Here is a 56580-nt window from a genome sequence, read left to right on the forward strand (position 1 = left end):
GGTAATCACCCCCCTGGGCACCCCCCGGGGGGCCCCGCCCCCTAGGGGCCTCTGGGGCCCAAGCCCCCCGGCAAACGGGGTGCTATGTGGCCGTCGCCCGGGCGGCTCGCTGCGCGCCCGGCCCGACGTCTCCTCGGTGGTGAGAGCGGCCGACCCCCGTGCGGCCGCCCTCACCCGCCCCCGTGCTCACGCGACGCGGGCGAACCGGTGCCGGCGGGGCCGGTGGGTATGGGACCGCCCCTCCGTGTCGTTCTCTTCCTGCTGCCCGGACTCGCGGACGGCGGCGCGGCGTGCCGCACGACGGCTCCGCAGCGCCTCCTGTGCCAAGCGGTGGTTCTCGGCCTTGCGGATCAGTTCGGCGGAGCGGGTCTGGTGGAGTTCGTACTCGAACATGTGGTGCCCCTTGTGAGATTCGGTTTCGGCTCTCGCTTGTTGCGATGCCTCAACTTTCGTCTCCAAGGGGGGTGCGCCACATCGGGAGAGTTCCGCATCTTGAACGCGACAGGGGCCTTAGAACCGCCGTAAGTGGCTTACGGCGGTTCTAAGGCCCCTCAGACGGTGGGGGATGTGCGGTGGGTCAGCTGGTGGAGGGCAGCCCGAGCAGGAGGTCGGTGTACTTGGCGATCGCGAGCAGCAGGCCGATGACGCCGAGCGCGACACCCGCCCAGGCGACCGACTTGATCCAGGGCGCCTGCGGCTTGCCCGGGGCACCGAAGGCGGGCCGGGCCAGCACCACGACACCGACGATCAGCGCGACCAGGGCGAAGAGGCCGCCGACCAGCGCGGTGACGCTCCAGGCGTCTCCGTACACTTGCTGGACCTGCGTGGCGACGCTCGCGGACGACGAGGTCTCCAGCTGGCCGGTGAGCGTCTCGCGCGCGGCGGCGACGGTGGAGACCCAGCTGCCGGTGAGCGAGACGATGCCGAGCCCGGCGGAGACGACGGCGGCGGCACCCAGGCCCACGCCGGAGGCGTCCCGCTCGGCCTCGAGCTCGAGCTCGGCCGCGAGGAGGTCGTCGCCCTCCTCGTCCTCGGCCACGGCCTGGTCGTCGGCCTCGACGTCGGCCTTGGCCGGCTCGCCGGTCTTGGTGACGTCCGCCGTCTTGGTGACGTCCGCCGTCTTGGTGACGTCCACGGTCTCCTCGTCGCTCTTCGCCTCGGCGCCGGTCTCGATCCCGGCTACGTCATCTGTCTTGGTTCCCATGCCTGGCACCGTACGGACGGAGTCTGAGAGGTTTCTTAATGTTGGCTGTGCGCGTTCATAACGATCGGCACACACACGCGTGCCCCTCGATCGGATGTCCCGGAACCCGCACGTACGGCCCCCGTACGCCCGTCCCGACGCCCACGCGCGCGTGGCACCGGACCAGCCGGCCAGCGGCGTAACGGCCCTTCGTCCGACGGGTCAGCGGGCATCACGGCCCTTCGTCCAGCGGGTCAGCGGGCACCGCCGGCTCCTCGACCACTACCGGTCAGCGGGCGCGCACCTCGCGGGCCCGGGCTTCGCGCCACTCGGGCGCCAGCACGGTCCAGACCTCCATGTCATGGCGTACGCCCCGGTACGGGTAGCTCTCCCGCTGCACACCCTCCCGGGTCATCCCGAGCCGCCGCGCGACGTTGATGCTCGGTTCGTTCGCCGCGGAGGCGATCCACTCCACGCGGTGCATACCGCGCTCCTCCACCGCCCAGTCGATGAGGTACCGCATCCCGCGCGTGACCAGTCCGCGCCCGGCGGCCGCGGGCTCCAGCCAGCAGCCGGCCTCGCAGTTCCCGCTCGCGGCGTCGAAGATCCTGAAGAGCAGGCCACCGACGAGTTTCCCGTCCAGCCACAGCCCGTGCAGGCTGCCGGTGTCGGCGGCGCGCTTGTCCGCGTACGACTGGAGGACCGCCCGCGCGGAGGCGACGTCGTCGACACCGACCCCGAAGGCGACGTACTGCGAGATGAAGTCGCGGCCGCGTTCGAGGTGCGCGAGGAACTCCCCGTCGTGCCAGGGCTCCAGGGGCCGCAGTTCCGCGCCGTCGTCACCCAGCGATATCGCGTACATCCTGCTGGTGCTCCTTCTCCAGTACGCCCACCAGCGCGTCATCCGAGCGCTGTCCCAAAATCGTCGCACGGGACGCGCGGCCGGGCAGCCGTGCGCCTGCGGCGGCCCGGCACTCGGGCGGTTCGATGCTGATGCGCGGCAGCCGCTCGTCGAGCAGGCGCGGCAGCCACCAGTTGGCACCGCCCAGCAGGTGCATCAGAGCGGGGACCAGAAGCGTGCGCAGGACGAAGGCGTCGAGGGCGACGGCAGCGGCGAGCGCGATGCCGAACATCGCGATCACGCGGTCGCCGCTGAGCACGAAGGCGAGGAAGACCGAGATCATGATGACGGCGGCGGAGTTGATCACCCGGCTGGTCTCGGCCAGTCCGACCCGTACGGCACGCCGGTTGTCGCCGGTCTCCAGCCACTCCTCGTACATCCGGCTGACCAGGAAGACCTGGTAGTCCATGGAGAGGCCGAAGAGGACCGACACCATGATCACCGGCAGGAAGGGCTCGATGGGCCCTGCCCTGCCCAGGCCCAGCAGCTCGCTGCCCCAGCCCCACTGGAAGATCGCGACGACCACGCCGAACGCGGCGGCCACGGCGGCGATGTTCATCACGGCCGCCTTCAGCGGGATGCCGAGGGACCGGAAGGCCAGCAGGAGCAGCACACAGCCGAGGCCGATGACGACACCCACGAACAGCGGCAGCTTGCCCACGATCACGTCCGCGAAGTCGTCGTAACTCGCCGTCACCCCGCCGACCCGCAGGTCGAGCGAGGTGTTCGCCTCGGCGCGGGGCAGCACCTCGGTGCGCAGCCGGCCGACGAGTTCGCTGGTCCGCTGGGACTGCGGCGCGGACTGCGGGACGACGGCGAGGTACGCGGTGCTCCCACCGGTGTTGTACGTCACCGGTGTCACCGACGCGACGCCCTCGGTGGCCCGGAGCGTGGCGTCGAGGTTGTCGAGCGCGAGTCTGTCCTCGGCGCCGCCGACGGGGGTGACCACGGTCAGCGGACCGTTCACGCCCGGGCCGAAGCCGTCCCCCATCAGGTCGTACGCCTGGCGCGTGGTGGACGTCTTCGGGTCGTTGCCCTGGTCGGAGGTGCCCAGGTGCAGGGAGAACGTGGGCAGGGCGAGCAGGGCCATGACGACCACGGCCAACGCGCCGAGCACCTTCGGGTGGCGCTCCACGAAGGCGGACCAGCGGGCGGCGAGCCCGGTCGGGATCTCCGGCCGGGGTCCGTGCTCGGCCAGCCGGCGCCGCTCGCGCCAGCTCAGCGCGCGCGGGCCGATGAAGGAGAGCAGCGCCGGCAGCAGGGTCACCGAGGCCGCGACGGTGAGGACGACGGTCAGCGAGGCGGCGATCGCGACTCCGTTGAGGAAGCCGAGCCGCAGGATGAGCATGCCGAGCAGCGCGATGCAGACGGTCGCTCCCGCGAAGACCACCGCGCGCCCGGTGGTGGCGACGGCGTGCTCGGCCGCCGCCGCCACCGGCAGTCCGCGTTTCAGGCCCCTGCGGTGCCGGGTCACGATGAACAGCGCGTAGTCGATGCCGACCCCGAGGCCGATCAGCATGCCGAGCATGGGCGCGAAGTCGGCGACGGTCATGACGTGCCCGAGCAGCACGATCGAGGCGTACGCCGTCCCGACGCTGACGAGCGCCGTGGCGATGGGCAGCATCGAGGCGGCGAGCGAGCCGAAGGCGAGGAAGAGGACCACGGCCGCGACGATCACGCCGACGACCTCGGCGAGGTGCCCGCCGGACGACTCGGTGGCCGCGATGGCGGTGCCGCCGAGCTCCACCTGCAGTCCGTCCGTCCCGGCGGCCCGGGCGGTGTCCACCACGGCCTGCGCCTCGCCCTTGCCGATGTTCTCGGCCCGCTCGTCGAAGGTGACCGTGGCGTAGGCGGTTCGGCCGTCGCCGCTGATCTGGCCGCCGCCCCGGCCCTCGTAGGGGCTGATGACCGAGGCGACGCCGGGCAGAGCGGCGATCTCGTCCAGGGTGCGGGTCATCGTCTGCTCGACGTCGGCGGCGCGCACGGTGCCCGGGGTGGTGTGCCAGACGACGGTGTCGTTGTCGCCGCCGAGCCCAGGGAAGCCGTCCCGCAGGAGCTGGGTGGCGCGCCCCGATTCGGTGCCGGGAGCCTCGTAGTCGTTCGAGTAGGCGGAGCCCGCGACGGCCGCGGCGGCGCTCGTGCCACCGAGGGCCAGGAGCCACAGCAGAACGGCGACGAGTCGGTGCCGGACACACCAGCGGGCAAGGGCTGCCACGGACGTGCTCCCTGGGGATGTGGGGATCTTTGACCGGGAACAGCCGCGAATGATCGCTTATGAAACTGAACAGCCCGCAAAGAACGCATGAGCAATGCCCGGACACTCTTGCAGCAGGAAGTGATCGTTTGTCGCATTCATGGCCTTACTCACACGAGTGCGAACGGCATCACACGACATTCCCGGGAACTCTGTCGCACCGCCGGATGGTGCGGGCAGCCCGAAGGGGATGCATCGGTGTCGATGCATCCCCTTCGGGAGGACAGAAACGGGAGACTCAGCCCTCGCTGACGCCCATCTTTTCCAGGATCAGTTCCTTGACGCGGGCCGCGTCGGCCTGACCCCGGGTGGCCTTCATGACCGCGCCGACCAGGGCGCCGACGGCCTGGATCTTGCCGCCGCGGATCTTGTCGGCGACGCCCGGGTTGCCGGCGATGGCCTCGTCGACGGCGGCGGTCAGCGCGCCCTCGTCCGAGACGACCTTCAGACCGCGCTTCTCGACGACCTCGTCCGGGGTCCCCTCGCCGGCGAGCACGCCCTCGATGACCTGGCGGGCGAGCTTGTCGTTCAGATCGCCGGAGCCGACGAGCTGTGCCACCCTGGCGACCTGCGCCGGGGTGATCGGGAGGTCCTCCAGGGCCTTGCCCGACTCGTTGGCGTTGCGGGCCAGTTCACCCATCCACCACTTGCGGGCGGCGGCGGCGTCGGCACCGGCCTCGATCGTGGCGACGATCGGGTCGATGGCACCGGCGTTGAGGATCGACTGCATGTCGTGGGCGTTGACACCCCACTCCTCGCGCAGCCGGTTGCGGCGGGCCAGCGGCTGCTCGGGCAGACCGGCACGCAGCTCCTCGACCCACTCGCGGGACGGGGCGACGGGGACCAGGTCGGGCTCCGGGAAGTACCGGTAGTCCTCGGCCTCCTCCTTCACGCGGCCCGAGGTCGTCGACCCGGTGTCCTCGTGGAAGTGGCGGGTCTCCTGGATGATCGTGCCGCCGGAGTTCAGCACCGCGGCGTGGCGCTGGATCTCGTAGCGGGCCGCGCGCTCCACGGAACGCAGGGAGTTGACGTTCTTCGTCTCGGAGCGCGTGCCGAACTTCTCCCGGCCGTGCGGGCGCAGCGACAGGTTCACGTCGCAGCGCATCTGGCCCTGCTCCATGCGGGCCTCGGAGACACCGAGCGCCTTGATGAGCTCGCGCAGCTCGGCGACGTACGCCTTGGCGACCTCGGGTGCACGCTCGCCCGCGCCCTCGATCGGCTTGGTGACGATCTCGATGAGCGGGATGCCGGCGCGGTTGTAGTCCAGCAGGGAGTGCGAGGCGCCGTGGATACGGCCGGTGGCACCGCCGACGTGCAGCGACTTGCCGGTGTCCTCCTCCATGTGGGCGCGCTCGATCTCCACGCGGAAGACCTCGCCGTCCTCCAGCTGGACGTCCAGATAGCCGTTGAAGGCGATCGGCTCGTCGTACTGCGAGGTCTGGAAGTTCTTCGGCATGTCCGGATAGAAGTAGTTCTTCCGGGCGAAGCGGCACCACTCGGCGATCTCGCAGTGCAGCGCGAGACCGATCTTGATGGCGGACTCGACGCCGATCGCGTTGACGGCCGGCAGCGCGCCCGGCATGCCGAGGCAGGTCGGGCAGGTCTGCGAGTTGGGCTCGGCACCCAGCTCGGTCGAACAGCCGCAGAACATCTTGGTCCTGGTGCCGAGTTCGACATGGACTTCGAGGCCCATGACGGGGTCGTACGACGCCAGCGCGTCCTCGTACGACACCAGGTCGGTCGTGGTGGTCACGGTGAAAACTTCCCTCTCAGCCCAGCAGGACGTCGTCGTCGCCCAGGCGCTTGAGCTCCCGGTAGAGGATGGCGAGGCCGGTGACGATGGCGGCGGCGGACACGGCCGCGTCGATCAGCCGCAGGGTGTCGCTCTCGACGCGGGCCTTCTTGGCCTGCTTGGCGACGCTCAGGGCACCGAACGCGGTGGTCGCGATGGACAGGTACGTGCCGGACTTGGACTTCTTGAAGCCCTTGGCCTTGGTCAGTGCGGTCACAGCGACGGAGCCTCCTCGATCAGCGGGTGCCCCCACTTTTCCACGAAGGCGGCCTCGACGGCGGCGCCCACCTTGTACAGCCTGTCGTCCTGCATCGCCGGGGCGATGATCTGCAGGCCGACCGGGAGGTTGTCCTCCGGCGCGAGACCGCAGGGCAGCGACATGGCCGCGTTGCCCGCCAGGTTGGTCGGGATGGTGCACAGGTCCGCGAGGTACATCGCCATCGGGTCGTCGGCGCGCTCGCCGATCGGGAAGGCGGTGGTCGGCGTGGTGGGCGACACGATGACGTCCACCTGCTCGAACGCCTTCTCGAAGTCGCGCGTGATGAGCGTACGGACCTTCTGGGCGCTGCCGTAGTAGGCGTCGTAGTAGCCGCTGGAGAGGGCGTACGTGCCGAGCATGATGCGGCGCTTGACCTCGTCACCGAAGCCGGCCTCACGGGTGAGGGCGGTGACGTCCTCGGCCGAGCGGGTGCCGTCGTCGCCGACGCGCGCGCCGTAGCGCAGGCCGTCGAAGCGGGCGAGGTTCGAGGAGCACTCGGACGGGGCGATCAGGTAGTACGCCGACAGGGCCAGGTCGAAGGACGGGCAGTCCAGCTCGACGATCTCGGCACCCAGCTCCTTGAGGAGGGTGACGGACTCGTTGAAGCGCTGGACGACACCGGCCTGGTAGCCCTCGCCCGCGAACTGCTTGACGACGCCGACGCGCATGCCCGCCACGCTGCCGTTGCGGGCGGCCTCGACGACCGGCGGGACCGGAGCGTCGATGGACGTGGAGTCGAGCGGGTCGTGCCCGGCGATGACCTCGTGCAGGAGCGCCGCGTCCAGGACCGTACGGGCGCAGGGGCCGCCCTGGTCGAGGGAGCTGGAGAACGCCACCATGCCGTAGCGCGAGACGCCGCCGTACGTCGGCTTGACGCCGACCGTGCCGGTCACGGCGGCGGGCTGGCGGATGGAGCCGCCGGTGTCCGTGCCGATGGCGAGGGGCGACTGGAAGGAGGCGAGCGCCGCGGAGGAGCCGCCGCCGGAGCCGCCCGGGATGCGGGTGAGGTCCCAGGGGTTGCCGGTCGGCCCGTACGCGCTGTTCTCGGTGCTGGACCCCATGGCGAACTCGTCCATGTTGGTCTTGCCGAGGATGACGACGTCGGCGGCCTTCAGCTTCTTGGTGAGGGTCGCGTCGTACGGCGGGATCCAGCCCTCGAGGATCTTGGAACCGACGGTGGTCGGGATCCCCTCGGTGGTGAAGATGTCCTTGAGGGCGAGCGGGACGCCGGCCAGCGGGCCGAGCTTCTCACCGCGCTCGCGCTTGGCGTCGACGGCACGGGCCTGGGCGAGCGCGCCCTCCCGGTCGACGTGCAGGAAGGCGTGCACCTTCTCGTCGACGGCCTCGATACGGGCCAGGTGGGCCTCGGTGACCTCGACGGCGGTGAGCTCGCCGGCGGCGATCCTGCCGGCGATCTCGGCCGCGGTGAGCCTGATGATGTTGACGTTGCTGTCCGTCATGGTGGTTAGTCCTCCCCCAGGATCTGCGGCACCTTGAAACGCTGCTGCTCCTGGGCCGGGGCGCCGGAGAGCGCCTGCTCGGGGGTGAGCGACGGACGGACCTCGTCCGCGCGCATGACGTTCGTCAGCGGCAGCGGGTGAGAGGTCGGCGGTACGTCTTGGTCGGCGACCTCGCTGACGCGGGCAACCGCGCCGATGATGTCGTCGAGCTGACCGGCGAAGTGGTCGAGCTCTTCGCCCTTCAGCTCCAGACGCGCCAGCCGTGCGAGGTGGGCGACCTCCTCGCGCGTGATGCCAGGCATGCAGCGATCCTCTGGGGTGAGTGTGTGTGGTGTGGGCCCAATCCTATGGCGCCGGTACGGATGCCCGCGCACGGGTTTCCCCCGCCCCCGCTCAGCGCCCGGACGAACACCCGCCGACGGCCCGAAATCCCCGCACGAGAGGGCACCTCACCGAAGGACGGTCACGAGCTCACTCGTCGGTCGCGACCGCGGGCAACGCCGCCGCAGGCCGCTGCCAGCCGCGCGCGCCCCGGGCCCGGAGCCACGCGGTCGCCTCGTCCGGCGGCATCGCCGCGGCCACCAGCCACCCCTGCACGGCGTCACAGCCCAGATCCCGCAGGCGCTCCCACGTCTCGTCGTCCTCGACACCTTCCGCGACGACGAGCAGCCCGAGCGAGTGCGCCAGGTCGACGGTGCACCGCACGATCTCCGCGTCCTCGTTGTCCACGGCGAGCCGGGCGACGAAGGACCGGTCGATCTTCAGCTCGCTGACGGGCAGCCGCCGCAGGTGCACGAGCGACGAGTACCCCGTGCCGAAGTCGTCGAGGGACATCTTCACGCCGTGCCCGGTCAGCGCGGCCAGGGTGTCCGCGGCCCGCTGCGGGTCCTCGAGCAGCACGTGTTCCGTGATTTCCAGCTGCAGTGATCCCGCGGGGACCCCGTGCCGGGCGAGACGCGCGGCGACCGCTCCGGCGAAACCGGGGGTGTGCACGTCGCGCGGCGAGACGTTCACCGCGACCGGTACGTACAGCGCCTGTGCCCGCCAGCGCGCGACCTGGGCCAGCGCCGTCTCCAGCACGTACTCCGTGAGGTGGGGCATCAGCCCGGACGACTCGGCGATCGCGATGAACTCGTCCGGCGGCACCTTCCCGCGCTCGGGATGCACCCAGCGGACCAGGGCCTCGAGGCCGGCCACCTGTCCGTCGAAGCGGACCTTGGGCTGGTAGTGCAGTTCGACGTCACCGGCGTCGAGGGCCCGGCGCAGGTCGCCGAGCAGACCCAGGCGGTCCGGGGTGTTCGAGTCCCGCTTGGACTCGTAGACCTCCACCCCCGTACGGTCCCGCTTCGCCTGGTACATGGCGACGTCCGCGCGCCGCAGCAGCCCCTCCGCGTCGAGCGCGTGGTCGGGGAAGACGGCGAGCCCGGCGCTGGCCTCCAGGACGAGCGTCAGCCCGTCGAGGTCGAGCGGCGAGCCCAGCGCGGCGACGAGACCGCGGGCGATCCGCGTGGCGGACGTGGTGGAGTCTGCGACGGGCAGTAACACCGCGAACTCGTCCCCGCCGAGCCGCGCGGCCTCCGCCCCGCGCGGCAGTGCGAGCCTGAGCCGGTCGGCTATCTGCAACAACAGCCGGTCCCCGGCGAGATGCCCCAGCGTGTCATTGACGGACCGGAAGCGGTCGAGGTCGATCAGGAGCAGGGCGGCACGCGCCCCGATCCGCTCGGCGTCGTCCAGTGCCGTCCAGGTCCGCTCGAGCAGCCACTGCCGGTTGGGCAGCCCGGTCAGCGGGTCGCGCAGCTGCTCCTCCGCCCGGGCGCGGGCTATCCACAGCGTGGAGTCCAGCGCGATGAGCGGAACGGAGAACAGCGGGAGCAGCACCGGCAGCGCGACGGCCACCACACAGATCAGCGGTGCGATGCCGAGCAGCGCGACGGCGACGAGTCCCTGTCTGGCCAGGGCCGTACGGGCGACGGTCGGCAGTCCGCCGGTGCGCGGGGCGTGCAGATACCAGAGCAGGCCACGGGTGACCGCGAGATACCCGGCCGCGACCAGCAGCACTTCGGGTGCCGCGTACGGCGTCCAGGTCCCCGGGTCCCAGGGGGACTCGACGGACGGGACCCGGCCGAACGCGGCGAGGACCAGCGCGCCGGCCCCGATGCCGAGGATGTCGACTGCGCCGTGCAGGACGCCCTGTCGCCAGCGGTGGCGGCGGGCCGCGCCGACCAGCACGACCACGGTGAGGCTGACCATGCCGGCCGGCACCCAGCCGTACAGCAGCAGGACCGCGAGGGTGAGGGCGGCGCCCGAGCCGGTGCCGCCCCACCAGCGGGAGCGGCCGAGCGCGACCAGGTGACCGACGATGACGCCGGTCAGCACGGCCAGGGACCAGCCGACGGCACCGGACGGAAAGAGCGCGTGGTGTCCGCTGAACGCCCGGTAGAAACCGGCGCCGAGGAGCAGGCCGGCCGCCGCGACGGCCGCCGTGGGCAGGGCGGGCCAGGACATCATCTGCCGCTCGGCCTCGGGGCCCGGCGTTCCTGGACGTTCTGCGGTCGGCGCGGTCCCGGCGGCGAGGTGGGCGGTGGCGCGGTCGCCCGCGCTCACGCGCACCGACGACCACGCTGTCCGGCGGCCGGCCAGCCATGCCCCGGACATCCGGCGCATGCGCAGCCGTGACTCCGGGGCGGCGCTCTCGGTCGGTTCCATTCCCGTCCCTCTCACAGCCGGCGGTGCCCACGCCACGCGATTCCGATGGCCGGCAGAGCCGTCAACGGCACGCGTCTTGAAACCCTTCCCCACGCCCGTGCAGAGCGGGGGTTGCCCCAACCGCAGCTGGGCACGGCAGGCGCACTCCTCAACAGTAGGCCGCAGAAGGCTTCCACGGGCAGCGGTCGTCGACGGTTGCCCGAATGCGACCCAGCCACCCGTATGCATCTGATATGCGCCGAACGGGTGGCCTTCAACCGCTACTCGGGGGTCGGAAGTGCGACTTCCGCTGCTGCTTCCGGCCCTTGTCCGAGCAGGACGGCGAAACCGTCCTCGTTCAGAACCGGAACCTTGAGTTGCATCGCCTTGTCGTATTTCGATCCCGGGTTGTCACCCACCACGACGAAAGAGGTCTTCTTCGACACCGATCCGGTCACCTTCGCGCCCCGGCTCTGCAGGGCCTCCTTGGCGCCGTCCCGTGTGTGGTGTTCGAGCGTGCCGGTGACGACGACGGTGAGACCTTCCAGCGGACGCGGCCCCTCGTCCTCGCCCGAGCCCTCCTCCTCCAGGCGCACCCCGGCGGCCCGCCACTTGCGGAGGATCTCGCGGTGCCAGTCCTCGGCGAACCACTGCTTGAGCGAGGCGGCGATGATCCCGCCCACGCCGTCCGTGCCGGCGAGCTCCTCCTCCGTGGCCTGCTCGATGCGGTCGATGGAACGGAACTCGCGGGCCAGCGCCTCGGCCGCGACCGGTCCGACATGACGGATCGACAGGCCGGTGATGACCCGGGCGAGCGGGCGCTCCTTGGCCGCCGCGATGTTGTCCAGCATGGCGATCGCGTTCTTCTTCGCCTCGCCCTGCTGGTTGGCGAAGACGGTGGCGATCTTCTCCTCGCCGGTCTTCGGGTCACGCTTGGGCAGTCCGCTGTCCTGGTCGAGGACGTACGCCTTGATGGGCAGCAGCTGCTCGATCGTGAGGTCGAAGAGGTCGCCCTCGTCCAGCAGCGGGGGCTCGGCGGGCTCCAGGGGCTTGGTGAGGGCCGCCGCGGCGACGTATCCGAAGTGCTCGATGTCCAGCGCCTTGCGGCCGGCCAGATAGAAGAGCCGCTCCCGCAACTGGGCGGGGCACGTGCGCGCGTTCGGGCAGCGCAGGTCGACGTCGGCCTCCTTCATGGGCCGCAGCGCCGTACCGCACTCGGGGCACTCGGCGGGCATCTCGAACTCCCGCTCGCTGCCGTCGCGCAGGTCGACGACCGGACCGAGGATCTCCGGGATGACGTCACCGGCCTTGCGCAGCACGACCGTGTCCCCGATGAGGACGCCCTTGGCCTTCACCACGTCCTGGTTGTGCAGCGTCGCGAACTCGACCTCGGAGCCGGCCACCGTGACCGGCTCGACCTGCGCGTACGGCGTGACGCGGCCCGTGCGGCCCACGCCGACGCGGATGTTGACCAGCTTGGTGTTGACCTCTTCCGGCGCGTACTTCCAGGCGATCGCCCAGCGGGGTGCGCGGGAGGTGGAGCCGAGGCGTCCCTGGAGGGGAATCTCGTCGAGCTTGACGACCACGCCGTCGATCTCGTGCTCCACGGAGTGCCGGTTCTCGCCGTAGTACGCGATGAACTCCCGTACGCCGTCGAGGTCGTCGACCACCTTGGCGTACCGCGTGGTCGGCAGGCCCCACTCGCGCAGCAGGTCGTATGCCTGGGAGAGGCGGTCGATGTCGAAGCCCTCGCGGGCGCCGATGCCGTGGACGACCATGTGCAGCGGGCGGGACGCGGTGACACGGGGGTCCTTCTGGCGCAGCGAACCCGCCGCCGCGTTGCGGGGGTTGGCGAAGGGCTTGTCGCCGCCCTCCACCAGGCGGGCGTTGAGCTCCTCGAACTTCTCCATCGGGAAGAAGACCTCGCCGCGGATCTCCACGAGGGCCGGGACGCGGTCGCCCGTGAGGCGGTCGGGGATCTCCGCGATCGTACGGACGTTGGGCGTGATGTCCTCGCCCGTACGGCCGTCGCCGCGGGTCGCCGCGCGCGTGAGGCGGCCGTGTTCGTACGTGAGGTTGACCGCGAGGCCGTCGATCTTCAGCTCGCACAGGAAGTGGTAGCCGGGCGTGCCGACGTCCTTGGCGACGCGGTCGGCCCAGGCGGCGAGCTCCGCCTCGTCGAAGGCATTGTCGAGGGAGAGCATGCGCTCGCGGTGCTGGACGGCCGTGAACTCCGTCGCGTACGCCCCGGCGACCTTCTGGGTCGGGGAGTCGGGCGTGCGCAGCTCGGGATACTCCTCCTCGAGGGCTTCGAGGGAGCGCAGCAGCTTGTCGAACTCCGCGTCGCTGACGACCGGAGCGTCCTTCACGTAGTACCGGAAGCGGTGCTCCTCGATCTGCTCAGCGAGGTGCGCGTGCTTCTCGCGTGCCTCGGCAGGCAGGGTGTGCGAAGCCGAGGCAGTCTGTGCGTCCTGATCGCCGGCCACCGTGTTGTCCTCCCGTTACTCAGGGTTGTCCGCGAGGGATCTCGCCGCCCGGGCGCAGTGGGCGAGTGCTCCCCGCGCGTAGTCGGGGGAAGCTCCCGCGAGTCCGCACGACGGAGTGACCGTGACCGCCTCCGTGAGAAGCCCCGGATTCAGCCCCAGCCTGCGCCACAGCGTCCTGACACCCATGACGCTACCGGCAGGGTCCGACAATGGGCCGTCCGTGCCCGGCACCACACCGGTGAAGAGCCGGGTGCCCGCCTCCACCGCCTCCCCGATCGCGTCGTCGTCACGCTCGGTGAGAAGGGAGAAGTCGAAGGAGATCGCCGCGGCACCGGCCCTGCGCAGCAGGGCGAACGGCACGTCCGGCGCGCACGAGTGGACGACGACGGGCCCCCCGCCGTGCACCCCGATCACGTCCCGCAGCGTGGACTCGATGAGCTGCCGGTCGACGGCGCGATGGGTCCGGTATCCGCTGGCGCTCTTCACGTGCCCGCGCAGTACGGCGATGAGGGACGGCTCGTCGAGCTGCAGGACGACCTGGGCTCCCGGTACCCGCCTCGCCACCTCGTCGAGATGGGTCCGCAGCCCCTCGGCGAGCGATCCGGCGAGGTCCCGGCAGGCGCCGGGGTCGGAGAGAGCCACCTCGCCGTTGCGCAGCTCCAGTGCGGCGGCCAGCGTCCACGGGCCGACCGCCTGCACCTTCAGCGGCCCCTCGTACCCCTGGGTGAACTCCTCGAAGGCGTCCAGGTCTTCGCCGAGCCAGGACCGGGCCCGCTTGGTGTCCCGCCCGGGCCGGTCCCCGATCCGCCAGCCGCTGGGCTCCACGCGCGCGTACAGCTCGACGAGCATCCCGGCCGTCCGCCCGATCATGTCGGCCCCGGGCCCCCGGGCGGGCAGCTCGGGCAGATACGGAAAGTCCTCGCAGGACCCGACGACGGTCTTGGCGGCCTCCCGCGCATCCCCGCCGGGCATGGATCCGACCCCGGTCGCCGGCCCGAACCTGAACACGCTGTTTTCGCTCACCCCCGCAGCCTACGGAATCCTCTGCCGAGGTCAGCGGCCCGGTCGTACCGTCAGGTCGGGGACCTCGGCGTCCCGCGGCAGGTCCAGGGCCATGAGGATCGTCGTCGCGACGGATTCGGGGTCGATCCACCGGGAGGCGTCGTACTCCTTGCCCTCCTGCTGGTGCACCTTGGCCTGCATGGGGCTCGCGGTGCGGCCCGGGTAGACCGAGGTGACCCGGACGCCGTTCTCGTGCTCCTCGTGGCGCAGTGAGTCCGCCAGGGCCTTCAGTCCGTGCTTGGAGGCGGCGTACGCGGACCAGTCGGCGTGCGCTCGCAGTCCGGATCCGGAGTTGACGAACAGCACGTGGCCCTGGGCGAGGCGGAGTTGGGGCAGGAAGTGGCGGGTCAGCTCCGCGGGGGCGATCAGATTGACGTTGAGCTGGTGGCGCCAGGACTTCGGGGTCAGCTCCCCGACCGGGCCCAGGTCGACGACGCCCGCGATGTGCAGGAGCGAGTCGATGCGGTCGGGGAGCGTCTGGTGGGAGAACGCCCAGGACAGCCGGTCCGGGTCGGCCAGGTCGCCGACCAGGGTGCGGGACCCCGGGTACGCGTCCGCGAGTTCCTTCGCACGGCCCGCGTCGCGCGCGTGCAGCACGAGGTCGTCCCCGCGCGCGTGGAGGCGGCGCGCGACGGCGGCGCCGATGCCGGAACCCGCACCGGTGATCACATGTGTAGCCATGTCCGCCATGCTCGCATCACCGCGTGCCCCGGCTCTCCTCCAGGTAGGCCAGCGCGCCGACGGCCTCCTCGGCGAAGAACACCAGGTCGGTGAGGGGCCGGGGCAGGAAGCCCTCCGCCTCCATACGCCGGAACTGTTCCTTGAGGCCGTCGTAGAAGCCCGCGGTGTTGAGCAGCACCACCGGCTTGTCCGTCTTGCCGTGCTTCTTCAGTTCCAGGATCTCGGTCGCCTCGTCCAGCGTGCCGGTACCACCGACCATGATGACCACCGCGTCGGCCTTCTCCAGGAGCAGGGCTTTTCGTTCGGCCAGGTCACGCGCGATGACCATCTCGTCGGCGTCGGCCCGCGCCACGGCAGCGAGGAAGTCGACGGTCACACCGAGCAGCCGCCCGCCCGCCGCCTGCACACCGTCGGCGACCACCTTCATCAGCCCGACGTCGGAGCCGCCCCATACCAGGGTGTGACCCCCCTTGCCGAGCAGTTCCGCGAACTCGCGCGCGGGACGCGTGTAACGGTCGTCGAGGTCGGCGGCGGAGAGAAACACGCAGATTTTCATGGGTCCCACCGTACGAGGGAAGAACTCCGGGCCTGCCGGTGCTGTCCAGGTATGGCTGAAGGACACACGATCACCATCGAGCAGGGCACGGACCGCGTACGCGTGGTGCACGGCGGGCAGGTCGTCGCGGAGAGCGAGCGCCCGCTGCTGCTGCGCGAGACGGGCTGTCCCGTGCGCTACTACCTCCCGCCGGAGGACGTCCGTCTCGATCTGCTGACGGCCTCCGAGACCCACTCGTACTGCCCGTTCAAGGGAACGGCGTCCTACTGGTCGCTCCCGGACGCGGCCGACCTCGTCTGGGGCTATCCCGACCCCAAGCCCGATGTCGCCGAGATCAAGGACCACCTCTGCTTCTACGAGGTCGAGGTCGGCTGATCCCTCCGGGCTTCGCCGGCCCGGGGTCCCGCTCCGGCTACGCGTCGACGGTCGCGCGCGTGGTCGTCGCGATGGTCGCCGAGCCGACCACACGTGTGCCGTCGTACAGCACGATCGCCTGGCCCGGGGCGACTCCGCGCACCGGCTCGGCGAAGGTGACCTCGAGGGAGCCGTCGACCAGTGCGGCGGTCACCTCGGTCTCGCCGCCGTGGGCCCGGAGCTGGGCGGTGTAGGTGCCCGGAGCGACCGGGGCCGCGCCGCACCAGCGGGGCTTGACGGCGGTCAGCGCGGTCACGTCGAGCGCGTCCACGGGGCCGACCGTCACGGTGTTGTTGACCGGTGAGATGTCGAGGACGTAGCGCGGCTTGCCGTCGGCGGCCGGGGTGCCGATGCGCAGCCCCTTGCGCTGGCCGATCGTGAAGCCGTACGCGCCCTCGTGCGTGCCCAGCTTCGCGCCGGACTCGTCGACGATGTCGCCCTCGGACTTGCCGAGGCGGCCCGCGAGGAAGCCCTGGGTGTCGCCGTCGGCGATGAAGCAGATGTCGTGCGAGTCCGGCTTCTTGGCGACCGCGAGGCCCCGGCGCTCGGCCTCCGCCCGGATCTCGTCCTTCGTCGTCACCGTGTCGCCGAGCGGGAACAGCGCGTGCGCGAGCTGGCGGTCGTCGAGCACTCCGAGGACGTACGACTGGTCCTTGGCCATGTCGGAGGCGCGGTGCAGCTCGCGGGTGCCGTCCTCGGTGACGATCACCTGGGCGTAGTGGCCCGTGCAGACGGCGTCGAAGCCGAGGGCGAGGGCCTTGTCGAGCAGCGCGGCGAACTTGATCTTCTCGTTGCAGCGCAGGCAGGGGTTGGGGGTGCGCCCGGCCTCGTACTCGGCGATGAAGTCCTCGACCACGTCCTCGCGGAAGCGCTCGGCGAGGTCCCACACGTAGAACGGGATGCCGATGACGTCCGCGGCCCGGCGGGCGTCGCGCGAGTCCTCGATCGTGCAACACCCGCGCGCGCCCGTACGGAAGGACTGCGGGTTGGCGGAGAGCGCGAGGTGCACGCCCGTCACGTCATGGCCGGCTTCCGCCGCGCGGGCGGCGGCCACGGCGGAGTCCACACCACCGGACATGGCGGCGAGGACGCGGAGGGGGCGGGGGCGCTGCGGGGTCTCAGTCATAGCCCCTCCAGGGTACGGGGCCGCGGGAACCGGGGCCCGCGAGTATCCGTTGAAGATCCCATGGGGGCGAAAAAGGGCGGGGCCGGGGGCGGGGACGCGGACCGGCGCATCGGGCGGCGCACGCTGCTCATCGGCGGGGCGGTGGCCGCGGTGGGCACGTTCGCGCTGGCCCGCGACGAGCTGGGGCACCTGTGGTGGCGGCTGCCCGGCGTGGAGAAGCCGCGCACACCCGGTGCGGTCGACTTCCGGGGCGCCCAGTGGGTGGCGGCGTCGCCGGCGAACTGGCGGCGGGCGGACCGCCCCGACGACTACGGCATAGACATGGTGGTCGTCCATGTCACCCAGGGCAGCTTCAAGAGCGCGGTGAAGGTCTTCCAGGACCCGGACCACGGCGCGGCCGCGCACTACATCGTGCGCAAGGACGGACACGTCACGCAGATGATCCGCGAGCTGGACGTGGCCTTCCACGCGGGCAACAGGGAGTACAACGAACGGAGCGTCGGCATAGAGCACGAGGGCTTCGTCGACCGCGCCTCGTCCTTCACGGACGCGATGTACACGGCGTCGGCGCGGCTGACGGCGGGCATCTGCGGGCGGTACGGCATCCCCGTGGACCGGAAGCACATCATCGGGCACGTGGAGGTCCCGGGCACGGACCACACGGATCCGGGACCGCACTGGGACTGGGACCGGTACATACGCCTGGTGCGTGAGGCCCGTACGGCGAAGACCTGACGCACCCGCCCACCGGCCGCGCACCGGGCCGCGCGCCCGCGCACCGAGCCGCGCACCCGCCCTCCCGGCGGCCGCGCACGCGTGCCGCCGCCGACCGCGCACCGGTCCCCCTCGGCCGCCGCGTGAGCGCCGGCCTCCCGCCGGCCCCTACGTCAGACCCGCCGTGCGGGCGCGTTCCACCGCCGGTCCGATCGCGCGGGACACGGCCTCGACATCCGCCGCCGTGGAGGTGTGGCCGAGGGAGAAGCGGAGGGTGCCGCGGGCCAGATCGGGATCGGTTCCGGTGGCGAGCAGGACGTGGCTGGGCTGGGCGACACCGGCGGTGCACGCGGACCCGGTGGAGCACTCGATGCCCTGGGCGTCGAGCAGCAGCAGGAGCGAGTCGCCCTCGCAGCCGGGGAAGGTGAAGTGCGCGTTGGCGGGGAGGCGGCCGGCACTTCCGGGGTCGCCGCCGAGGATCGCGTCCGGGACGGCCTTGCGGACGGCCTCCACCAGGTTGTCCCGCAGTGCCCCGATCTCCCGCGCGAACCACTCGCGTTGCTCCGCGGCCAGCCGTCCGGCGACGGCGAACGAGGCGATGGCGGGCACATCGAGGGTGCCGGAGCGCACATGGCGCTCCTGTCCGCCGCCGTGCAGGACGGGTACGGGGCTGTACTCGCGGCCGAGGAGCAGTGCGCCGATGCCGTACGGGCCACCGATCTTGTGGCCCGAGACGGTCATGGCCGCGAGTCCGGAGGCGCCGAAGTCGACGGGCACCTGTCCGAAGGCCTGCACGGCGTCGGCGTGCAGGGGGATACCGAACTCGGCGGCTGCGTCGGCCAGTTCACGGACCGGCAGCACGGTGCCGATCTCGTTGTTGGCCCACATGACCGTGGCGAGGGCGATGTCGTCGGGGTCGCGGGCGATGGCCTCGCGCAGCGCCTCGGGGTGGACACGGCCGTACGAGTCGACCGGGAGGTACTCGATCGTGGCGCCCTCGTGTTCGCCGAGCCAGTGGACGGCGTCGAGGACGGCGTGGTGCTCGACCGGGCTGGTGAGGACGCGGGTGCGGGCGGGATCGGCGTCGCGGCGGGCCCAGTACAGGCCTTTCACGGCGAGGTTGTCGGCCTCGGTGCCACCGGAGGTGAAGACCACCTCGCTGGGGCGTGCGCCGAGGGCGTCCGCCAGGGTCTCGCGGGATTCCTCGACCGTCCGCCGGGCTCGGCGGCCGGCGGCGTGCAGGGAGGAGGCGTTGCCCGTGATCCGGAGCTGGGCGGTCAGGGCCTCTACCGCCTCGGGGAGCATCGGGGTGGTCGCGGCGTGGTCGAGGTAAGCCATGGTGGGCCCGATTCTACGGGCCTGCGATCGATCGCTTCCGCCCCCAGGGGGTGTGCGTCCCTAGAAGCTCCAGGACACCGTGTTGTCGAACTGCATGAAGGCGACCAGGACGATCAGGTCGGCGACACCGAGGCCCAGGCCGAGGAAGGCGCGCCCCTTGCGGGCGGTACCGCGCCAGAGGGCGACGGAGGCGAGGGCGATGGCGACGGGACCCAGGAAGACGTTCAGGACCAGAAGGCCGAGGAGGCCGAGGATGAAGGAGGCGACGGCCATGCCGTCGGCGTCCCGGGTGCCGGTCCTGCGGGTCGGGGTGGCGGTGAGTTCCATGAGGTGGGTCAGCTCCAACTGGTGGTGGGCGGAGGTGGATCGGCGGTCAGCCGGCGGAGGTGTGGCGCCGGCGGGAGTGCCGCTCGCGGACCGCGAAGACGACCAGCCAGACGCCGATGACGACGGCGGCGAGGAGGGTGAGGGGCAGCGGCGCGTGGGCCACGGAGCCCATGACGACGCCCATCAGCAGGAGGGCGGCGACGAGGATCAGCATGACGTTCCTCTCGTGAAGTCTTGGTCGACCATGTCCTGAACATCCTGAACATCCTGAATGCCCGGTCATGCACCGATCAATCCTGATTCGGTACCGTACCCAACATCCCGCATGTTTCAGGGACTTGACGGTTCAGTGAACGGTTGTAGTAACAGTTGTTCACTGACTTCAGAGTCTAGCGCGCCCGGCGGCTTTTCAATTCCAGAGAACAGTTGTTAACTGCATGGCATGAGTCACACCCTCGGCATCCGGCAGGCGCAGAAGCAGAAGACCCGGCAGGCGCTCCTGGACGCGGCGTTGGGCCTGCTGGGCGAGCAGAGCCTGAGCAGCCTGGGTCTGCGCGAGGTCACCCGCGAGGTCGGGGTCGCCCCGACGGCCTTCTACCGGCACTTCCGCTCCACGGCGGATCTCGGGGTGGCACTCGTCGAGGAGGCGCTGGGCAGCCTGCACCCGATGATCGCGGACACGGTGTCCGCGGCAGACGACAGCGACGAACGCATAGCGCGCGCCGTCGATCTGATCGCCCGCCACGTGGACACCTATCCGGCGCACGTCCGGTTCATCGCCCGCGAGCGGCACGGCGGCGTGCAGCCGGTGCGGGAGGCGATCCGGGACCAACTGGCCCGTTTCGCCGAGGAGGTCAAGGTCGAACTGGCCAAGCACCCCGAGTCGGCGGGGTGGAGCGACGGCGATCTGCTGATGCTCGCGGCCCTGTACGTCGACCAGATGCTGATGACGGCCTCGCTCTTCCTGGAGGCCCTGGAGGCCTCGGACGACGAGCGGGACCGGGTGGCCCGGGTGGCGAGCCGGCAGATGCGGCTGATCAGCATCGGCCGCCGCCACTGGCTGGGCTGACCGCAGCCACTCACCAGGCCGACTGCCATCACTGGCTGGGCTGACCGCAGCCACTGACCGAGCAGATCACCGCCACTCGCCGGGCTGACCGCAGCCACTCACCAGGCCGATCACCGTCACCGCCCGGGCAGATCACCGCCACTCGCCGGGCTGACCGCAGCCACTGACCGGGCAGATCGCCGTCACTGGCTGGGCCGGCCGCCCGGGCAGAAGGGACTCCCCCGGGTCAGCCCTTCGTCGGCTGCCCCTGCCCGCGGCCGCCGAAGCCACCGCAGCCACCGCCCGGCATGCCGGAGGGAGCACCGGAGGGGCGCTTGCCCGAGGGGAAGCCCGAGGGCCTCCCTGACGGCGCACCCGAGGGCCGTGCGGACGGCGCGCCCGACGGCCGCCCCGAGGGCGCCCCGCTGGGCCGCCCGCTCGGCATGCCGGACCGCGGCTGACAGCTCTGCTGGCCGGAGTTTCCGCTGGTGGAGGAGGAAGACGAGGATCCCGACCCACAGGCCACCAGCAAGGGCGACAGAGCGAGCAGAGCGACGGCGGGGACGAGATGGACGCGCTTCATGAGGAGCAACTCCCGAAGATGAACGGAATCTGAGAAGCGCATGCAATCAACCGCCCTTAGGCCCTGCTTGGGCCCGCGCTGTGCTCAGCCTGTGGTTACGGCAAAGCCGACCTCAACTCACCCGGCTGACCTGTGCGTTCACGCTCCCGATCGGCCGCCCGACTGGTACAGCTCCGTGACCGAAGCCGCCGCCCTGGCCAGCTCCTCGCGCACCTCGGGCGGTGAGAGCACCTCGATCCGGTCGGCGAAGACCAGCAGGGAACGGACCTGGGGGACGGCGCCGTACTCGAGACGGGCCGTCACCCACTCCCCTTCTCCGTCGTCCTCCGGGAGGGCGGTCAGCGCGGCCGCCGTGAGCCGCGTGAACATGTCCAGGAAGTCCCGCCGCACCCGCACGACGACCTCGATCCCGCCCGGCCGGTCCTCCACCTGACGCCGCAGGACCTCCCAGGCGTCGGCGAGTTCCACGCCCGGGCGCCGCCGCACCGGGTCCGCCAGCGGTGTGGCCGACCGCACCCGGTCCGCCCGGAAGAGCTGGGGCGTGCCGCGCCGGTCGGCGACGAGGTACCAGACGCCCGCCTTGGACACGAGCCCGTAGGGATCCACCGTGTACGTGCTCGGCCCGGCGGCGCCGCTGTGCCGGTAGCGCAGCCGCAGCCGCCGGTCGGCGAACACCGCGTCCTGGAGCACCTCCAGGTCGACCACCCGCTGCGGTCCGCCCTTCCACCGCGTCGCGTCGACCAGGACCCGGCGGCTGGTCGCTTCGGCGGCCGGCCGGTGCGGGGCCGGCAGCGCGGCCATCACCTTGCGCAGCGCCGAGCCGAGCGCCGCGTCCAGGCCGAGCGCGGCGTGCACGCCCTGGGCCGCCAGGATGAACAGGGCGCGGGACTCGTCGGCGGTCAGCCCCGTGACATCCGTACGGAAACCGGCGAGCAGCTCGATGCCGCCGTGCCGCCCGCGCTCCGCGTACACCGGGACGCCGGACGCCGACAGGGCCTCGATGTCGCGGTAGATGGTGCGCACCGACACCTCGAGCCGGGTGGCCAGTTCGTGCGCGGGGACACGGCCGCGGGTCTGCAGCAGCAGGAGGATCGAGAGCAGTCGGTCGGACTTCACGGGCCCAGGATTCCGCCCTTCCGGGACGCTCCGCAAATGCTGACGGAAACTGTCAGGTTATGCGGGGAGTCTGAGCGCAGCACTCCAGCAGGACCGACCGAAGGAAGATGCTCCATGAACGCCGCCCCCGACCCCCGCCCCGTCTACGACCGCGCCACCGAGCAGATCGCCGCGCTGATCAGGACCGTACGTCCGGAGCAGCTGGCCGGCCCCACACCGTGTTCCGAGTACGACGTCCGCACGCTGCTCTCGCACATCGCCGGCGGCACCCGCCGGGCGGCCGTGGTCGGCGCGGGCGGCGACGGCCTCGCCGTACGGCCGTACGTCGACGGCGTCCCCGACGACGGCTGGCCGGCCGCCTACGACGACGTCAGGACGGAGGTCCGGCGCGCCTGGGCGGACGACACGCGACTGGACGCGCCGGTACGGGTGCCGTGGGGTGAGACGCCGGGGCGTGCCGCCCTGTCGGGGTACGTCATGGAGGCCGTCACGCACACCTGGGACCTCTCGGAGGCGCTCGGCCGGCCGCTCGAACTCGACCCGGAACTGGCCGAGTTCGCGCTCTCGATCGCCCACCGGATTCTGCCCGACGAGCAGCCCCGGGAGGACCTGCCCTTCGCCTCGCAGGCACCGGCCCCCGAAGGCGCCGATGCCTACGGGCGGTTGGCGGCCTACCTGGGCCGGCAGCCGCTGCGGGTCAGCTGAGCCGCGCCCGGGCGAGCTGACGGGACTGCGCGACCAGCCGGTCCGCGCTGTCCCACACCTCGGCGTCCTCCTCCAGGAAGCCGCCGGCGAGGTTACGGGTGGTGATGGAGACCCGCAGGGGGCCCGGGGCCGGCCGGCAGCGGACGTGCACCGTCAGCTCGACCGTGGGCACCCATCCGGACAGGCCGAGCTCGAAGGCGGTCGGCGGCAGTGCGTCGACCGTGAGGAGCAGCGAGAGGGCGTCCGCGTCACGGCCGTCGGCGAGGCCGAACCAGGACCGCATCTCGCCCCTGCCGGAGGGGGATCCGAGGGCCCAGCCCAGCGTCGCCGGGTCGAGCTTGAGCATCAGCCGCTCGGCGATGGCGGAGCTGCCGGGGACGGGGGCCGGTGCGTCCTGGGGACCGAAGCACTGGTCCATCGGCGGGATCACGGGCGGCTTCGCCGTCGTACGGACGTCGTCGGGCAGGGCGCCGAGGTCCCCGTACGAGGCGAGCACCCGGATCCGCTCGACCTCGCGGCCCTCGTCGTCGTACTGGAAGAGGGAGGCCTGGCCGGTCGACAGGGTGCGGCCGGCCCGTACGACGTCCGTGCGGATGATCGCGGGTCCCGGGCGGGACGCGGTCAGATAGTGCGCGGAGACCGTGAACGGGTCGGAGTGCGGCAGGGCGTCGGCGAGGGCGCGGCCCAGGACGGCCAGCAGATAGCCGCCGTTGACGGCGTTGCTGATCGTCCACCCGGCGGAGAGGTCGATGCCGTAGACGCCGGGTTCGCGGGGAGTGACCGCCGTGTCGCGGTCGAACTCGCTGTCGCCGATCCTGGCCCGCGTGGCCTGTGCGGAAGCTGCTTCTGGCATGCCTGAACGGTACAACAGTTGATTACTAAGCGGTAGCTTTCACTGTTGCGGCCGTATGACATCCACGATTGCGGTCGTATGAAACCCACGACTGCGGCCGTATGACCTCCACGATTGCGGCCGCTGACGGGCCCCGGAGCCTCAGGGAGTCTCCTCCTCGCTCACCGTGGAGCGCCGGTTCCAGGCGCGCGGTGCCCGCCAGTGGAAGCGCATGGCGAGCAGCCGCAGCGCGAAGGCGGTGACCACGGCAAGGCCGCTGGTGAACGGCGTGAGCATGTCGTAGCGGATGCACAGGACGACCATCGTGGCGCCGACGATGGCGGGGACCGCGTACAGGTCGCGGTCCCAGCGCAGCAGCGAGGGCACCTCGTTGGCCAGGACGTCGCGCAGCACACCGCCGCCGACCGCCGTCGCGAGTCCGAGGGCCGCCGACGGGGTGAGGCCGAGTCCGTAGCTGTACGCCTTCGTGGTGCCGGCGACGCAGAAGAGACCGAGCCCGGCCGCGTCGAAGACATTCACGCCCAACTGGATCCGCTCCACCTGCGGATGGAGGAAGAAGACGAGCAGCGCGGCCAGCAGCGGGGTGATGAAGTACCCCAGGTCCGTGAAGGCGGCGGGCGGCACGGCACCGATGATCAGGTCCCGGAACAGCCCGCCGCCCAGCGCGGTGACCTCGGCGAGCACGGCGATGCCGAAGACGTCGAAGTTCTTGCGGACGGCCAGCAGCGCGCCGGAGATCGCGAAGACGAAGATGCCGATCAGGTCGAGCGTGTGCTGGACGGACGGGCTGAACAGGTTCTGGAGCACCCGACATTCTTACCCGTCCGCAGCCGCGGACCTTGCCGGGCAAGGCCCGCGACGGGCAGTACGGGTTACAGGGCGGGCTTGCCCGTGGTGTAGAGCCAGGTCTGGAACAGATCGTCGAGCTGCTGCCCCGAGACCTTCTCGGCGAGCGCGATGAAGTCGGCGGAGTTCGCGTTGCCGTAGCGGTGCGCCTTCGTCCAGGCGGGCAGCAGCTTGAAGAACGCGGTGTCGCCGATGCGCTCGCGCAGCATCTGGAGCGTCATCGCTCCGCGGTTGTAGACGGCCGAGGCGAACATGGTGTCGCGCTGGGGGTCGGCGACCACCGTCTGCCAGAAGGCCGCGTCCGCGGGACGCGCGTTGTACCCGGCCAGGAACGAGTCGTGCGCCGAGCGGACGCCCTTGTGCTCCGACCACAGCCACTGGGCGTAGGTCGCGAACCCCTCGTTGAGCCAGATGTCCTTCCAGTGGTCCACCGAGACGGAGTCGCCGAACCACTGGTGGGCCAGCTCGTGCACGATGGTCCCCTCGGAGCGCACCGCGGAGTACGCGGGCTTCGACTGGACCTCCAGTGAGAACCCGGCCTGCGGCATGTCGTCGACGATCGCGCCGGTCTCCTCGAAGGGGTAGGGACCGAAGACCTGCGACCAGTAGTCGGTGGCCTCGGCCGTCAAGCCGTACACGTCAACGCTGTTGCTGTTCGCGAGGACCGGGTCGATGGCGACGTAGATGGGCGTGCCGGCGGGGGTCCGCCCCGTCTTCACATCGAACTTCCCGATCGTCGCGGTCGCGAGGTAGGTCGCCATGGGCCTGCTCTCGCGCCAGTGCGTCACCGTCTGGGAGCCCTTGTCCCGCGTCGATATCAGACGGCCGTTGGAGACGCCGGTCAGCCCCTTGGGTGCCTTGATGCGGATGTCGTACGTGGCCTTGTCGGAGGGGTGGTCGCTGGAGGGGAACCAGGTGGAGGCGGCGTTGGGCTCGCAGGCGACGAAGACGCCGTCGGCGGTCTTCATCCAGCCGTAGTCGGAGCCGAAGATGATCGGGCCGCCGAGAGGTTCGGGGACGCCACCGTAGGTGACGGTCACCTTGAAGGTCCTTCCCCTCGCCAGGGCACCGCGCGGGGTGACGCGCACCTCGTCGCCCGTGCGCGTGAACGCGGCGCGTCTGCCGTTCACTTCGATACGCGTGATCTCCAGCTTCTGGAGGTCCAGGTCGAAGGAGGAGAGGTTCTTGGTGGCGCGGGCCGTGATGGTCGTACGGCCGTCGAGACGGTCGGTGTCCGGGGCGTACGCCACGTCCAGGTCGTAGTGGCGGACGTCGAAGCCGCCGTTGCCGAGCCGGGGGAAGTAGGAGTCGCCGACGCCGTCGGCCCCCGGGGCGGGGGCGGAGGACGCGGCGATGACAAGAAAGGAGGCCGCCGCTGTCGCGAGGGCCCCCAGACGTGCTGAACGGGAGAATGCCATGAGCGTCCCTTCGAACGTGTTCCGGTCAGACGGACACGCGAGACTCTGCACTCTCCCGTTCGGGCATGTTCATGACTTTACTGAATCGTCATGGCCTACTTGTCAGTTGACTCCTGACGGGGGGATTCCTCGGCGGACGCTTCCGCCGGCTTCTCCCCCGCGTCGGCCGCGGTGCCCGCGGGCGCTTCGGGCTCCTCGGTGGTCCCGGCCGCCGGGCCGGTCACACCGGTCGCCTCCTTGACGGCCACCGTGGTGGTCTCCGCCAGCACCGCCTCGGGCACCAGCTCCACCGCCTCCCTCGCGACCGACAGCAGGACCGTGTCCTGGGGCGCCTGGTCCTCGAAGTTCTCCGGGTGGTGGCAGGCGACCTGCTGACCGGGCTTCAGCTCCAGGAGCGGCGGCTCGGTGGTCTTGCAGATCTCCGTGGCCTTCCAGCACCGGGTGTGGAAGCGGCAGCCGCTCGGCGGCGAGATCGGCGAGGGCACGTCGCCCTTGAGCAGGATGCGCTCGCTCTTGGTGTTGCGCCGGGCCGGGTCCGGGATCGGCACGGCCGACATCAGCGCCTTGGTGTACGGGTGCATCGGCGCCTTGTAGAGCGACTCGCGGTCGGCGAGCTCGACGATCTTGCCGAGGTACATCACCGCGATCCGGTCCGAGACGTGCCGCACGACCGAGAGGTCGTGCGCGATGATCACGTACGTCAGGCCGAGTTCCTGCTGGAGGTCGTCGAGGAGGTTGACGACCTGCGCCTGGATCGACACGTCGAGCGCCGAGACCGGCTCGTCCGCCACGACCATCTTCGGGTTGAGCGCGAGCGCGCGGGCGATGCCGATGCGCTGGCGCTGACCGCCGGAGAACTCGTGCGGATAGCGGTTGTAGTGCTCGGGGTTGAGACCCACGACCGACAGCAGCCGCTGGACTTCCTTCTTGATGCCGCCCTCGGGCGAGACGCCCTGGAGCTTGAAGGGAGCACCGACGATCGTGCCGATGGTGTGGCGCGGGTTCAGCGACGAGTACGGGTCCTGGAAGATCATCTGGACGTCACGCCGCATCGGGCGCATAGCGCCGACACCGAGGTGCGTGATGTCCTTGCCCTCGAACTCGACCTTGCCCGCGGTCGGTTCGAGCAGCCGGGTGATCAGCCGGCCCATCGTCGACTTACCGCAGCCCGACTCGCCCACGACGCCCAGGGTCTCGCCGGAGCGGACCTCGAAGTCGATGCCGTCGACGGCACGGACGGCGCCGACCCGGCGCTGCAGCAGCCCCTTGCGGATGGGGAAGTGCTTCTGCAGTCCGGTGACCTTGAGCAGGACCTCGCCGGGCGCCGCGTCCTTGGAGAGGGTCGCGCCGCCGCTCTGTGCAGGGATGCTCACTGGTTTGTCCTCTGCGTTCTCACTCACAGCTTCGGCGCAATCTCTTCGGTCCAGATCCGCTCCCGCTGCTCCTGCGTCATGTGGCAGGCGGCCCAGTGCTTGCTGCCGACCTCGGACAGCTCGGGGCGGACCGTGCGGGTGACGTTGTCCTTGGGGACGTCCGCGTACGGGCAGCGCGGGTTGAAGGCGCAGCCGGACGGGATGTTGATCAGCGAGGGCGGGGAACCCTTGACCGGGATGAGGCGCTCGGTCTGGTCGCGGTCGAGACGCGGCATCGAGCCGAGCAGACCCCAGGTGTAGGGGTGCCGGGGTTCGTAGAACACCTTCTCGGCCGGACCGCGCTCGATGCAGCGGCCGCCGTACATCACCAGGATGTCGTCCGAGAGCTCGGCGACGACGCCCAGGTCGTGCGTGATGATGATGACCGCGGAGCCGAACTCCTTCTGCAGATCCCGGATGAGGTCGAGGATCTGCGCCTGGACGGTGACGTCGAGGGCGGTCGTCGGCTCGTCCGCGATGAGCAGCTCGGGGTTGTTCACCAGCGACATCGCGATCATCGCACGCTGGCGCATACCGCCGGAGAACTCGTGCGGGTAGTTGTCGACCCGCTTGTCCGGCTGCGGGATGCCCACCCGGTCCAGCATCTCGACGGCGCGGCGCTTCGCGGTCTTCTTGTCGACGTTGTGGTGGATCCGGTACGCCTCCACGATCTGCTGACCGATCGTGTAGTACGGGTGCAGGGCCGACAGCGGATCCTGGAAGATCATCGCCATCTCGCGGCCACGCAGCTTGCGTACGTAGTCCGGGTCCGCCGACAGCAGCTCGGTGCCGTTCAGCCAGATCTCACCGGAGATCTGCGCCTTGCGCTTGCCGTACTGCCCCGCGGTGTGCAGGCCCATGATGCCGAGCGAGGTCACCGACTTGCCGGAGCCGGACTCGCCCACGATGCCGAGGGTCTTGCCCTTCTCCAGCGAAAAGGTGAGCCCGTCGACGGACTTGACCAGACCGTCGTCGGTCGGGAAGTGCACCTTCAGGTCGCGTACTTCGAGGAAGGCGGAGGGCGCCGGCGAGTTCGAGACGGGCTCGCCGACCGCTGCTCCGCTCTTGCTGAGTTCGGTCATGCCAGCCTCACTCGGGGGTCGATCACGGCGTACAGGATGTCCACGATGAGGTTGGCGAAGATGACCGCGAGCGAGGTGATCAGCGTGACGCCCAGGATGACGGGCAGGTCCTTGTCGCTGATCGCCTTGAGTACGGCCTGGCCGAGGCCGGGAAGGCTGAACGTGGTCTCGGTGAGGATCGCGCCGCCGATCAGGGCGCCGAGGTCCATGCCGAGCATGGTGAGGATCGGCGTCATCGTCGAGCGCATGGCGTGCTTGCCGATGACGACCGGCTCGCGCAGGCCCTTGGCCCGTGCGGTGCGGATGTAGTCCTCACCCATGACCTCCAGCATGGTGGCGCGGGTGATCCGGGCGTACATCGCCGCGTAGAGGAAGGCGAGCGTGATCCAGGGCAGGAGCATGCCGCCCAGCCAGCCGGTGAAGCTCTCCTCGAACGGGACGTACTGGGCGTCGAGCCAGCCCAGCCCGTAACTGAAGATCGCCAGCGACAGCAGACCGGTGAAGTAGATGGGAAGCGAGACACCCGCGAGCGCGACGAACATCGCGCCGCGGTCCCAGAGGGAGCCGCGCTTGAGCGCGGAGAGCACGCCCGCCGCGACACCGAAGATCAGCCACAGGACGGCGGCACCGAGCGCGAGAGCCAGGGTCACTGGGAAGCGGTCGGTGATCTGCGGCCAGATGGCCTGCTCGCTGCGGAAGGAGTAACCGAAGCAGGGAGCAGCGCAGTTCGTGACGTCACCGCCGGACGCGTACGTGCGCCCCGCGAAGATGCCCTTGAAGAACTCCCATACCTGGACGAAGATCGGGTCGCCCAGGCCGAGCTTCTCCCGCACGCCCTCGATGGCTGCGGGGTCGGCCTGCTTGCCCACGAACATCGTGGCCGGGTCCACGCCCGCCCACTTCGGGACAAGGAAGAAGATGCCGAAGACCACCAGAATGATGACCACCAGCATCACTGCGGCGGCGAAGAGCCGCCTGATGAGGTAAGCGAGCACTGCTCTCGGCCCGGCGGCGGGGCCGCGGGCCACCGGAGGTCTTCCGGTGGCCCACGGGTCACGCCGCGCCGGCCTTCACCTGCCTTTCGTGCCTTATGGCGGGTGCGCCGGTCGGGATTACTTCACGCCGAGGTTGACGAAGTCGAACTGACCGCTGTAGCCGTCGGTCGTGTAGACGTTGGCCAGCCGGTTCGAGCGCCAGTTGATGAACTTCTCGAAGACGAAGGGCAGGTAGTAACCGCCCTCCATGACCTTGTGGTTGATCTCCGTGGCCAGCTGGGTCTTCTTGGCGTCGTCGAGCTCCTTGACGTAGTCGTCGAAGAGGCCGTCGATCGTCTTGTCCTTGATCAGGGCGAAGTTGTTGTTGCCGCTCTCAAGGATGTACTTGCTGTCCCACAGCGGCATACCGAAGCCCTGGACGGTCGGGAAGTCCGGGCCCCAGCCCATGATGATGATGCCGTAGCCCTTCTTCTTGACGTTCGAGGGGCTGCCGATGATGCCGGTGGTCTGCGCACCGTCGAACTGCTCGATGTCGACGGTGATGCCGACCTTCTTCAGCGACGCCTGCAGGGACTCGGCGGTCGCCACCTCGACGGGCTTGTTGTTGCGGACCGCGATGGTGGTCTTGAAGCCGTTCGGCTTGCCGCAGGCCTTGAGCTCTTCCTTGGCCTTGGCAGCGTTGCCGTTCTTGTTGGCCGTGGCCGACTCGTACGGGTCGTACTTCTGGCCCTCGGAGCCCGGGATGGACGGCGGCAGCATGTTGGTGCCGATGTCACCACCGGCGATCGGGCCACCGCGCGCGGTCTGCAGCGAGACGTGGTCGGCACCGTAGATCACGGCCTTGCGGCAGTGCTCGTTGTCGAACGGCTTCACGCTCTGCGGGAAGGTCGCGTACCGGATGTAGCCGGAGACCGGGTTGTCCAGGTTCGCCTTGTGCTGCTTCAGGGCGGTGGTGCGGCCCTGCGGGGAGAGACCGGTCTGGCCGATGTCCAGGTCGTAGTCGCCGTTGATCAGGCGCTGGTCCATGTCATTGGCGTTGGTGAAGAAGGTGACCGAGATCTTGTCCGGCAGCGCCTTGCGGATCGGGTCCGAGGACGCCTTCCACTCGTTGTTGCGGACCAGCACCAGCTTCTTGTTCGGCGTGTACGACTGGAACTTGTACGGGCCGGAGGAGAACGGGTGCAGACCGTACTTGGACTTGGTGTCCTTGTCGGCGCGGACCGGCGAGGCCGAGGTCAGCGCGAGCATCTCCTCGAAGTCCGAGTTGGCCTTCGGCAGCTTGAAGACGACGGTCTTGTCGTCGGGCGTCTCGATCGCCTTCAGGCCGAGCTTGTCCGCGGACTTGTCCTTGTAGGGGCCCTTGTAGGTGCCCTTCGGGTCCAGGACGTCCTTCAGGTAGACGGGACCGCCGGACAGCACGTCCTGCGCCCACACGCGCTCGATGCCGTACTTGACGTCCTTGGAGGTGATCGGCTTGCCGTCCTCCCAGGTCGCCCCGTCACGCAGCGTGTACGTGTACGTCAGGCCGTCGTCCGAGATCTTGGCCGTGCTGGTGGCGAGGTCCGGCGTGACCTCGGCGCCCTTGGCACCGGGCTCGGCCTTGTTGGTGACGAGCTGACGGCTGTAGTAGCGCATGAAGTTCCAGGCGAAGCCGTAGTAGCCACGCGTGGTGTCCCACGAGTCGGCGTCCTGGGCTCCGGCGAACTTCAGCTCGCCGCCCTTCTTGGACGAGGCGTTCGCGACCTTGTTGTTACCGGCGTTGAAGCCGGCCGCGCCGCTCTTGCCGTCCTTGGTGTCGCCGCCGCCGCCGCACGCAGCCGTAGTCAGCAGGGCGCCGACCACGGCGGCTGCGGCCACGGCCTGCTTGCGCCGGCTTGTGGTGCGTTGGGTAGTCACGATCTCGGATCCTCCGTGTATGTAGCGGCCCGCGGATAGGTCGCGGGCCCTAGGGGGTACGGCAGTTCAGCGAGAACCCTTCGGGTCGAGAGCGTCACGGACGCCGTCGCCGAAGAGGTTGAAGGAGAGCACGGTGATGAAGATCGCTACACCCGGGATCACCATGTACATGGGGTCCGAGTCGTAGTAGTCGATCGCGGAGGAGAGCATCTGTCCCCACGAAGCCGTCGGCGGCTTCACACCGACACCCAGGAAGCTGAGCGCCGCCTCGGTGAGGATGTTGGTGGGGATCATCATCGTCGTGTACACGATGATCGGAGCGACGAGGTTGGGCAGCAGCTCCTTGAACAGGATGTAGAAGCGCCCGGCCCCGAGGCTGCGCGCAGCCTCCACGTACTCGCGCTCACGCAACGAGAGCGTCTGTCCCCGCACCACACGGCCGACGTAGGGCCAGCCGAAGAAGCCGATCACCAGGATCATGACGAACAGGCGAACGCCCGTACCCGTCAGGCCCAGCATCTCGTTCGGCATGACCGAGACCAGCGCGATGATGAACAGCAGCTGCGGGAAAGCCAGCAGACCGTCCATGACGCGGCTGATGGCCGCGTCCACCCAGCCGCCGAAGAAACCGGCCAGGATGCCCAGCACGGTGCCGAAGACGACGGCGACCAGGGCGGACAGGAAGCCGACCAGGAGCGAGACGCGGGCGCCGTAGACGATCCGGGCGAAGATGTCGCGGCCGCTGACCGGTTCGACACCGAAGAGGTGGTCACCGCTGATGCCGCCCAAGGACCCGGTGGGCGTGGAGAACAGCGGATCGATCAGAGTCTCGTGGTGCGACTCGGGGTCCTGGCCGACCAGGTTGGTGATCAGCGGCGCGAGAATCGCGATCAGGATCAGCACGAGCACGACGATGCCGCCCGTCAGGGCGAGCTTGTCCCGCTTCAGGCGCTCCCAGGCGATCCGGCCCAGAGAACGTCCTTGAACCGCCTTCGCGTCGGCGCTGACCAGCGCCGCCTCTTCGGCCGCGCTCGGGGCCGCTTCTGCGGTCGGCTCGTGCAATGGTGCCGTCATCGTGGCAGGGACCCCTCTCAACCGGCGGTAGCCGGCCCACACGTGCCGCTGTAGCGGCCTGATCAGTCCGTCGTACAAAGGGGCGAACACCCCTGGAGCGGGAGTCTTCAATGCCTCGGCGATCTGTAGCCAGACTTGACGGTGAATGGATGCCTAAACGTGATGCGGGCTGGGGGGTTCCGTTATCCGGACGGCGGGTAACGGGGGTCGGACACGGGGCAGTTGGGGCGAAAGAGGGCGCGAGGCCCGTTTTCCCGCCAGTCAGCCTCAAAGGGCGCATCAGACCCTTACGCGTCCGAGCGCACTGGTCAGCGGGATCCCCAACGCGTTGCACACCGCCCGCCGAGACGACGGAACGGCCTCCGCCGAGCCCCTCGCCGGCGCGAGCCGGCCCCGCCCCCGACCACGGCAGGGCGAGGGCGAGGGCGGCGCGGGAGAGTTCGGTCAGTACGGCCGCGGCTGCGGGTAGCCGTACCCGCCGGCGACGGGCGCCTGGGCCGGGGCCGCGTGGGCCTCACGGTCGTAGAAGGGCCGGGCCTGGGCACGCAGCCACATCGCCACCGGGTCGGACTCGTCGGACATCGCGACGGTCGACACCGGCAGCCCGTCCGGGACCGCTCCGATCGACTGCTGCATCATCGCCCGCACCGAGTCGACCGCGGGCGGCGAGGTGTCGTAGACGTCGAGGCCGATGGCCAGATACGGCGCCCCGAGCGCGGGTTGGACCCACGCGCGGCGCAGCGAGCGCACCGCGGGCGTGCGGTGCGCGTTCTGCGTGAGGAGGGCGTAGAACTGCGGGATCTCGATACCCGGCTCGGACAGCCGCAGCGGGCCCGCGGGCTGGCGCTCCAGGCCAGCCGCGATCCGGCGCAGATCCAGCCAGGGGATGCCGACTCCGCCGCCGGGCGCGTGCGGGTTCAGCCAGAGACCGAACTGGTCGGGGTAGAGGGTGCGGGCGACGTCCAGCCCGTCGACGACCTCGTACGAGCGGTTCCAGCCGCTGGCCGAGAGCTCCTGGGCGGAGGTGACACAGGGGGCGTAGCCGAAGCCGTCCACCTGCATGTTCCCGTACTGGGCGTCCGGGGAGCCGGCCTGGCCGTGCCACAGGAGCATCCAGATCTGGCCGTTCGACGGTGTCGCGAGCGCGCGAAGGAGCGCCTCGTAGGCGTCGTAACGCCCGGGCGTCACCTGGCGCAGCATGTGCTCGACCTGCCCGGCCGCGGCCGTGCCCGACGCGCTCACCTTCAACCGCCCCTTCGCGAACACATCACCATGAACTCACCCATAACCCCCGAGTCGCTGCGTACGGCATCCCGTGCGGAGCCGCGTCAACACCTCGACCGAGCCATGAAACCAGCTTAAGCGGCGTTCCTGACAGCGACTTGACGCACGGCTTCACGGGTCCGCGTGGCGCCACGCGTCCGGGGCCGCGCGCTCAGTACTCCCGCTGGTAGAAGGGCCGCACCTGGGCGCGCATCCAGTCACCCACCGGGTCCTGGGCGACATCGAGGAGCAGCAGGTTCACCGGCCGGTCCATCGGGACGCGGCCGAGCGCCCGGCCCAGCGCGTCCAGGGGCAGCGTACGGGCGGGGCCCTCCCAGTCGGAGAGCTCGACTCCGACGAACATCACCGGGTCGTCGCCCTCGATGCTGGCCAGACAGCGGCGGGCGGTCAGCACGACACCGGTGTCCGCGAACTCGGCCGAGGCCGCGGACAGGAAGTCGACCGGCTCCTCCTGCCAGTCCGGCTCGAAGAGCCGCACCCGGCCGCCGCTCGCGGGCCCGTCCAGCGGGGTCCGCCCGGTGCGGCACAACTCGGCCACGGCGAGCGGCGGCAGCGGGACGCCGACCAGACCGTCCGGGTTGACCGCGAGACCGACCTGTGGCGGCAGTCCGCGCGCGAACTCGACGGCGGGCGCGATGCTGTACGCCATGTGCCCGCCGACGACCTGGCGGAACTGCTCCTCCGAGCTGAAGACGGGGACGTACACCTGGCCGTCGAGCTCCAGCGTGGGCAGGTCGAGGGGGCCGCTGCGCGGGCCGCCGCCGTTCGGCAGCGGGATCCACAGGAAGCTGCGGCCGAGCACCTCGACGATGCGGGCGCCGGCCGAGGGGACTCCGAGAGAGGCGGAGAGCACCTCCTCCAGTTCGTTGCCGGGCCATCCGCCGTGCGGATGGGGATGCGCCTGTGCCGGGAAGTCCATCTGTCTACCGCCTGCTGTGAACCGCTGTTCCGGCTGGAAACCCTAACGGGTACGCGCGTTCGCGATGGTCAGGTGCCGAAATCGATCCGGCGCAGCACGTCCGCCGCGTCCCGGTCGATCAGCACCGCCGAGCCGCAGCCCTCCGGCAGGTCGCCCTTCTCGACGGACCGCAGCAGCCGGGCGGCCGCCGTGCGGTGGCGCAGGAACGCGTAGCGCGAGACGCCGCGGCCGCGCTCGCGCTGGCCGTCCAGAGCGGTGTCCGCCGTGACGTCGAGGAGCAGCAGGTGCAGCGTGCCGCCCCGGCGCCGGGCCTCGCGGGCGAGCCAGCGGCGCACCCAGGCCTGCGTACCGCAGTCGTGCACGACGACGCCGGCTCCCGAGCGCAGGGCGCGGCGCAGCCCGGCGAAGTGCGCGGCCCGGACGAGCGGGCGGTAGAGCGCGTACGGCAGGAAGCGGGCCAGCCGGGTGTCCCAGTGGTCGCGGGTGTCCTGGGAGTCGATGCGCGTGCCGCTCACCGCGCGGCGCATCAGGGTCGACTTGCCGCTGCCGGGCAGGCCGGTGACCACGACGAGGTCGGCGGCGCCGAAGGTGAGGCCGTGCGGGCTGCGCCCGGCGCGCTCGCGCAGATCACGGACGACGGCCGGCGGCCGCGGTCCGCACGCCTCCCGGGCGGGGGCGGCGGGCTGCTTGGGCAGCGCGATGCCGGAGATCGTCGCGTACGCCGTGGCCTTGTTCACCGTGATCGTCCTCCCCTTGGGTCCGGAGTCCCATCCCCGTCGAGTGTAAAGAGAAGGTAATGCGGTGCGCCTCTCGTTTCCGTCCTCGTCGTGCCACAGGCCGGTCACAGCTCTCCGCGGTTCCCCGGGCACCTGTTCGGGTGCCCCTGCCATGCCGGACGGATGCGTGCAATGATGTGCCCGCCAACTGCATACCGGCCGCTTGAATCCGCGCGGGAGAGTCCTGGGGGCAGCAGTCCCCGGGCGCCGAAGGAGCAAGTCCCTCCCTTGAATCTCTCAGGCCCCGTTACCGCGCGGGCGAGGCACATCTGAAAAGCGGGCCGCTGACCAGTGGCTCCACCCAAGGTGCAAGTCATGACCACCGGTTCGCGGGGTCGTGATGAACCTCTCAGGTTCCGATGACAGATGGGGAGGAACGACCTCGCCGTCATGCCTTGGGAGCCCCACCGATGAGCAGTAACACCCCCCGTCACACCGCGCTCGATGCCCTGCATCGCTCGCTGGGCGCGACGATGACCGACTTCGCCGGCTGGGACATGCCCCTGCGCTACGGCTCCGAGCGCGACGAGCACCTCGCCGTCCGCACCAGGGCCGGTCTCTTCGACCTCTCCCACATGGGCGAGATCACGGTCACCGGCGCGCAGGCCGCCGAACTCCTGAACTTCGCCCTGGTGGGCAACATCGCCTCGGTCGGCGTCGGCCGCGCCCGCTACACCATGATCTGCCAGGCGGACGGCGGCATCCTCGACGACCTGATCGTGTACCGGCTCCAGGAGCACGCGTACATGGTGGTCGCGAACGCCTCCAACGCCCAGGTGGTGCTGGACGCGCTGACCGAGCGCGCCGCCGGCTTCGACGCCGAGGTCCGCGACGACCGCGACGCCTACGCCCTCATCGCCGTCCAGGGCCCCGAGTCCCCCGGCATCCTCAAGTCGCTGACCGACGCGGACCTCGACGGCCTGAAGTACTACGCGGGCCTGCCCGGCACGGTCGCGGGCGTCCCGGCGCTCATCGCGCGCACCGGCTACACCGGCGAGGACGGCTTCGAGCTGTTCGTCGCCCCGGCCGACGCCGAGAAGGTGTGGCAGGCGCTGACCGAGGCGGGCGCCCCGGTGGGCCTGGTGCCGTGCGGTCTGTCCTGCCGCGACACGCTGCGCCTGGAGGCGGGCATGCCGCTGTACGGGCACGAACTGACCACCGCGCTCACGCCCTTCGACGCCGGGCTCGGACGGGTCGTGAAGTTCGAGAAGGACGGCGACTTCGTGGGGCGCGAGGCGCTCTCCGAGGCCGCCGCCCGCGCCCAGGAGAACCCGCCGCGGGTCCTCGTCGGGCTCATCGCCGAGGGCCGCCGGGTGCCGCGCGCCGGCTACCAGGTCGTCGCCGACGGCAAGGTCATCGGCGAGATCACCTCGGGCGCGCCGTCCCCGACGCTGGCCAAGCCGATCGCCATGGCCTACGTCGACGCCGCGCACGCCGCGCCGGGCACCACCGGGGTCGGTGTGGACATCCGGGGCAGCCACGAGCCGTACGAGGTCGTGGCGCTGCCGTTCTACAAGCGCCAGAAGTAGTCGTTCCGTACGGGCGCCAGAAGTAGTCGTTCCGTACGGGCGTCAGAAGTAGTCGTTCCGTACGGGCGTCGCAGGGCGTCCGTCGGTTCGTCCGACTCCCCGGAATCCGGTTTCGCGTTTCCGGCGCGCGCGTCGAAGTGACGTACATCGCCGCGCCCGGTCTCGTATCGCAGGACCTCTCGTTCACCACCACTCCCCCGCGTACAGGAGAATTCAGGCCATGAGCAACCCCCAGCAGCTGCGCTACAGCAAGGAGCACGAGTGGCTGTCGGTCGCCGAGGACGGCGTCTCGACGGTCGGCATCACGGAGCACGCGGCCAACGCGCTCGGCGACGTGGTGTACGTCCAGCTTCCCGAGGTCGGTGACACGGTGACCGCGGGCGAGACCTGCGGCGAGCTGGAGTCGACCAAGTCCGTGAGCGACCTGTACGCGCCGGTCACCGGCGAGATCGTGGAGGCCAACCAGGACGTCGTGGACGACCCGTCGCTGGTGAACTCCGCCCCCTTCGAGGGTGGCTGGCTGTTCAAGGTGCGCGTCACCGAGGAGCCGTCCGACCTGCTCTCCGCGGACGAGTACACCGAATTCTCCGGCAGCTAAGGACTCCTGACCGATGTCGCTTCTGAACCAGTCCCTCCACGAGCTCGACCCGGATGTCGCCGCCGCCGTCGACGCCGAGCTCGACCGTCAGCAGTCCACCCTCGAGATGATCGCCTCGGAGAACTTCGCTCCCGTCGCCGTCATGGAGGCCCAGGGCTCGGTCCTCACCAACAAGTACGCCGAGGGCTACCCCGGCCGCCGCTACTACGGCGGCTGCGAGCACGTCGACGTGGTCGAGCAGATCGCCATCGACCGCGTGAAGGCGCTCTTCGGTGCCGAGCACGCCAACGTGCAGCCCCACTCGGGCGCCCAGGCCAACGCGGCCGCGATGTTCGCGCTGCTGAAGCCGGGCGACACGATCATGGGTCTGAACCTCGCGCACGGCGGGCACCTGACCCACGGCATGAAGATCAACTTCTCCGGCAAGCTCTACAACGTCGTCGCGTACCACGTCGACGACGCCACCGGCCAGGTCGACATGGCCGAGGTCGAGAAGCTGGCCAAGGAGTCGAAGCCGAAGCTGATCGTGGCCGGCTGGTCGGCGTACCCGCGGCAGCTGGACTTCGCCGCGTTCCGCCGGATCGCGGACGAGGTCGGCGCCTACCTCATGGTCGACATGGCGCACTTCGCCGGCCTGGTGGCCGCGGGCCTGCACCCGAACCCGGTGCCGCACGCCCACGTCGTGACCACGACCACGCACAAGACGCTGGGCGGTCCGCGCGGTGGCGTGATCCTGTCCACGGCCGAGCTGGCGAAGAAGATCAACTCCGCGGTCTTCCCGGGTCAGCAGGGCGGCCCGCTGGAGCATGTGATCGCCGCCAAGGCCGTGTCCTTCAAGGTCGCCGCCACCGACGACTTCAAGGAGCGCCAGCAGCGCACGCTGGACGGCGCGCGGATCCTGGCCGAGCGCCTGGTCCAGGACGACGTCAAGGCCGTGGGCGTGGACGTCCTCTCCGGCGGCACGGACGTGCACCTGGTCCTCGTCGACCTGCGCAACTCCGAGCTGGACGGGCAGCAGGCCGAGGACCGCCTCCACGAGGTCGGCATCACGGTCAACCGCAACGCCGTCCCGAACGACCCGCGTCCGCCGATGGTCACCTCCGGCCTGCGCATCGGCACGCCCGCCCTCGCCACCCGCGGCTTCCAGGCCGAGGACTTCACCGAGGTCGCGGACATCATCGCCGAGACCCTGAAGCCGTCGTACGACACGGACTCGCTCAAGGCCCGGGTGTCCGCTCTGGCCGACAAGCACCCGCTGTACCCCGGCCTGAAGTAGTTTCGTACGCTTTAGTCAGTACGTTCTTTTCGTACGTCGCTTGCGTACGGACATCCGGGGCACCGCGCACACTGGAAAGCGAGCGCGGTGCCCCGCCGTATGCACGACCCGGCACCGCCCCCGCACGACCCGGCAGACAACGGCGTCCGCCGAAACCCTGAGGAGTTCCCCCGTGGCCATCTCGGTCTTCGACCTGTTCTCGATCGGCATCGGCCCGTCCAGCTCCCATACGGTCGGCCCGATGCGCGCGGCCCGCATGTTCGCCCGCCGCCTGCGCAACGAAGAGCTGCTCGCCCCCACCGCCTCGATACGCGCCGAGCTGTACGGCTCCCTGGGCGCGACCGGTCACGGCCACGGCACCCCCAAGGCCGTACTGCTCGGCCTGGAGGGCACCTCCCCCCGCACGGTGAACGTGGAGACGGCGGACGACCGGGTGGAGGCGATCCGCACCGGCGGCCGGCTGCGCCTCCTCGGCGAGCACGAGATCGGCTTCTCCTACGACGACGACCTGATCCTGCACCGCCGCAAGGCACTGCCGTACCACGCGAACGGGATGACCCTGTGGGCGTACGACGCCGAGGGCACCGAACTGCTCTCGAAGACGTACTACTCCGTCGGCGGCGGCTTCGTGGTCGACGAGGACGCGGTGGGCGAGGACCGGATCAAGCTGGACGACACGGTCCTCAAGTACCCCTTCCGCACGGGCGACGAGCTGCTGCGCCTGACCCGTGAGACCGGCCTGTCGATCTCCGCGCTGATGCTGGAGAACGAGCGGGCCTGGCGCACGGAGGAGGAGATCCGCGAGGGCCTGCTCGACATCTGGCGGGTCATGCAGGCCTGTGTCTCACGCGGTATGTCCCGCGAGGGCATCCTGCCGGGCGGACTGAAGGTCCGCCGCCGCGCCGCCATGTCGGCCCGCCAGCTGCGCGCCGAGGGCGACCCGCTGGCCCACGCCATGGAGTGGATCACCCTCTACGCGATGGCGGTGAACGAGGAGAACGCGGCGGGCGGCCGGGTCGTCACGGCCCCGACCAACGGCGCGGCCGGCATCATCCCCGCCGTCCTGCACTACTACATCAACTTCGTGCCGGGCGCCGACGAGGAGGGAGTCGTCCGCTTCCTGCTCGCCGCCGGGGCCATCGGCATGCTCTTCAAGGAGAACGCGTCCATCTCCGGCGCCGAGGTCGGCTGCCAGGGCGAGGTCGGCTCGGCCTGCTCGATGGCGGCCGGCGCACTGGCCGAGGTGCTGGGCTGCAGCCCCGAACAGGTCGAGAACGCCGCCGAGATCGGCATGGAGCACAACCTGGGGCTGACCTGCGACCCGGTCGGCGGCCTCGTCCAGATCCCGTGCATCGAGCGCAACGGCATGGCCGCGGTCAAGGCCGTCACGGCCGCCAGGATGGCCATGCGCGGCGACGGCTCCCACATGGTCTCCCTCGACAAGGTCATCAAGACCATGAAGGAGACGGGCGCGGACATGTCCGTCAAGTACAAGGAGACGGCCCGGGGCGGGCTCGCGGTGAACATCATCGAGTGCTGAGGGCAACGGCGTTCACGACGGCGCGGGCACGTCGCGCCCGGCTGTCCCCCGCCTTCGGACCGGCCCGGTACGGACCGGCACGGCCGCTGCGGCGGACCCTTTCCGCCAAGCGTCACGTTACGTTACAGCTCCGTGACGTTCACCACGAAGATCTTCAGGCAGACCCCTTGCTGAAGTAAATTGAGTGCGGCCTACAGGCACCAACGGGGGGAATGACGTGCTCACCAGGCATGTGCGGAAAGCCTTACGCCGGTTCCCGGACGCGCGCCGGGAACGGCTCCGGGACGCCCGGCTGCGGGCTCACAGCCGTCAGCTGATGCGCCGGCTGGAGCTGCCCATGCCGCTCGACCCGGCCGCGCTGTGCGAGCGGCTCGGCGAGTTCCGCGGCACCCCGATCCGGCTGATGGCCTGGGAGTTGCCGGTCGACGGGCCGTTCGGGATGCTGATCTCGCGCCCGCACGAGGACGCCATCGTCTACCAGTCCCGCACCACCAGGGCCCACCAGGCGCACATCATCCTGCACGAGGTCGGGCACATCGTCGCGTACGACCTCGCGGGCGCGCGGCCCGCCGAGACGAAGCTGCGCACCTGCTACTCGGACCGGGACGAGCGGGACGCCGAGGTCATCGCCTCCACGATCATGCGCCAGGCGATCCTGCTCGGCCGCCGGGCCCAGCGCTACGGCATCGACGAGCCGTGGCGGCCGTCGGTGTACAACAGCCTCGGCCTGACCGACGCGCTGACGTGAGGGCGTTCGACTGCGTCGCCGTCGTCACGCTGCTGGCGGGCACCGTCTGGACACTGCCCGCGCTGGTGCGCCGGCGCTTCCGCGATCCCATGCGGCTGCACCTGTGCCTGTCACTGCTGCTGATGGGACTGGGCAATCTGCTGGCGCAGCCCGCGCTGATCTCCTTCGTGGACCGGCACACCACCGCCGGAGTCGCCAAGTGCAGCTACAACGCGATGGTTCTGGCCGGGCTCTGCCTCATGGTCTCGTTCCTGCGGGAGCGCCCGGTCAACCGCCGTACGGCCGTGCGCTCGTGGGAGGTGCTGCTGTGCGCCGGGTGCCTGGCAGGCATGGTCACGATGACCGTCCTGCTCCCGTCCCGGCTGCGCAACCACTCCCTGACCAGCTTCTTTCTGGCCGACTGGCGCGTTCGGGTGTTCTACGACCTCGGCAACGTCTTCCTCTTCTTCGGGTACACCGCCTGCGCCCTGCTCGCCTGGCGGCTCGCGCGCGCGGGGCATCCGCTGCGCAGATGGTCCCTGACGGTCATCTCCGTCGGCCTGATCGGACTGGCCCTGAGCTGTGTCTACCGGATGCTGTGGGTCAACGTGCCCGCGCTGCGCGCGCCCGGGGTGCCGGTGACGTACGAGGACGACTTCGCCTTCGGTATCGCCGACACCATCCTGGTGTGCGCAGGGCTGAGTCTGCCCTTCTTCGTGGGGGTGCTCCAGCTGGTGCGGGACCGGCTGGAGCACCGGGCGCAGTACCACGGACTGGAGGAGCTGTGGCGGCGGCTGGTGGCCCTCTACCCCGAGCTGATTCTCGATCAGCGGCCCTTCTCCGGGCGGCGGCCGCTGCCGGTCGCGGACTACGCCTCGGCGACGTACCGGCGGTATGTCGAGTGCCGGGACGGGCTGACCCGGCTGGGCCCGTATCTCCGGCTCGCCGCGGACGAGTTGCCGGACGGTGAGGCCGCGCTGCCCAAACAGCCGCGCGCGGCGGCCCGGATCATCGGCCGCGCCCTGCACCTCTACGGCGAACAGCCCCTGGGCGGTGCGGCGCCGAAGACGACCGCACTGTTCATCCCGGGCTCGCGCGATGCCTCCGACGACTACGAGAGCGACCTGGTCGGCCTGATCGAGATCTCCCGCGAGCTGCGGACGCTGCACGCGGAACCGGAGACGGATGCACCGGGTGATCCGGTCCGTCGAACGACGCACCGGTAGCGGGCGGCAGCTACGGCACCAGCACGAACTTGCCGCGGAAGCCGCCGGCCTCCAGTCGGCGGTGCGCCTCGTGTGCGTCCGCAAAAGGGAGGATCGTCGTCCGCTGGCGCAGACCGGCGTCGCGGGCGGCACGGTCGGCCACCTCGGCCAGGTCGTCGCGGTTCAGCTGCACTCCATGGAGCGTGAACTCCACGTCCGGGCGCCGGGCGGGGTCGGGGGCGCTGAACGGGGTGAGGGTGAGGAACATGCCGCCCGGGCACACCGCCTCGATCAGGTCCGGGGCACCGCCTGCGTCCACGACGACGTCGTACGCCTTGGCCTCGGCCGCCGCCGGGTCGGTCAGCACCGCGCCCTCGCCGGGGCGGCCCGCGCGCAGCTCCCGCCAGGTGTCGCCGTCATCGTGGCGGACGAGGAGGTCGGTTCGGGTCGCCGGCTCGTCCAGCAGCCTGAGCGCGAGCTGTCCGCCGAGGCTGCCCTGGGCGCCGACGAGCAGCACCCGCCGGCCGGTCCGGTCGGGCGTGCGGCGCAATGCCTGTACGGCGGTGACGCCGGCCAGCGGCAGAGCGGCCGCGTCGGTGAGGCTGAGGGCGTCCGGGACGCGGACGACGTACGCGGGGTCGAAGCGGACATACTCCGACATGCTGCCCACGCCGGTGCCCAGTTGGGCGGTCGTGGCCATGACCCGGTCGCCGGCGGTGAAGCCGGAGCCCCCGGGTGCGTGGGCGACCGTGCCGGCCAGGTCCCAGCCGAGGACCGCCGGGAGCGCGGTGGGGATGAGGCCGGAACGGGTCGCCAGGTCAACGGGGTTGACGGCCGCGGCCGCCACCTGGATGACGAGCCCGTCGTGGTCCGGTTCGGGCAGGTCCAGCAGGCCGAGTACCTCCGGGCCTCCGGTGCGGGTGATGCCCACGGCCTTCATCAATCGACGTCCTGTCCTTCTGTGCTCGACGCCGAGGGCCTCGGGGCGTCCAGCGCGTCCATGATCGACAGCAGCTGCTCGCGCATCTCCGGGGTGAGCTGACCGGCCCGCATCGCGATCGAGCGCACCTGCCGGTCGGCGAGCGAGGACGCCCAGGCCGGGTCGTCGGCCGCGTCCGCCGTCTCCTCGTTGATGAGCGCGCCCACCGAGACCGGGAGGGTCATCGGGCGGGCGCGGAAGTACTGCACGATCGCCGCGAGCACGCTGATCGTGGGGTTGGTCTGCGAGCCGTTGCGCAGCGCGGCCAGATAGCTCCTGGAGATGGTCACGTCGTGCGACGACTCCTCCGAGATCGCCTGGGCGACCTCGGCTGTGGAGGGCTCACGGCGACGGCCCACGGCATCCGTGGTGGCGGCGTCCGCGAACCAGGCGTTGAGGCGTTCCGCCAGCGTGGCCATCTCCGACTCCCTGGGCTCCGGCGACTCGGGTCGGGTGACTCGGCACGACTCCGGTGACAGCACGGGATACGCGAGCGATTTCGCCTGTGAAGTCGCCGAGACGCTTTGAGATTAACACGAACGCCATCACGTTCCGCAAGGTTGCTAATATATTGGCATCAACGATTGTTTCTGAGATGATCCTCCTGTGAGGACGGCCGCTTGTGCCGTCCTCGTCCTGGGACACAGGACCGCCCAAAACCCTTCCGAACCCGGAGGAGACATGCGCAGCGGTACGTCTTTCACCCAAGGCCTGCGGCACAACGTCGACAACAGCCCGGCGAGCGGGCCGGCATGGACGGTGGAGGCCGTCCGTCAAGTGCGGTACCACGTCGTCAGCTCGGACCACCTGTTCGCCCTCGACAACACGGCCCTGCTCGACGCCTGCCCGGACGCGCTCCTGCGCTCCGGTGACCGCCGGCTCGTCGTCGTCGACGAGAACGTCGACACCCTCCACGGCTCACGGATACGCGACTACTTCGCGTACCACGGCATCCAGGCCACGATGGTGCCGCTGCGCGCGGACGAACCCGTGAAGGAGTGGGACTCCGTCCTGCGCGTGGTCGACGCCATGAACGAGTTCGGCATCGACCGCCGCCGCGAGCCCGTCCTCGCCGTCGGCGGCGGGGTGCTCACCGACATCGTCGGCTTCGCCGCCAGCCTGTACCGGCGCGGAACGCCGTACATCCGCATCCCCACCACCCTGATCGGCCTGGTCGACGCCGGGGTCGGCGTCAAGACCGGCGTCAACTACGGCCGCGGCAAGAACCGCCTGGGCACCTACGCCCCGGCGACGGCCACCTTCCTGGACCGCACCTTCCTGCGCACCCTCGAGCAGCGGCACATCAGCAACGGCCTCGCCGAGATCATGAAGATGGCCCTCATCCGCTCCGAGGAGCTGTTCGGGCTGCTGGAGTCGTGGGGCGCCGCCGTCCGCGCGGACCGGCTCCAGGGCTCCACCGGCGAACTGGCCGCCGCCGCGGACGCGATCATCGCCGAGGCCATCCACCTGATGCTGGAGGAACTCCAGCCCAACCTCTGGGAGTCCCATCTGGAGCGCTGCGTCGACTACGGCCACACCTTCAGCCCGACCGTCGAGATGCACGCGCTGCCCGAACTGCTGCACGGTGAGGCCGTCATGATCGACATGGCCCTCACCACCGCGCTCGCCACCCTGCGCGGTGACGTCGGCGCCGCGGAGGCCGACCGGATCTACCGTGCGGCCGCCTCACTCGGACTGCCGCTGTGGAACGACGTCCTGGACGACCCGGCCCTGCTGGAGGCCGCACTCCTCGACACCGTGCGCCACCGCGACGGCCACCAGCGGCTGCCCCTGCCCGTCGGGATCGGCCGGCACCGCTTCGTGGACGACGTCACCCCGGCCGAACTCCGCGCCGCCACCGACCTGTTGCGACGGAAGGCCCAGGAAGCCGGTCGCACCCCGGCCGGGTCCGTGCGGGTGAGCGCGTGAGTGCCCCGCCGCGCGAGCCCGCCACCGCCGTCGTGATCGGTGGGTCCACCGGCATCGGCAGGGGCGTCGCCGACGCCTGGGCCGCCCGGGGCATCGACACCCACGTCTTCAGCCGGTCCCGGCCCACCGGGCCCGGCGCCGACCTGCTCGCCTGGCACCCCGTCGACCTGCGCGACGGCCAACAGGCCCAGGACTCCCTGCGCTCGGGCACTCCGCCCCGTCTCGGCCTGGTCTGTTACTCGGCGGTCTCCTTCACCTCCCGACGCGAGCCGTTCACCGAGGTCCGCGAGAGCGACTGGCTCGACCAGTTCGCGGTCAACGTGCACGGACTGGCCTGGACCCTGAAGGCCACCCTGCCCGCCCTGCGCGCGGCCCGCCCCGGACTGTTCCTGCACATCTCCTCCGAGGTGGTCTACAACGCCGGCCCGAACAGGTCCGGTTACGCAGCCACCAAGGCCGCCGCCGACTCGCTGATCCGTTCCGTCACCCAGGAGACCGACCCGGCCGAGGTGACGTTCGTGCAGGCGCTGCCCGCCGGGATGGTCGACACCCCCGGCATCCGCGCCCGTCGCCCGGCGGACTTCGACTACGGCGCCTATATGACCCCGGCCCACTTCGCGCCGCTCGCGGCCGAACTCGACCGCACGCGCGGGGTGCCGTACGCCGGCGAGGCACTGGTCGTGCACGAGGACCGGAGCTGGACGTCCGTCCACGCCGGGGCCCCCGTGTCCCAGTCGCGCCCCCTGGCCGAGTCCCCGGCCTGACCTCCTGCCGTCAGCTCCCTTCCCCCCAGCGCCTCAACTCAAGGAGGACCCTTGCCACTGCTTCAGGCGCACACGCTGCTGTTCGACATGGACGGAACGCTGGTGGACTCCACCGCCCTGGTCGAGTCCACCTGGGCGGGCTTCTGCGAGCGGCACGGGCTGGACCTCGCCGAGGTCCTCGCCTTCGCCCACGGCCGCCCCACCCGGGAGACGGTGCACCACTTCGTCACCGACGCGTCGCCGGCGGCGTCCGAGACACGGCGACTGGTGGCGCACGAGGAGTCGGAGACCACGGGCATCACAGCGGTCCCCGGCGCTGCCGGACTCCTCGCCGCCCTGCCGCCCGGCTCCTGGGCGGTGGTCACGTCCGCGAGCCGCACCCTGGCCGAGGTACGGCTCGGCGCGGCCGGACTGCCCCTGCCCGAGCTGCTGGTCAGCGCGGACGACATCAGCCGCGGCAAGCCCGACCCCGAGGGCTATCTGCGGGCCGCGCGCCTGCTCGGCCGGGCGCCGCGGGACACGGTCGTCTTCGAGGACTCCCCCGCCGGCATCCGCGCCGGGCTGGCCTCCGGCGCGCGCACGGTGGTCATCGGCACCTGCACCGCCCACGACCACGAAGCGGAGCGGCACCCCGACTTCCGCGATTTCCGGGTCACCCCCGCCGGCCCGTCCCACCCCGGCGTGACGCTCACCGTCCCGGAGCCGGTGGGCGACAGCCGGCTGGTACGGCGATGACCGGTCGGGCCACCGTGGAAGCGGGGCGGGGTGCCGACGCGGCCGGGGGCACGAAGGCGAGCCCGGCGCCGAACTCCCGGGCGGGTGGCAGAGCGGCCGAGGAACCGAGCCGGGCGACGGCCGCGGGGCAGCACGCGGCCCCGTCCGCCGGTACACCGGCGAGCGCACCGGCCGCTCGGCCGACACCCCCCGACGTCCCCACCCCGGCAGCCACCGCGACGTTCGCCGCCGATGTCGGGGGCACCTGGGTGCGGTTGCGGACCGGGGGTGCGGGGGCCGGTGTCGAGCGGGTGCCGGCGCCGAGCCGGCTGCGGCAGCCGGGGCGGGCGGTCGAGGAGCTGCGCCGGGACATGGTCGAGCTGCTGGGCGGGGCCGCCCCGCCCGGCGCCCGCGCCGCGGTCTCCTTCGGCGCGGCCATCGACCACGTCACCGGCGTCGTCCACGGCTCGGCCCCGCTGTGGGGCTCGGCGACCGAGCCGTACGACCTGATGGCCGCCCTGCGTGCGCGCCGGCCCGACGTCACCTGGACCCTGGTCAACGACGTCACCGCGGCCCTCGCCGACTTCGCCGCCGGCCACGCCCGCCCGGACACCCGGCGCGTCGGCTATCTGACCGTCAGCAGCGGGATCGGGCTGCGGATCGCCGACCTGGAGCGGTCGGTGATCCCCGTGGACGAGTGGGGGCTCCAGGGCGAGGTCGGGCATCTGGCTGTGGCCTGTCCGCCGGAACTGGCCGGGCTGGTGTGCGAGTGCGGGGGCACCGGCCATCTCGCCTCGCTCGCCGCCGGCCCCGGATTCGTCCGGGTCGCCGAACGGCTGGGCCTGTCGGACGCGGCGAACGTGACGCGGTGGCTGCCGGGCGCGCTCGACGCCGGCGAGCCTGCGGCCCGGCGCCTGCTCGGCCTGTGCGTCGAGCCGGTCGCCGAACTGATCCGCACCCTGTGGTGTCTGGATCCGCACCTCGATCTGCTCGGTCTCGGCGGCGGTGTGGTCGAGGGGCTCGGCGGGCACTACGCCACCGAGCTGCGCCAACGGCTGGCCACCCCCACCTCGTACGCCGCCCGCGGCTACAGCACGGCCCGGCTCGACGACCGGCTCGTGCTGTGCGGTCCGGGCGAGGTGGACCCGCTGCGCGGAGCGGAACGCATCGACCAGTGGCCGCCGAGGGTCGCGCCGTGAGCGCGGCCACGCACCGCGCGCTGGTGCGCCGCGCCCCCGACCGCCTCGGCCGCACCCTGGTCGACGTCGCCGAGGTACCCACCCCCGCGCTGGAACCGGGAGACGCGCTGCTCGCCCCGGCCGTGGCCGGCATCTGCGGCACGGACTGGCAGATCCTGCGCGGCCTGCGCGACGACCCGACCCCGGTGCTCGGGCACGAGGGGGTGGCGTACGTCGTCGAGCCGGGCGACACCGGCATCGCCCCTGACACGGCCGTCACGGTGAACCCCACCCACCCGGACGACCCGTCCTTCCTGCTCGGGCACAACCTGCCCGGCCTGTGGGCGGAACGCACCCGGATCCCGGCCTCGGCGGTGCGCGCCGGGCTGGTCGTGCCGGTCCCGGAGACCGCCGTACACCCCCGGCCGGCCGCGCTGGCCGAACCGCTCGCCTCCGTCCTGTACGGGCTGCGCACCGCCCTCCGGCTGGTGCGCCCGGTCTCGCTGGTCGTGTGGGGGGACGGGATCGTCGGACGGCTCGCCGCCGAGGTGTGGCCGCGCGAACTGCCCGGGCTGCGCGTCCTGTTGGTGGGTCACGGTGACGGCGCGGTCCGTCCGGACGATGCCGCGCTGCCCGACCTGCTGGCGGGTCTGCCCGGACCGGTCGCCGCGCTGATCGCCACCCCGCGCACGGGCACCCGGGACGCGCTGCGGGCCGTCGAGCGCCAGGTGCCGGGCACGCTGGTCGTGGACGTGCACGCGGGACTGCCGTCCGGGCCGGTGGAGTTGGCAGCCGGGCCCGTCGACGTGGCGGCGGTGCGCGCCGAGCACTGCGGGGGCACACCCTGGCCGCCGCGCGCCAAGACGTTCACCCGGCCCTCCGGTCCACTGCTCCTGCACGGGCACCGGGGCGTGTCCGGCGACCACCTGCTCGAGGCTGTCGCGCTGCTCACCGCCCCGGGCGAAGCTGTCGGGGCGGACCTGCTGACCCACGAGGTGGACCTGACGGAGGCGGCCGAGCTCGTCAACACCGTGCTGACCACGCGGCGCCGGGTCGCCGGCGGACGCCGGGTGCTGAAGGCCGCGATACGGACGGCGGCGGGGGAACGCCGATGAACACGCTGGTCGTGGCCGCGCCGCAGTGGCGTATCGGGACCGATCGGGCCGCCGCCGCCCGGGCCGCGCTCGCGGCCGGGGCGGACGCGCTCCACCTGGACTTCGGCGGGGCCCACCGGGGCCCGCTCCTCAGCGACCCGGACGAGCTGGCCGCCGCCGAGGCGATCGCCCGGGTGGTGCCGGTCCCGGTGCTCGCGGTGAACCACGTCAACGACCTGGGCCTGGCCCTCGCCCGCGGTACGGCCAATCCCGCCGCCCTCGTCGTGCTGCACCGGGCCCTGGACTGCGCCCGCCGCCTCGGCGTCCGGGTCCTGCACGTCCCGGGCTTCCGGCGCAGTCTGCCCGTCACCCCGGGGCTGCGCGCCGGGACCGCCGACGCGCTGCGCACCCTGTGCGAACGCGCCAGGGCGGCGGGGCTGACCCTCGCCTACGAGTCACCGCTCGGCCCTGCCGACAGCCTCGCCCTCGCCCGCGCGGTCGGCCATCCGGCCCTGCGGCTCGTCCTGGACACCGGCAATCTGCTGGACGCCGGCGCGGGGCCGGCGGCCTTCGCCCGCGCCGTGGCGGGAGCCGGGCTGCTGCTGCCGGACCTGCACGTCAAGGACCCCGTCGGCGATGCCGAATGGGGCGGGGTGCGCGCCGAACTGCCGGAGCTGCTGCGGCACTCCGGCGCCCGCGCGGTGCTCGTCGAGAACGACTACCGGCAGTACCCCGGCCGCCTGCGTACCGACATCGCCGACTGCCGCGCAGCGGCCCGTACCGGTCAAGAGACCGCTTACCAGGAGGACATGCTGTGAAAGCCATCATGCTGACCGCGCCGCGCACGGTGTCGCTCGTCGAGGTCGACCCGCCCGTGCCCGGCCCCGGCGAGGTTCTCGTCCGGGTCGGCCTGCTCGGGCTGTGCGGCACCGACCTCGGCTTCTACGACGGCTCCAGCAACTATCTGCGGGACGGCCTGAAGAGTTACCCCTTCGTCCTCGGCCACGAGTGGGTCGGCACGGTGTGCGGGACCGGGCCCGGGGTCGGCCCCGGCTGGGTGGGACGCCGGGTCTCGGGGCACAACTTCCGCACCTGCGGCCGGTGTTCGGCGTGCCGGGCCGACCGGATCCGGTACTGCCCGGAGCGCAGCGAGATAGGAGTGCTGGGCCCCCGGCCGGGCGCAGGCACCGAGTTGCTGACCGCGCCGGCCTCCACCCTGACCCGGATCCCGGACGCCCTGTCCGACGCTGCGGCCACGCTGCTGGAGCCGACCGCGGCGGCCGTGCACGCCGTGGAGCGGCTCGCGGTGGGGCCGCGCGACCGGGTCGCCGTGCTCGGCGCGGGCACCCTGGGGCTCGCCGCGGCCCAGGTCGCGCGGGCGCTCGGTGCCGACACGGTGGTCCTCGATCCACACCCCGCGGCCCGGGAGTTGGCGGCGGGCCTCGGTCTGCGCGCGCAGGCAGAACCGGGCGAGCGGGACCAGGAGGCGTACGACGCCGTCGTGGAGGCCTCCGGCAGCGAGTCCGCCGTACGGACGGCCGTCGGGCTGGTCGCGCCGGGCGGCCGGATCGCCCAGCTCGGCACGCCCCATCACACCGTCGACGGCTTCGACGCGGCCGCGTTGGTGATCAAGGACGTCACGCTGCACGGGGTGCTGTCCGGGGTCGGTCACTGGGACCGGCTCGTGGAATTCGTGGAGTCCGGCGCGGTCGACCTGGACGCGCTCGTGGACCGGGTCTTCCCGCTGGGCTCCCTGGACGCCGCGTTCGCCCACCTCGCCGCCCGCGGCCGGCGCCGGCCCAAGGTGATGGTGCGCGTCGGCACGGAGCGGGAGAGCCGGGTGCCGGAAGCGGCGGAGGTGTCGGTCCGCTGATGAACGGCACGACTCTCCCGGCGGACCGGCCGGCCCGGATCGACGCGCGGACGGCGGCCCGGCTGGCCGCGCTGGCCGCCGCGACCTTCGTCTACGTCACCTTCGAGGTCTTCCCCGTGGGCCTCCTCACGGACATGGCGCACAGCCTCGACGTCCCGGAGAGCCGGATCGGGCTGCTGGTCAGCGGGTACGCCGTCGTCGCGGCCGTGGTCACCGTGCCGGCCGTCGCGCTCGCCGCGCGGGTCTCGCGCGGCACGGCCCTGCTCGGCTCCCTGCTGGTCCTGATCGCGGCGGAGATCACCGCAGCACTCGCGCACACCTACCCGATGATGGTGGCCAGCCGGGTGGCCGCGGCTCTCACGCACGGGGTGCTGTGGTCACTGATCGCTCCGGCGGCGGCCGGTCTGGTGCCGCGTGAGCGGGTGGGCACGGCGACCGCGGCGGTGTTCGGCGGCGCCTCGCTTGCATCGATCGTGGGCAGCCCGGGGACCACGCTGATCGGGCAGTTGATCGGCTGGCGGGCCACGGCGCTGCTGCTCGCGCTCGCCACCGCGGCTGTGGCGGCGGCCCTGGTGTGGGCCCTGCGCCGGCGGCCGGACGGCGGACCGCAGGAGGCCGCTCAGCCCCGGGAAGAAGGGGACGCGGGGGGCGGGGGTATGGACCGGCGGGCGGTGCTGACGCTGTGCGGGGTAGCCCTCGTCCTCGTCACCGCCCACTTCCTCAGTTACACCTACTTCGCTGTCCTGGTCACCGGCATCACCGGCTCAGCCGGGGCGGTGGTCGCACTGCTGACGGTCTTCGGGCTGGCCGGCGCCGCGGGCACCTTCCTGGCCGGCCGCCACAACGACACCGCCCCGCGGCGGACAGCGACCGTGACGATGGCGGTGTTCGTGGCGGGCGTTGCCCTGCTGCTGCCCGGCTTCACGCCGCTCCCGGTGGCCGTCGGCGCTACGACGGCCGCGGTGGCCGTAGCGCTGTGGGGCGGGGCGTTCGCCGCCGCCGGGCCGGTGTTCCAGACCGGGATCATGCGCCTGGCGGGCGACGAGGCCGACCGGGCGTCCTCCATCTACGTCACCGGCTTCCAGATCGGCATCGCGAGCGGCTCGGCACTGGGCGCGGCGCTGCTCGGTGGCTCGCCTGCCTGGCTGCCGACGATCTCCACAGCGCTCGCCACGGCGGTCCTGCTCGCCGTGCTGCTCCGCAGCCCGATACCGGGGGCTCCCGCCCGTGTCTGCGCGGCGGCGCCCGCCCGGCGCGGCGAGTGAGACCGTACGCCGCCGCGGGACCCTTGTAACTGGTCGCGCCCACGCGGCGGCGCCGCATGCCGATACAGCCCGGCCCCCTCGCGGTGCCACAGCCCGGCGCCCCTCGGGGTGCAGCACAGCCCGGCGCCCCTGGGGGTACTGCGCCGTCCGCCGCACGGCCGGCGCGGCTGCGGGCCGTCGTATCGCTCGGGGTGGCGCCCGTCCCCGAGCAACGGCGGGACGCCGCCGACGCCCGTGAATGACGCCGGACCTCTGTACGGGTCACCGCACAAGACCCCCAACTCCCGGCGAAGACCAGCGGCCCGGTCGTCGGACTCACCGTCCGCCGGCCGGGCCGCGCCCCGGAACTCCCGTGCCTGTCACACCCCGTGCGCGTCGAGGAACCGCGCGACGTCCTGCGCCCACACCGTGCCCTCGGCCTCGGTGAAGGCGTGTCCGGCGTCGGGGTACTCGATGACCGTCGCCCCCGGGATCCGCTCCCCCAGCAGACGGCTGGTGGCCGGCAGTACCACCCGGTCGGCGCCTGCGACGACGACCAGGGTGGGTACGGCGATCTCGCCCAGCCGGTCGGTGAGCCGCACCCGGGTGGCGGCGGTGATCTGCCGCAGCCCGCCCCCGGTCAGACCGTGGCCGAGCACGGCGGCCTGCGCCCGGTGCTCGTTCTCCCCCAGTTCCGCCAGGAGTTGAGGGTGCGTCAGGTGACTGATCAGATAGGCGCCCAGCGCCGCCCTCTCCTGCGCCGCGTCCAGGGCCGCCCACACCGAGGCGACCGTGCGCAATTGTGCGTCCGGTTCGCTGAAGCCGACCGTGAGCACCAGGCCGGTGACCCGGTCGGGGTGGCGCAACGCGGCGGCGAGGGCGACGGCGCTGCCGAAGGACGCGCCCGCCACCGGGAACCGCTCATGGCCCTCGCGGACCAGGGCGGCAACCAGGGAGTCCGCCAGCGCGAACACGTCCAGGTCGCCTGCCGGGTCCGAGGCACCGGTGCCCGGGTAGCGGGTGCCGACCAGTTGGCGGTGCCCGGCGAGGCCGCGGATCAGCGGCCCGAAGTTCAACTCGACGTCCCCGCCCGCTCCGTGCGCGAGGGCCAGCCCGGCGCCCGTGCCGGCGCGCAGGTACTCGGTGCGGCCGGTGTCGAGCAGCGCGCTCGACACCGGCGTCCGGACCTCGGTCATCGCCTCTCCTTCGCGGAGCCGAAGCGTCGTACGAGCGGCATCTCCACGTACCGGTACAACAGGCCGGCGAGGGCGAGGGAGAGGGCGAGCGCCGTCACCAGATAGCAGGCGACCATCACCCCCGAGTCGAACGGGCCGTGCAGCACCTTGATGTTCAGGACGTAGAGCACCAGGTAGTGGCACAGGTAGAAGGCGAAGGACGCGTTGCCCAGCGCCACCAGGGACTTGGACGACAGGGCGCCGGGGCGGCCCTCGACGTCCCGCTGGGCGGCCGCCACGATGAGCAGGACGCAGGAGACGATCAGCGGCGCCCGCCAGCCGAACAGCACCGGGCTGTAGCCGGCCACGACGTACGCCGGGACGAACGACGCCAGCACCCAGGGCAGGCTCACCCGGGGGAACCGGCCGGAGGTCACCAGCATCGCGGCGAACATGCCCGCGAAGAAGTCGAAGAGCCGCCCGAGCGGGAAGACGTAGGCGAACCACAGCTGGAAGCCGGTCACGCTCGGTTCGCTGACCAGCTTGATGTTCCCCGCCGGCAGGGTGTAGGCGAGGACCGGCATCAGGAACACGCCGGCCACACACACGGCCAGCCCGGCCCAGGCGGTGCGCGGGCGGGCGGTGCGGAACCGGGCGATCACGAACGGGAACACCAGGTAGAACACCGCCTCCACCGCGAGCGACCAACCCGGGGGCAGGACGGTGAAGTTGTGCTTCGGGTTCGGTACCCACACCTGGGTGAGGGTGACGTAGCGGACCACGTCCGACACCTTCGTCCCGGTGCCCCAGAACACGGCCACGGCGGCCGCGCCGCCCAGGTAGTACAGCGGCAGGATCTTGACGAACCTGCGGCGGTAGAAGGCGGAGAGCCGGTCGCCGGTGCGGGAGGACCAGGTGAGCACGAAGCCGCTGAGGACGAAGAAGAACGCCACGCCGAGGCCGCCGAGCTGGTTGGCGATCTCGTGGAAGACGACGTTGGTGTGGTGGTCGGCGAAGGTCGGCAGGGCCAGGTAGGAGGAGTGGCACACGAAGACCGACAGCGCGGCGAAGAAGCGCAGTCCGGTCAGGGAGTCCAGGCGCCGGCCCCGCCCGGCCGGCGCCGGCGGCGGCCCGCTGGGTGCGGGGGCCGCCGCCGGCGCCGCTATGGGCGCGCTGTCGACGCTGGTCACCGGTCTCATTTCCCGGTCAGCGACGTGACCGCCGGCACGGCCGCGAGGCCGTCCTCGTACCCGAGTACGGCGGCCACACCGCGTACGTCGGGGTCGAAGGGGTCGGCGCCGAAGCCGGCCCGGGCCCGCTCCGACGGCTCCAGCACCACGGCCCGGTCCAGCAACTGCTGCCGCTCGGCCGTCACATACGCGGGCAGCTCCGGCTGCGGCCGCAGCACCAGCACGCGGTCGGCGTGGGCGGCGAGTTCGGCGTTGGTGAGGGAGTACGTACCGCCGTCGACGTAGTCCACGCCGTCGATGGTGACCACCGGCCACAGACCGGGTACGGCGCAGCTGGCGGTGATCGCGTCGACGATGCCGACACCCGACTCCGCGGTGAAGACGGTGGCCTCGCCGTCGGCGCGCACCGCGGTGACCGAGAACCGGGCGTCGGGCCAGGCGTCCTTCCGGAGCCGGCCGGCGATCACCTCGCGGCGCCGGGCCGGGTCGGTGCCGGAGCGCTCCCGGGACAGCGCGGCGAGCTTCTCGGTCTTGGCCGCGAGGGACTCGTCGGTGCCGTGGACGGCGAGCACGTCCGGCAGAACGTCGGCAAGGGCGACGGCCGGGGCGAGCTCGGCGTTGCGTCGGCCCTTGCGGACCGTGCGGTCGAACTCGGCACCGGCCCCGGACTGGAGTACGGCGGCGGCCACGGCGGCACCGGCGGACGTGCCGACCACATGGTCGACGGAGGCCAGCCGGAGCGCCCCGGCCTCCTCCAGCGCGGCCAGGACCCCGATGGTCCAGCCGATGCCGGCGAGCCCGCCGCCGCCCAGGACCACGGCGGTCGAATCCTGCGACATAGATGTCCTCCTGCTTGTATTGCGGGGTTTTCGTTGGGGGGTGGGACGGCCGGCCACCGGTTCCTCTGTCAGGGCCGGCGGCCGGCGTCGTCCCGGCCGGGGGCGACCGGGACAGCTGAGGGGTGCGGTCCGCGTCAGCGCGGGTGCACGGGCTCGGCCGGCACCGCGGCGCCGGCGCGCGCGGCGGTCGCCGCGGCCGGGGTGCGGGTGCCGTCGGCACAGGTGGCGGGCGTGGGGGCGGGGGCCGGGCGCGGGCTCGCGTTCTTGCGCCGCCAGCGCTGGTCGAGGGGCTTCTCGACGAGCTGGTACGACAGATACGTGGCGACGACGGTCAGCGCCACGACTCCGGCGTACACGATCAGTGCCTCGACCCCGCTGTAGCCCTCGCCCGAGCGGTGCAGGTACCACATCCACAGCAGCGGCCACTGGTACATGTAGACGCCGAAGGTGAAGCGGCCGAACCGGGACAGGGCGGGCGCGGCCCGCTCCGGCGCGCGGCGCAGGTCACCGGCGCCGACGGCACCGATCAGCAGCACGATGCCGGTGATGGTGACCGCGCTCGTGGCGAAGACGAAGTGGGCGTGCTCGGTCGCCACGTAGATCTCCGGTGCCAGGACCACCAGGGCACTCCAGCGCGGGATCCGGGGCCAGGCGCCCCGCTTGAGCAGCAGGGCGATCAGCATGCCGAGTACGGATTCCGCCATCCGCGCGGCCGGGCAGATGTAGACCAGCCAGAACTTCCACTCCGAGATGGCCTCGGGCCGGCCGTGGTAGTTCATGCCGGGACTGCGGAAGGTGGTGCCGTCGGGGAAGAGCGACAGCACGAACGGCAGGGCCACGACCGCCGCGGTGAGCAGGACGGTGAGGGTGCGCAGGGTCCTCGTGGAGCGCTTGACCAGGAGCCCGTACAGCAGCGGGAAGGCCACGTAGAAGCAGATCTCCACGGACAGGGTCCAGGCCGGGTTGTTGACCGCGAAGTACACGGTGTGGTCCGGGACCCAGGCCTGCACGAGGAACAGGTTGGCCAGGATCGTGCCGAGCGGGAAGGTCGTCGCGGCGAACAGCGCCAGGCAGATCACCCAGGCGATCAGATGGACGGGGATCACCTTGACCACGCGTCGGGACATGAACCGTCGCCAGTCCAGCGCGGTGCCGCGGGAGGTCCAGGTCAGCACGAAGCCGCTGAGCACGATGAAGAACGACACCGAGGTGTAGCCGATCTTGCTCAGAGCGCCGTAGACGTGGGACTGGAGTGCCTGGTCGGCGAAGAGGCCCACGCCGACGATGTGCGAGGTGAGGATGAAGAAGGAGGCGGGCAGCCGGGCCAGCGCCAGTCCGGGCAGGTTGCCGCCGCGGCCGGTGCCGGTCACCTGGGCGGTGCTCATGAGTACACCCCCGCCCCGGCCTCGACGCCTTCCTCTTCCGCCGGGACCGGCGCCGATGCCTGTGCCGCCGTCTCGCGCGGGAGTTCCGGGCGGCGG

The 56580-nt window shown here is 71.4% G+C and carries 55 protein-coding genes and 1 riboswitch (1 of these 56 running past the window's edge); of the genes, 19 read left to right on the forward strand and 36 right to left on the reverse strand.

Features of this window, described 5'->3' with window-relative positions; genetic code table 11:
- Positions 1-186: 186 nt before the first annotated feature.
- The 13 genes from ACFVYF_RS35155 to ACFVYF_RS35215 all read right to left on the reverse strand — a co-directional run bounded on the left by ACFVYF_RS35155 (position 187) and on the right by ACFVYF_RS35215 (position 15319).
- Positions 187-393: a hypothetical protein gene (locus ACFVYF_RS35155; RefSeq protein WP_389462045.1), complete on the reverse strand. Its 207-nt coding sequence runs from the start codon at positions 391-393 to the stop codon at positions 187-189.
- A gap of 184 nt (positions 394-577) precedes the next feature.
- The gene (locus ACFVYF_RS35160; protein WP_389462047.1) at positions 578-1204 is read right to left on the reverse strand and encodes a hypothetical protein; all 627 of its coding nucleotides are present in this window, start codon (positions 1202-1204) and stop codon (positions 578-580) included.
- Between the two features lie 268 nt (positions 1205-1472).
- Positions 1473-2045: a GNAT family N-acetyltransferase gene (locus tag ACFVYF_RS35165; RefSeq protein WP_389462049.1), complete on the reverse strand. Its 573-nt coding sequence runs from the start codon at positions 2043-2045 to the stop codon at positions 1473-1475.
- Positions 2023-4299, reverse strand: a complete 2277-nt coding sequence (locus tag ACFVYF_RS35170; RefSeq protein WP_389462051.1) for an MMPL family transporter — start codon at positions 4297-4299, stop codon at positions 2023-2025. Before ACFVYF_RS35170 ends, ACFVYF_RS35165 begins: the two co-directional genes overlap by 23 nt.
- Before the next feature lie 277 nt (positions 4300-4576).
- Positions 4577-6091 (reverse strand): Asp-tRNA(Asn)/Glu-tRNA(Gln) amidotransferase subunit GatB, encoded by a 1515-nt coding sequence (gatB, locus tag ACFVYF_RS35175; RefSeq protein ID WP_389462053.1) that lies wholly within the window; start codon positions 6089-6091, stop codon positions 4577-4579.
- Between the two features lie 16 nt (positions 6092-6107).
- Positions 6108-6347, reverse strand: coding sequence for a hypothetical protein (locus tag ACFVYF_RS35180; protein ID WP_389462055.1), 240 nt, complete (start codon positions 6345-6347; stop codon positions 6108-6110).
- Positions 6344-7849 (reverse strand): Asp-tRNA(Asn)/Glu-tRNA(Gln) amidotransferase subunit GatA, encoded by a 1506-nt coding sequence (gene gatA / locus ACFVYF_RS35185; protein ID WP_389462057.1) that lies wholly within the window; start codon positions 7847-7849, stop codon positions 6344-6346. Before gatA ends, ACFVYF_RS35180 begins: the two co-directional genes overlap by 4 nt.
- Positions 7850-7854: 5 nt before the next feature.
- Positions 7855-8151 carry an Asp-tRNA(Asn)/Glu-tRNA(Gln) amidotransferase subunit GatC gene (gatC, locus tag ACFVYF_RS35190; RefSeq protein WP_015036350.1) on the reverse strand — a complete coding sequence of 99 codons (297 nt, stop codon included), beginning with the start codon at positions 8149-8151 and terminating at the stop codon, positions 7855-7857.
- A gap of 169 nt (positions 8152-8320) precedes the next feature.
- On the reverse strand, positions 8321-10555 hold the full coding sequence (locus ACFVYF_RS35195; RefSeq protein ID WP_389462059.1) for a putative bifunctional diguanylate cyclase/phosphodiesterase: 2235 nt from the start codon (positions 10553-10555) through the stop codon (positions 8321-8323).
- 260 nt (positions 10556-10815) lie between these two features.
- Positions 10816-13020, reverse strand: a complete 2205-nt coding sequence (ligA, locus tag ACFVYF_RS35200) for an NAD-dependent DNA ligase LigA (protein WP_389462061.1) — start codon at positions 13018-13020, stop codon at positions 10816-10818.
- Between the two features lie 15 nt (positions 13021-13035).
- Positions 13036-14043, reverse strand: coding sequence for a methionine synthase (locus ACFVYF_RS35205; protein WP_389462063.1), 1008 nt, complete (start codon positions 14041-14043; stop codon positions 13036-13038).
- 30 nt (positions 14044-14073) lie between these two features.
- Positions 14074-14772: an SDR family oxidoreductase gene (locus ACFVYF_RS35210; protein ID WP_389462065.1), complete on the reverse strand. Its 699-nt coding sequence runs from the start codon at positions 14770-14772 to the stop codon at positions 14074-14076.
- A gap of 7 nt (positions 14773-14779) precedes the next feature.
- A complete protein-coding gene (locus ACFVYF_RS35215) occupies positions 14780-15319 on the reverse strand; it encodes a TIGR00730 family Rossman fold protein (protein ID WP_389462067.1) in 540 nt (179 codons plus the stop codon).
- A 51-nt stretch (positions 15320-15370) separates the two neighbouring features.
- On the opposite strand from ACFVYF_RS35215, the gene ACFVYF_RS35220 reads away from it, so the two are divergent.
- Complete coding sequence (locus ACFVYF_RS35220) at positions 15371-15694, forward strand: DUF427 domain-containing protein (protein WP_389462069.1); 324 nt, start codon at positions 15371-15373, stop codon at positions 15692-15694.
- A 37-nt stretch (positions 15695-15731) separates the two neighbouring features.
- On the opposite strand, the gene mnmA is transcribed toward ACFVYF_RS35220, so the two are convergent.
- A complete protein-coding gene (gene mnmA / locus ACFVYF_RS35225; protein WP_389462071.1) occupies positions 15732-16859 on the reverse strand; it encodes a tRNA 2-thiouridine(34) synthase MnmA in 1128 nt (375 codons plus the stop codon).
- 60 nt (positions 16860-16919) lie between these two features.
- Here mnmA and ACFVYF_RS35230 point away from each other — a divergent pair, with 60 nt between their 5' ends.
- Entirely contained in the window at positions 16920-17594 is a 675-nt protein-coding gene (locus tag ACFVYF_RS35230; protein ID WP_389462073.1) for an N-acetylmuramoyl-L-alanine amidase, read from the forward strand.
- 147 nt (positions 17595-17741) lie between these two features.
- Here ACFVYF_RS35230 and ACFVYF_RS35235 read toward each other — a convergent pair whose 3' ends face one another.
- From ACFVYF_RS35235 to ACFVYF_RS35245, 3 genes are read right to left on the reverse strand one after another with little or no spacing between them, the layout of a single operon-like run.
- Positions 17742-18911 carry a cysteine desulfurase family protein gene (locus tag ACFVYF_RS35235; protein WP_389462075.1) on the reverse strand — a complete coding sequence of 390 codons (1170 nt, stop codon included), beginning with the start codon at positions 18909-18911 and terminating at the stop codon, positions 17742-17744.
- A gap of 60 nt (positions 18912-18971) precedes the next feature.
- Entirely contained in the window at positions 18972-19238 is a 267-nt protein-coding gene (locus tag ACFVYF_RS35240) for a DUF4190 domain-containing protein (RefSeq protein ID WP_389462077.1), read from the reverse strand.
- Positions 19239-19284: 46 nt separating this feature from the next.
- On the reverse strand, positions 19285-19452 hold the full coding sequence (locus tag ACFVYF_RS35245; RefSeq protein WP_389462078.1) for a hypothetical protein: 168 nt from the start codon (positions 19450-19452) through the stop codon (positions 19285-19287).
- Positions 19453-19680: 228 nt separating this feature from the next.
- Here ACFVYF_RS35245 and ACFVYF_RS35250 point away from each other — a divergent pair, with 228 nt between their 5' ends.
- Positions 19681-20307, forward strand: coding sequence for a TetR family transcriptional regulator (locus ACFVYF_RS35250; protein ID WP_389462079.1), 627 nt, complete (start codon positions 19681-19683; stop codon positions 20305-20307).
- A gap of 314 nt (positions 20308-20621) precedes the next feature.
- Complete coding sequence (locus ACFVYF_RS35255) at positions 20622-20747, forward strand: hypothetical protein (RefSeq protein WP_389462080.1); 126 nt, start codon at positions 20622-20624, stop codon at positions 20745-20747.
- Between the two features lie 260 nt (positions 20748-21007).
- Here ACFVYF_RS35255 and ACFVYF_RS35260 read toward each other — a convergent pair whose 3' ends face one another.
- Positions 21008-21985, reverse strand: a complete 978-nt coding sequence (locus ACFVYF_RS35260; RefSeq protein WP_389462082.1) for a helix-turn-helix transcriptional regulator — start codon at positions 21983-21985, stop codon at positions 21008-21010.
- 114 nt (positions 21986-22099) lie between these two features.
- Between ACFVYF_RS35260 and ACFVYF_RS35265 the strand changes: the two genes are divergently transcribed.
- A complete protein-coding gene (locus ACFVYF_RS35265) occupies positions 22100-22690 on the forward strand; it encodes a TIGR03086 family metal-binding protein (RefSeq protein WP_389462084.1) in 591 nt (196 codons plus the stop codon).
- Here ACFVYF_RS35265 and ACFVYF_RS35270 read toward each other — a convergent pair.
- The 11 genes from ACFVYF_RS35270 to ACFVYF_RS35320 form a co-directional block, all read right to left on the reverse strand.
- Positions 22683-23543 (reverse strand): thioesterase family protein, encoded by an 861-nt coding sequence (locus ACFVYF_RS35270; RefSeq protein WP_389462086.1) that lies wholly within the window; start codon positions 23541-23543, stop codon positions 22683-22685. The genes ACFVYF_RS35265 and ACFVYF_RS35270 overlap by 8 nt on opposite strands.
- Positions 23544-23684: 141 nt before the next feature.
- Positions 23685-24350: a trimeric intracellular cation channel family protein gene (locus ACFVYF_RS35275; protein WP_389462088.1), complete on the reverse strand. Its 666-nt coding sequence runs from the start codon at positions 24348-24350 to the stop codon at positions 23685-23687.
- A 65-nt stretch (positions 24351-24415) separates the two neighbouring features.
- Positions 24416-25807, reverse strand: a complete 1392-nt coding sequence (locus ACFVYF_RS35280; protein ID WP_389462090.1) for a M1 family metallopeptidase — start codon at positions 25805-25807, stop codon at positions 24416-24418.
- Between the two features lie 95 nt (positions 25808-25902).
- On the reverse strand, positions 25903-27180 hold the full coding sequence (locus ACFVYF_RS35285) for an ABC transporter ATP-binding protein (RefSeq protein WP_389462092.1): 1278 nt from the start codon (positions 27178-27180) through the stop codon (positions 25903-25905).
- A 23-nt stretch (positions 27181-27203) separates the two neighbouring features.
- Positions 27204-28301, reverse strand: coding sequence for an ABC transporter ATP-binding protein (locus ACFVYF_RS35290; RefSeq protein WP_389462094.1), 1098 nt, complete (start codon positions 28299-28301; stop codon positions 27204-27206).
- Complete coding sequence (locus ACFVYF_RS35295) at positions 28298-29296, reverse strand: ABC transporter permease (protein WP_389462096.1); 999 nt, start codon at positions 29294-29296, stop codon at positions 28298-28300. The genes ACFVYF_RS35290 and ACFVYF_RS35295 overlap by 4 nt, the downstream gene beginning before the upstream one ends.
- 117 nt (positions 29297-29413) lie before the next feature.
- Positions 29414-31192 (reverse strand): ABC transporter substrate-binding protein, encoded by a 1779-nt coding sequence (locus tag ACFVYF_RS35300; RefSeq protein ID WP_389462098.1) that lies wholly within the window; start codon positions 31190-31192, stop codon positions 29414-29416.
- Positions 31193-31258: 66 nt separating this feature from the next.
- The gene (locus ACFVYF_RS35305; RefSeq protein WP_389462100.1) at positions 31259-32266 is read right to left on the reverse strand and encodes an ABC transporter permease; all 1008 of its coding nucleotides are present in this window, start codon (positions 32264-32266) and stop codon (positions 31259-31261) included.
- A 444-nt stretch (positions 32267-32710) separates the two neighbouring features.
- Positions 32711-33508: an enhanced serine sensitivity protein SseB C-terminal domain-containing protein gene (locus ACFVYF_RS35310; protein ID WP_389462102.1), complete on the reverse strand. Its 798-nt coding sequence runs from the start codon at positions 33506-33508 to the stop codon at positions 32711-32713.
- Positions 33509-33701: 193 nt separating this feature from the next.
- The gene (locus ACFVYF_RS35315; protein ID WP_389462104.1) at positions 33702-34469 is read right to left on the reverse strand and encodes an enhanced serine sensitivity protein SseB; all 768 of its coding nucleotides are present in this window, start codon (positions 34467-34469) and stop codon (positions 33702-33704) included.
- A gap of 68 nt (positions 34470-34537) precedes the next feature.
- On the reverse strand, positions 34538-35206 hold the full coding sequence (locus tag ACFVYF_RS35320) for an AAA family ATPase (protein ID WP_389462106.1): 669 nt from the start codon (positions 35204-35206) through the stop codon (positions 34538-34540).
- A gap of 203 nt (positions 35207-35409) precedes the next feature.
- A riboswitch (glycine riboswitch) is annotated at positions 35410-35508 on the forward strand.
- 147 nt (positions 35509-35655) lie between these two features.
- On the opposite strand from ACFVYF_RS35320, the gene gcvT reads away from it, so the two are divergent.
- From gcvT to ACFVYF_RS35350, 6 genes are all read left to right on the forward strand, one after another.
- A complete protein-coding gene (gcvT, locus tag ACFVYF_RS35325; protein ID WP_389462108.1) occupies positions 35656-36774 on the forward strand; it encodes a glycine cleavage system aminomethyltransferase GcvT in 1119 nt (372 codons plus the stop codon).
- Positions 36775-36994: 220 nt separating this feature from the next.
- Positions 36995-37372, forward strand: a complete 378-nt coding sequence (gene gcvH / locus ACFVYF_RS35330; protein WP_389462110.1) for a glycine cleavage system protein GcvH — start codon at positions 36995-36997, stop codon at positions 37370-37372.
- 13 nt (positions 37373-37385) lie between these two features.
- On the forward strand, positions 37386-38648 hold the full coding sequence (gene glyA, locus ACFVYF_RS35335; protein WP_389462112.1) for a serine hydroxymethyltransferase: 1263 nt from the start codon (positions 37386-37388) through the stop codon (positions 38646-38648).
- Positions 38649-38820: 172 nt separating this feature from the next.
- Complete coding sequence (locus tag ACFVYF_RS35340) at positions 38821-40188, forward strand: L-serine ammonia-lyase (protein ID WP_389462114.1); 1368 nt, start codon at positions 38821-38823, stop codon at positions 40186-40188.
- A 217-nt stretch (positions 40189-40405) separates the two neighbouring features.
- The gene (locus tag ACFVYF_RS35345; RefSeq protein ID WP_389462116.1) at positions 40406-40936 is read left to right on the forward strand and encodes a hypothetical protein; all 531 of its coding nucleotides are present in this window, start codon (positions 40406-40408) and stop codon (positions 40934-40936) included.
- On the forward strand, positions 40933-42141 hold the full coding sequence (locus ACFVYF_RS35350; protein ID WP_389462118.1) for an MAB_1171c family putative transporter: 1209 nt from the start codon (positions 40933-40935) through the stop codon (positions 42139-42141). Before ACFVYF_RS35345 ends, ACFVYF_RS35350 begins: the two co-directional genes overlap by 4 nt.
- A 10-nt stretch (positions 42142-42151) precedes the next feature.
- Here ACFVYF_RS35350 and ACFVYF_RS35355 read toward each other — a convergent pair whose 3' ends face one another.
- A complete protein-coding gene (locus ACFVYF_RS35355; protein ID WP_389462120.1) occupies positions 42152-43060 on the reverse strand; it encodes an alcohol dehydrogenase catalytic domain-containing protein in 909 nt (302 codons plus the stop codon).
- A complete protein-coding gene (locus ACFVYF_RS35360; RefSeq protein WP_389462122.1) occupies positions 43060-43518 on the reverse strand; it encodes a hypothetical protein in 459 nt (152 codons plus the stop codon). Before ACFVYF_RS35360 ends, ACFVYF_RS35355 begins: the two co-directional genes overlap by 1 nt.
- Before the next feature lie 262 nt (positions 43519-43780).
- Here ACFVYF_RS35360 and ACFVYF_RS35365 point away from each other — a divergent pair, with 262 nt between their 5' ends.
- Genes ACFVYF_RS35365 through ACFVYF_RS35400 form a run of 8 tightly spaced genes read left to right on the forward strand, consistent with a single transcriptional unit; the run spans position 43781 to position 51916 of the window.
- Positions 43781-45028 (forward strand): sedoheptulose 7-phosphate cyclase, encoded by a 1248-nt coding sequence (locus tag ACFVYF_RS35365; RefSeq protein ID WP_389462124.1) that lies wholly within the window; start codon positions 43781-43783, stop codon positions 45026-45028.
- Complete coding sequence (locus ACFVYF_RS35370; RefSeq protein ID WP_389462127.1) at positions 45025-45792, forward strand: SDR family NAD(P)-dependent oxidoreductase; 768 nt, start codon at positions 45025-45027, stop codon at positions 45790-45792. Before ACFVYF_RS35365 ends, ACFVYF_RS35370 begins: the two co-directional genes overlap by 4 nt.
- A gap of 51 nt (positions 45793-45843) precedes the next feature.
- Positions 45844-46527 carry an HAD-IA family hydrolase gene (locus ACFVYF_RS35375; RefSeq protein ID WP_389462129.1) on the forward strand — a complete coding sequence of 228 codons (684 nt, stop codon included), beginning with the start codon at positions 45844-45846 and terminating at the stop codon, positions 46525-46527.
- Positions 46524-47705, forward strand: a complete 1182-nt coding sequence (locus ACFVYF_RS35380) for an ROK family protein (RefSeq protein WP_389462131.1) — start codon at positions 46524-46526, stop codon at positions 47703-47705. The genes ACFVYF_RS35375 and ACFVYF_RS35380 overlap by 4 nt, the downstream gene beginning before the upstream one ends.
- Positions 47702-48799 carry an alcohol dehydrogenase catalytic domain-containing protein gene (locus ACFVYF_RS35385; protein ID WP_389462133.1) on the forward strand — a complete coding sequence of 366 codons (1098 nt, stop codon included), beginning with the start codon at positions 47702-47704 and terminating at the stop codon, positions 48797-48799. Before ACFVYF_RS35380 ends, ACFVYF_RS35385 begins: the two co-directional genes overlap by 4 nt.
- Positions 48796-49596, forward strand: a complete 801-nt coding sequence (locus tag ACFVYF_RS35390) for a sugar phosphate isomerase/epimerase family protein (RefSeq protein WP_389462135.1) — start codon at positions 48796-48798, stop codon at positions 49594-49596. Before ACFVYF_RS35385 ends, ACFVYF_RS35390 begins: the two co-directional genes overlap by 4 nt.
- Positions 49593-50651: a zinc-binding dehydrogenase gene (locus ACFVYF_RS35395; protein WP_389462137.1), complete on the forward strand. Its 1059-nt coding sequence runs from the start codon at positions 49593-49595 to the stop codon at positions 50649-50651. Before ACFVYF_RS35390 ends, ACFVYF_RS35395 begins: the two co-directional genes overlap by 4 nt.
- A complete protein-coding gene (locus ACFVYF_RS35400; protein ID WP_389462139.1) occupies positions 50651-51916 on the forward strand; it encodes an MFS transporter in 1266 nt (421 codons plus the stop codon). The genes ACFVYF_RS35395 and ACFVYF_RS35400 overlap by 1 nt, the downstream gene beginning before the upstream one ends.
- 359 nt (positions 51917-52275) lie before the next feature.
- Here ACFVYF_RS35400 and ACFVYF_RS35405 read toward each other — a convergent pair whose 3' ends face one another.
- The 5 genes from ACFVYF_RS35405 to ACFVYF_RS35425 all read right to left on the reverse strand — a co-directional run.
- A complete protein-coding gene (locus ACFVYF_RS35405; protein ID WP_389462141.1) occupies positions 52276-53091 on the reverse strand; it encodes an alpha/beta fold hydrolase in 816 nt (271 codons plus the stop codon).
- Entirely contained in the window at positions 53088-54260 is a 1173-nt protein-coding gene (locus ACFVYF_RS35410) for an acyltransferase family protein (protein ID WP_389462143.1), read from the reverse strand. Before ACFVYF_RS35410 ends, ACFVYF_RS35405 begins: the two co-directional genes overlap by 4 nt.
- 5 nt (positions 54261-54265) lie before the next feature.
- Complete coding sequence (locus tag ACFVYF_RS35415) at positions 54266-55099, reverse strand: patatin-like phospholipase family protein (RefSeq protein WP_389462145.1); 834 nt, start codon at positions 55097-55099, stop codon at positions 54266-54268.
- A 134-nt stretch (positions 55100-55233) separates the two neighbouring features.
- Positions 55234-56484 carry an acyltransferase family protein gene (locus ACFVYF_RS35420; RefSeq protein WP_389462147.1) on the reverse strand — a complete coding sequence of 417 codons (1251 nt, stop codon included), beginning with the start codon at positions 56482-56484 and terminating at the stop codon, positions 55234-55236.
- Positions 56481-56580 carry the 3' end of an acyltransferase family protein gene (locus ACFVYF_RS35425; RefSeq protein WP_389462173.1) on the reverse strand. It continues 1121 nt past the right edge of the window, so the window shows 100 of its 1221 coding nt (coding positions 1122-1221); the start codon falls outside the window, past its right edge — the gene reads right to left on this strand; the stop codon is at positions 56481-56483. The genes ACFVYF_RS35420 and ACFVYF_RS35425 overlap by 4 nt, the downstream gene beginning before the upstream one ends.

This window comes from Streptomyces sp. NPDC058274 (assembly GCF_042881375.1).
GTDB lineage: Bacteria > Actinomycetota > Actinomycetes > Streptomycetales > Streptomycetaceae > Streptomyces.

Bases quoted from the DNA above. Each gene is read 5' to 3' on its own strand.
- ACFVYF_RS35155 (WP_389462045.1), bottom strand. From the start codon at position 393: ATGTTCGAGTACGAACTCCACCAGACCCGCTCCGCCGAACTGATCCGC.
- ACFVYF_RS35160 (WP_389462047.1), bottom strand. From the start codon at position 1,204: ATGGGAACCAAGACAGATGACGTAGCCGGGATCGAGACCGGCGCCGAG.
- ACFVYF_RS35165 (WP_389462049.1), bottom strand. From the start codon at position 2,045: ATGTACGCGATATCGCTGGGTGACGACGGCGCGGAACTGCGGCCCCTG.
- gatA (WP_389462057.1), bottom strand. From the start codon at position 7,849: ATGACGGACAGCAACGTCAACATCATCAGGCTCACCGCGGCCGAGATC.
- gatC (WP_015036350.1), bottom strand. From the start codon at position 8,151: ATGCCTGGCATCACGCGCGAGGAGGTCGCCCACCTCGCACGGCTGGCG.
- ACFVYF_RS35195 (WP_389462059.1), bottom strand. From the start codon at position 10,555: ATGGAACCGACCGAGAGCGCCGCCCCGGAGTCACGGCTGCGCATGCGC.
- ACFVYF_RS35210 (WP_389462065.1), bottom strand. From the start codon at position 14,772: ATGGCGGACATGGCTACACATGTGATCACCGGTGCGGGTTCCGGCATC.
- ACFVYF_RS35215 (WP_389462067.1), bottom strand. From the start codon at position 15,319: ATGAAAATCTGCGTGTTTCTCTCCGCCGCCGACCTCGACGACCGTTAC.
- ACFVYF_RS35220 (WP_389462069.1), top strand. From the start codon at position 15,371: ATGGCTGAAGGACACACGATCACCATCGAGCAGGGCACGGACCGCGTA.
- mnmA (WP_389462071.1), bottom strand. From the start codon at position 16,859: ATGACTGAGACCCCGCAGCGCCCCCGCCCCCTCCGCGTCCTCGCCGCC.
- ACFVYF_RS35230 (WP_389462073.1), top strand. From the start codon at position 16,920: ATGGGGGCGAAAAAGGGCGGGGCCGGGGGCGGGGACGCGGACCGGCGC.
- ACFVYF_RS35235 (WP_389462075.1), bottom strand. From the start codon at position 18,911: ATGGCTTACCTCGACCACGCCGCGACCACCCCGATGCTCCCCGAGGCG.
- ACFVYF_RS35240 (WP_389462077.1), bottom strand. From the start codon at position 19,238: ATGGAACTCACCGCCACCCCGACCCGCAGGACCGGCACCCGGGACGCC.
- ACFVYF_RS35245 (WP_389462078.1), bottom strand. From the start codon at position 19,452: ATGCTGATCCTCGTCGCCGCCCTCCTGCTGATGGGCGTCGTCATGGGC.
- ACFVYF_RS35250 (WP_389462079.1), top strand. From the start codon at position 19,681: ATGAGTCACACCCTCGGCATCCGGCAGGCGCAGAAGCAGAAGACCCGG.
- ACFVYF_RS35265 (WP_389462084.1), top strand. From the start codon at position 22,100: ATGAACGCCGCCCCCGACCCCCGCCCCGTCTACGACCGCGCCACCGAG.
- ACFVYF_RS35270 (WP_389462086.1), bottom strand. From the start codon at position 23,543: ATGCCAGAAGCAGCTTCCGCACAGGCCACGCGGGCCAGGATCGGCGAC.
- ACFVYF_RS35280 (WP_389462090.1), bottom strand. From the start codon at position 25,807: ATGGCATTCTCCCGTTCAGCACGTCTGGGGGCCCTCGCGACAGCGGCG.
- ACFVYF_RS35290 (WP_389462094.1), bottom strand. From the start codon at position 28,301: ATGACCGAACTCAGCAAGAGCGGAGCAGCGGTCGGCGAGCCCGTCTCG.
- ACFVYF_RS35305 (WP_389462100.1), bottom strand. From the start codon at position 32,266: ATGACGGCACCATTGCACGAGCCGACCGCAGAAGCGGCCCCGAGCGCG.
- ACFVYF_RS35315 (WP_389462104.1), bottom strand. From the start codon at position 34,469: ATGGACTTCCCGGCACAGGCGCATCCCCATCCGCACGGCGGATGGCCC.
- gcvT (WP_389462108.1), top strand. From the start codon at position 35,656: ATGAGCAGTAACACCCCCCGTCACACCGCGCTCGATGCCCTGCATCGC.
- gcvH (WP_389462110.1), top strand. From the start codon at position 36,995: ATGAGCAACCCCCAGCAGCTGCGCTACAGCAAGGAGCACGAGTGGCTG.
- glyA (WP_389462112.1), top strand. From the start codon at position 37,386: ATGTCGCTTCTGAACCAGTCCCTCCACGAGCTCGACCCGGATGTCGCC.
- ACFVYF_RS35355 (WP_389462120.1), bottom strand. From the start codon at position 43,060: ATGAAGGCCGTGGGCATCACCCGCACCGGAGGCCCGGAGGTACTCGGC.
- ACFVYF_RS35360 (WP_389462122.1), bottom strand. From the start codon at position 43,518: ATGGCCACGCTGGCGGAACGCCTCAACGCCTGGTTCGCGGACGCCGCC.
- ACFVYF_RS35365 (WP_389462124.1), top strand. From the start codon at position 43,781: ATGCGCAGCGGTACGTCTTTCACCCAAGGCCTGCGGCACAACGTCGAC.
- ACFVYF_RS35380 (WP_389462131.1), top strand. From the start codon at position 46,524: ATGACCGGTCGGGCCACCGTGGAAGCGGGGCGGGGTGCCGACGCGGCC.
- ACFVYF_RS35390 (WP_389462135.1), top strand. From the start codon at position 48,796: ATGAACACGCTGGTCGTGGCCGCGCCGCAGTGGCGTATCGGGACCGAT.
- ACFVYF_RS35400 (WP_389462139.1), top strand. From the start codon at position 50,651: ATGAACGGCACGACTCTCCCGGCGGACCGGCCGGCCCGGATCGACGCG.
- ACFVYF_RS35405 (WP_389462141.1), bottom strand. From the start codon at position 53,091: ATGACCGAGGTCCGGACGCCGGTGTCGAGCGCGCTGCTCGACACCGGC.
- ACFVYF_RS35415 (WP_389462145.1), bottom strand. From the start codon at position 55,099: ATGTCGCAGGATTCGACCGCCGTGGTCCTGGGCGGCGGCGGGCTCGCC.
- ACFVYF_RS35420 (WP_389462147.1), bottom strand. From the start codon at position 56,484: ATGAGCACCGCCCAGGTGACCGGCACCGGCCGCGGCGGCAACCTGCCC.